The 57,671-nt window shown below is 63.4% G+C and carries 52 protein-coding genes and 1 pseudogene (2 of these 53 cut by a window edge); 22 read left to right on the top strand and 31 right to left on the bottom strand.

Going from position 1 to position 57,671, the window contains the following annotated elements; genetic code table 11:
• From NKH41_RS17595 to NKH41_RS17610, 4 genes are all read left to right on the top strand, one after another.
• Positions 1-827, top strand: partial view of a rhizopine catabolism ABC transporter substrate-binding protein gene (locus tag NKH41_RS17595; RefSeq protein WP_352771348.1) — the 3' portion only. Its footprint begins 142 nt before the window's first position; only the last 827 of its 969 coding nucleotides appear in the window; its start codon lies off the left edge, out of view; the stop codon is at positions 825-827.
• 147 nt (positions 828-974) lie between these two features.
• On the top strand, positions 975-2,090 hold the full coding sequence (locus NKH41_RS17600; protein WP_352456268.1) for an ABC transporter permease: 1,116 nt from the start codon (positions 975-977) through the stop codon (positions 2,088-2,090).
• A 14-nt stretch (positions 2,091-2,104) separates the two neighbouring features.
• A complete protein-coding gene (locus NKH41_RS17605; protein ID WP_023675815.1) occupies positions 2,105-2,917 on the top strand; it encodes an ATP-binding cassette domain-containing protein in 813 nt (270 codons plus the stop codon).
• Between the two features lie 32 nt (positions 2,918-2,949).
• Positions 2,950-4,044, top strand: a complete 1,095-nt coding sequence (locus NKH41_RS17610) for a Gfo/Idh/MocA family protein (protein ID WP_352771350.1) — start codon at positions 2,950-2,952, stop codon at positions 4,042-4,044.
• Positions 4,045-4,056: 12 nt separating this feature from the next.
• On the opposite strand, the gene NKH41_RS17615 is transcribed toward NKH41_RS17610, so the two are convergent.
• From NKH41_RS17615 to NKH41_RS17640, 6 genes are all read right to left on the bottom strand, one after another.
• Positions 4,057-4,926, bottom strand: coding sequence for a polysaccharide deacetylase family protein (locus NKH41_RS17615; protein WP_352771351.1), 870 nt, complete (start codon positions 4,924-4,926; stop codon positions 4,057-4,059).
• 30 nt (positions 4,927-4,956) lie between these two features.
• Complete coding sequence (locus tag NKH41_RS17620) at positions 4,957-5,808, bottom strand: ATP-binding cassette domain-containing protein (RefSeq protein ID WP_352771352.1); 852 nt, start codon at positions 5,806-5,808, stop codon at positions 4,957-4,959.
• On the bottom strand, positions 5,805-6,938 hold the full coding sequence (locus tag NKH41_RS17625) for an ABC transporter permease (RefSeq protein ID WP_352933183.1): 1,134 nt from the start codon (positions 6,936-6,938) through the stop codon (positions 5,805-5,807). The genes NKH41_RS17620 and NKH41_RS17625 overlap by 4 nt, the downstream gene beginning before the upstream one ends.
• Before the next feature lie 125 nt (positions 6,939-7,063).
• On the bottom strand, positions 7,064-8,056 hold the full coding sequence (locus NKH41_RS17630) for a substrate-binding domain-containing protein (protein WP_352771354.1): 993 nt from the start codon (positions 8,054-8,056) through the stop codon (positions 7,064-7,066).
• Between the two features lie 207 nt (positions 8,057-8,263).
• A complete protein-coding gene (locus NKH41_RS17635) occupies positions 8,264-9,037 on the bottom strand; it encodes a FadR/GntR family transcriptional regulator (protein ID WP_352475451.1) in 774 nt (257 codons plus the stop codon).
• Between the two features lie 30 nt (positions 9,038-9,067).
• Positions 9,068-10,069 (bottom strand): LysR family transcriptional regulator, encoded by a 1,002-nt coding sequence (locus NKH41_RS17640; protein ID WP_352771356.1) that lies wholly within the window; start codon positions 10,067-10,069, stop codon positions 9,068-9,070.
• Positions 10,070-10,179: 110 nt separating this feature from the next.
• Here NKH41_RS17640 and NKH41_RS17645 point away from each other — a divergent pair, with 110 nt between their 5' ends.
• The 3 genes from NKH41_RS17645 (at position 10,180) to NKH41_RS17655 (ending at position 12,300) form a co-directional block, all read left to right on the top strand.
• Entirely contained in the window at positions 10,180-10,794 is a 615-nt protein-coding gene (locus NKH41_RS17645; protein ID WP_352771358.1) for a nitroreductase family protein, read from the top strand.
• On the top strand, positions 10,791-11,648 hold the full coding sequence (locus NKH41_RS17650) for an EamA family transporter (RefSeq protein WP_352771360.1): 858 nt from the start codon (positions 10,791-10,793) through the stop codon (positions 11,646-11,648). Before NKH41_RS17645 ends, NKH41_RS17650 begins: the two co-directional genes overlap by 4 nt.
• A gap of 163 nt (positions 11,649-11,811) precedes the next feature.
• Positions 11,812-12,300 (top strand): nucleoside deaminase, encoded by a 489-nt coding sequence (locus NKH41_RS17655; protein ID WP_352771362.1) that lies wholly within the window; start codon positions 11,812-11,814, stop codon positions 12,298-12,300.
• Between the two features lie 167 nt (positions 12,301-12,467).
• Here the strand turns inward: NKH41_RS17655 and NKH41_RS17660 are convergent, their stop codons facing one another.
• A complete protein-coding gene (locus tag NKH41_RS17660; protein ID WP_352933187.1) occupies positions 12,468-12,938 on the bottom strand; it encodes a GNAT family N-acetyltransferase in 471 nt (156 codons plus the stop codon).
• A 1,243-nt stretch (positions 12,939-14,181) separates the two neighbouring features.
• Positions 14,182-15,078, bottom strand: coding sequence for an NAD-dependent epimerase/dehydratase family protein (locus NKH41_RS17665; RefSeq protein ID WP_352771363.1), 897 nt, complete (start codon positions 15,076-15,078; stop codon positions 14,182-14,184).
• Between the two features lie 152 nt (positions 15,079-15,230).
• Between NKH41_RS17665 and NKH41_RS17670 the strand changes: the two genes are divergently transcribed.
• Positions 15,231-16,169, top strand: coding sequence for an NAD(P)-dependent oxidoreductase (locus NKH41_RS17670; RefSeq protein WP_352771365.1), 939 nt, complete (start codon positions 15,231-15,233; stop codon positions 16,167-16,169).
• Positions 16,170-17,059: 890 nt separating this feature from the next.
• Here the strand turns inward: NKH41_RS17670 and NKH41_RS17675 are convergent.
• Together NKH41_RS17675 and NKH41_RS17680 are read right to left on the bottom strand one after the other, a co-directional pair.
• Positions 17,060-17,839 carry a FadR/GntR family transcriptional regulator gene (locus NKH41_RS17675; protein WP_352771367.1) on the bottom strand — a complete coding sequence of 260 codons (780 nt, stop codon included), beginning with the start codon at positions 17,837-17,839 and terminating at the stop codon, positions 17,060-17,062.
• A gap of 144 nt (positions 17,840-17,983) precedes the next feature.
• Positions 17,984-18,973: a sugar-binding protein gene (locus NKH41_RS17680; protein WP_023675805.1), complete on the bottom strand. Its 990-nt coding sequence runs from the start codon at positions 18,971-18,973 to the stop codon at positions 17,984-17,986.
• Positions 18,974-19,399: 426 nt separating this feature from the next.
• On the opposite strand from NKH41_RS17680, the gene NKH41_RS17685 reads away from it, so the two are divergent.
• From NKH41_RS17685 to NKH41_RS17735, 11 genes are all read left to right on the top strand, one after another.
• Positions 19,400-20,140, top strand: coding sequence for an ATP-binding cassette domain-containing protein (locus NKH41_RS17685; RefSeq protein WP_023675804.1), 741 nt, complete (start codon positions 19,400-19,402; stop codon positions 20,138-20,140).
• A gap of 34 nt (positions 20,141-20,174) precedes the next feature.
• Positions 20,175-21,173: an ABC transporter permease gene (locus NKH41_RS17690; protein WP_352453761.1), complete on the top strand. Its 999-nt coding sequence runs from the start codon at positions 20,175-20,177 to the stop codon at positions 21,171-21,173.
• A 315-nt stretch (positions 21,174-21,488) separates the two neighbouring features.
• Positions 21,489-22,316 carry a helix-turn-helix domain-containing protein gene (locus tag NKH41_RS17695; protein ID WP_352453760.1) on the top strand — a complete coding sequence of 276 codons (828 nt, stop codon included), beginning with the start codon at positions 21,489-21,491 and terminating at the stop codon, positions 22,314-22,316.
• 107 nt (positions 22,317-22,423) lie between these two features.
• Positions 22,424-22,873: an SRPBCC family protein gene (locus NKH41_RS17700; protein ID WP_352771369.1), complete on the top strand. Its 450-nt coding sequence runs from the start codon at positions 22,424-22,426 to the stop codon at positions 22,871-22,873.
• 12 nt (positions 22,874-22,885) lie between these two features.
• Entirely contained in the window at positions 22,886-23,680 is a 795-nt protein-coding gene (locus NKH41_RS17705; protein ID WP_352771370.1) for an FAD binding domain-containing protein, read from the top strand.
• A 43-nt stretch (positions 23,681-23,723) separates the two neighbouring features.
• Positions 23,724-24,206 carry a (2Fe-2S)-binding protein gene (locus NKH41_RS17710; RefSeq protein ID WP_352503850.1) on the top strand — a complete coding sequence of 161 codons (483 nt, stop codon included), beginning with the start codon at positions 23,724-23,726 and terminating at the stop codon, positions 24,204-24,206.
• Positions 24,207-24,220: 14 nt separating this feature from the next.
• Positions 24,221-25,588: a xanthine dehydrogenase family protein molybdopterin-binding subunit gene (locus NKH41_RS17715; protein WP_352771372.1), complete on the top strand. Its 1,368-nt coding sequence runs from the start codon at positions 24,221-24,223 to the stop codon at positions 25,586-25,588.
• A 1-nt stretch (position 25,589) separates the two neighbouring features.
• On the top strand, positions 25,590-26,594 hold the full coding sequence (locus NKH41_RS17720) for a xanthine dehydrogenase family protein molybdopterin-binding subunit (RefSeq protein WP_352503852.1): 1,005 nt from the start codon (positions 25,590-25,592) through the stop codon (positions 26,592-26,594).
• Positions 26,595-26,603: 9 nt separating this feature from the next.
• A complete protein-coding gene (locus NKH41_RS17725; RefSeq protein WP_352771373.1) occupies positions 26,604-27,500 on the top strand; it encodes an AAA family ATPase in 897 nt (298 codons plus the stop codon).
• Between the two features lie 226 nt (positions 27,501-27,726).
• Positions 27,727-28,863, top strand: a complete 1,137-nt coding sequence (locus tag NKH41_RS17730) for a vWA domain-containing protein (protein ID WP_352771374.1) — start codon at positions 27,727-27,729, stop codon at positions 28,861-28,863.
• A complete protein-coding gene (locus NKH41_RS17735) occupies positions 28,863-29,750 on the top strand; it encodes an amidohydrolase family protein (protein ID WP_352771403.1) in 888 nt (295 codons plus the stop codon). Before NKH41_RS17730 ends, NKH41_RS17735 begins: the two co-directional genes overlap by 1 nt.
• A 213-nt stretch (positions 29,751-29,963) precedes the next feature.
• On the opposite strand, the gene NKH41_RS17740 is transcribed toward NKH41_RS17735, so the two are convergent.
• From NKH41_RS17740 to NKH41_RS17840, 21 genes and pseudogenes are all read right to left on the bottom strand, one after another.
• The gene (locus NKH41_RS17740; protein ID WP_352542966.1) at positions 29,964-30,371 is read right to left on the bottom strand and encodes a carboxymuconolactone decarboxylase family protein; all 408 of its coding nucleotides are present in this window, start codon (positions 30,369-30,371) and stop codon (positions 29,964-29,966) included.
• 402 nt (positions 30,372-30,773) lie between these two features.
• Positions 30,774-32,270: a sugar ABC transporter ATP-binding protein gene (locus NKH41_RS17745; RefSeq protein WP_352771376.1), complete on the bottom strand. Its 1,497-nt coding sequence runs from the start codon at positions 32,268-32,270 to the stop codon at positions 30,774-30,776.
• The gene (locus NKH41_RS17750) at positions 32,270-33,328 is read right to left on the bottom strand and encodes a hypothetical protein (RefSeq protein ID WP_352771377.1); all 1,059 of its coding nucleotides are present in this window, start codon (positions 33,326-33,328) and stop codon (positions 32,270-32,272) included. The genes NKH41_RS17745 and NKH41_RS17750 overlap by 1 nt, the downstream gene beginning before the upstream one ends.
• The gene (locus NKH41_RS17755) at positions 33,325-35,448 is read right to left on the bottom strand and encodes an ABC transporter permease (protein ID WP_352771379.1); all 2,124 of its coding nucleotides are present in this window, start codon (positions 35,446-35,448) and stop codon (positions 33,325-33,327) included. Before NKH41_RS17755 ends, NKH41_RS17750 begins: the two co-directional genes overlap by 4 nt.
• Before the next feature lie 217 nt (positions 35,449-35,665).
• Positions 35,666-36,691 carry a sugar ABC transporter substrate-binding protein gene (locus tag NKH41_RS17760; RefSeq protein WP_352771380.1) on the bottom strand — a complete coding sequence of 342 codons (1,026 nt, stop codon included), beginning with the start codon at positions 36,689-36,691 and terminating at the stop codon, positions 35,666-35,668.
• A gap of 57 nt (positions 36,692-36,748) precedes the next feature.
• Entirely contained in the window at positions 36,749-37,735 is a 987-nt protein-coding gene (locus tag NKH41_RS17765; protein ID WP_352452739.1) for an ABC transporter permease, read from the bottom strand.
• A gap of 298 nt (positions 37,736-38,033) precedes the next feature.
• Positions 38,034-38,816: pseudogene (locus tag NKH41_RS17770) on the bottom strand (MFS transporter); the annotation flags it as partial.
• 226 nt (positions 38,817-39,042) lie between these two features.
• Entirely contained in the window at positions 39,043-39,843 is an 801-nt protein-coding gene (locus NKH41_RS17775) for a 3-methyl-2-oxobutanoate hydroxymethyltransferase (RefSeq protein WP_023675787.1), read from the bottom strand.
• Between the two features lie 37 nt (positions 39,844-39,880).
• The gene (locus tag NKH41_RS17780; protein WP_023675786.1) at positions 39,881-40,195 is read right to left on the bottom strand and encodes a MocE family 2Fe-2S type ferredoxin; all 315 of its coding nucleotides are present in this window, start codon (positions 40,193-40,195) and stop codon (positions 39,881-39,883) included.
• Between the two features lie 44 nt (positions 40,196-40,239).
• A complete protein-coding gene (locus NKH41_RS17785; protein ID WP_352771382.1) occupies positions 40,240-41,328 on the bottom strand; it encodes a fatty acid desaturase family protein in 1,089 nt (362 codons plus the stop codon).
• 91 nt (positions 41,329-41,419) lie between these two features.
• The gene (locus tag NKH41_RS17790) at positions 41,420-42,601 is read right to left on the bottom strand and encodes an aldose 1-epimerase family protein (protein WP_352503653.1); all 1,182 of its coding nucleotides are present in this window, start codon (positions 42,599-42,601) and stop codon (positions 41,420-41,422) included.
• A 34-nt stretch (positions 42,602-42,635) separates the two neighbouring features.
• Complete coding sequence (locus tag NKH41_RS17795; protein ID WP_352474248.1) at positions 42,636-43,418, bottom strand: ATP-binding cassette domain-containing protein; 783 nt, start codon at positions 43,416-43,418, stop codon at positions 42,636-42,638.
• Positions 43,415-44,419 (bottom strand): ABC transporter permease, encoded by a 1,005-nt coding sequence (locus tag NKH41_RS17800; RefSeq protein ID WP_245274659.1) that lies wholly within the window; start codon positions 44,417-44,419, stop codon positions 43,415-43,417. Before NKH41_RS17800 ends, NKH41_RS17795 begins: the two co-directional genes overlap by 4 nt.
• Before the next feature lie 61 nt (positions 44,420-44,480).
• The gene (locus NKH41_RS17805) at positions 44,481-45,422 is read right to left on the bottom strand and encodes a sugar ABC transporter substrate-binding protein (protein ID WP_023675781.1); all 942 of its coding nucleotides are present in this window, start codon (positions 45,420-45,422) and stop codon (positions 44,481-44,483) included.
• Between the two features lie 37 nt (positions 45,423-45,459).
• A complete protein-coding gene (locus tag NKH41_RS17810) occupies positions 45,460-46,374 on the bottom strand; it encodes a sugar phosphate isomerase/epimerase family protein (protein WP_352771384.1) in 915 nt (304 codons plus the stop codon).
• A gap of 26 nt (positions 46,375-46,400) precedes the next feature.
• Positions 46,401-47,489, bottom strand: coding sequence for a Gfo/Idh/MocA family protein (locus NKH41_RS17815; RefSeq protein WP_352771404.1), 1,089 nt, complete (start codon positions 47,487-47,489; stop codon positions 46,401-46,403).
• A gap of 50 nt (positions 47,490-47,539) precedes the next feature.
• On the bottom strand, positions 47,540-48,601 hold the full coding sequence (locus NKH41_RS17820; protein ID WP_352771386.1) for an ABC transporter ATP-binding protein: 1,062 nt from the start codon (positions 48,599-48,601) through the stop codon (positions 47,540-47,542).
• 4 nt (positions 48,602-48,605) lie between these two features.
• Positions 48,606-49,697, bottom strand: a complete 1,092-nt coding sequence (locus NKH41_RS17825; protein WP_352771388.1) for an ABC transporter ATP-binding protein — start codon at positions 49,695-49,697, stop codon at positions 48,606-48,608.
• Positions 49,697-50,656: a carbohydrate ABC transporter permease gene (locus NKH41_RS17830; protein ID WP_352771390.1), complete on the bottom strand. Its 960-nt coding sequence runs from the start codon at positions 50,654-50,656 to the stop codon at positions 49,697-49,699. Before NKH41_RS17830 ends, NKH41_RS17825 begins: the two co-directional genes overlap by 1 nt.
• A complete protein-coding gene (locus tag NKH41_RS17835; RefSeq protein ID WP_352771391.1) occupies positions 50,653-51,513 on the bottom strand; it encodes a carbohydrate ABC transporter permease in 861 nt (286 codons plus the stop codon). The genes NKH41_RS17830 and NKH41_RS17835 overlap by 4 nt, the downstream gene beginning before the upstream one ends.
• A gap of 79 nt (positions 51,514-51,592) precedes the next feature.
• Positions 51,593-53,206, bottom strand: a complete 1,614-nt coding sequence (locus tag NKH41_RS17840) for an extracellular solute-binding protein (protein WP_352771393.1) — start codon at positions 53,204-53,206, stop codon at positions 51,593-51,595.
• Positions 53,207-53,579: 373 nt separating this feature from the next.
• Between NKH41_RS17840 and NKH41_RS17845 the strand changes: the two genes are divergently transcribed.
• The 3 genes from NKH41_RS17845 to NKH41_RS17855 form a co-directional block, all read left to right on the top strand.
• Positions 53,580-54,611 carry a LacI family DNA-binding transcriptional regulator gene (locus NKH41_RS17845; RefSeq protein ID WP_352541116.1) on the top strand — a complete coding sequence of 344 codons (1,032 nt, stop codon included), beginning with the start codon at positions 53,580-53,582 and terminating at the stop codon, positions 54,609-54,611.
• A gap of 241 nt (positions 54,612-54,852) precedes the next feature.
• On the top strand, positions 54,853-56,985 hold the full coding sequence (locus NKH41_RS17850; RefSeq protein WP_352771395.1) for a TonB-dependent hemoglobin/transferrin/lactoferrin family receptor: 2,133 nt from the start codon (positions 54,853-54,855) through the stop codon (positions 56,983-56,985).
• Between the two features lie 2 nt (positions 56,986-56,987).
• On the top strand, positions 56,988-57,671 hold the 5' portion of the coding sequence (locus NKH41_RS17855) for an SIP domain-containing protein (RefSeq protein WP_352541118.1). Its footprint extends 399 nt past the window's final position; the window shows 684 of its 1,083 coding nt (coding positions 1-684); its start codon is at positions 56,988-56,990; its stop codon lies beyond the right edge, outside the window.

Here is a 57,671-nt window from a genome sequence, read left to right on the forward strand (position 1 = left end):
GGTCGGTGGTCAAGCGCGGCGTCGATGACGCGGCCGCCCTTACCGGCGCCAAGGTCGAATATTACGCACCGCAGGTCTTCGACGTGGTCGAGCAGGCCCGGCTTCTCGACGCCGCTATCGCCACCAAGCCGGACGGTATCGCCGTCTCCATCGCCGACGCCAATGCGCTCGGCAAATCGGTCAAATCCGGGCTTGCCGCCAATATTCCCATGGTGGTTCTGGATTCCGGCGAAAAGGAAGGCGCCGAGCTCGGCACGACGCTCTATGTCGGCACCGTTTCCGAATATGATTCCGGCAAGAAGGCCGGCGAGCGGCTGGCCAAGGAAGGCACGCTCAAGGTCGTCTGCATCAACCACGAGGTCGGCAATGTCAGCCTCGACCAGCGCTGCCAGGGCCTCAATGACGGGCTGAAGCCCTCCGGCGGCGGCACCGAGGTTCTGGCCGTGGCGCCCGATCCCGCAGACATCCAGCGCCGCACGGAAGCCTATCTGTCGGCGCATCCCGACACGCAGGCCGTCTTTGCGCTCGGCGCCACCGCCGCCAACCCGCTGATCCCGATGTTCCGCGGCAAGGAACTGTTCGGCAAGCTCAAGCTCTACACATTCGACATCAGCCCGGAGGTCCTCGATTCGGTCGTGGCCGGCGAAATGGGCTTCGGCATGGATGCCCAGCAATATCTGATGGGCTATCTGCCGGTGATCTATCTGGTCGAGCAGGCGACGCACGGCTTCTGGCCGCAGAACAACGCCTATACCGGACCGCTGTTCATCGACTCGCCGGAAAAAGCCAAGGCGATCCTGGCGCTCGCCAAAGAGGGCATCCGCTAGGCAAGCGCTCCGACGGAACGGGAGAATGCGCCAAGCGCTCTCCCGTTCCTTCGAAGATTGCGATTTGAGCGATTGGAGAGCCTAATGGCGGTCGTGGAAGACAAGGCTATATCTCCGGGCGAACTGAAGGCGACCGACCGCTTCGGCATGACGTCGAAGCGGGCCGCCGGCGCCGACGAGCGGCTAGCCAGCACCGGCAAGCTGACCCAGTGGCTGCGCCGGCCGGAAGCCGGTGCCGCCGGTGGGCTGCTTGCGACGATCATCATCTTTGCGCTGCTGCCGGGCGCGGCAAACCTCTATTCGCTGCAGGGATCGATGACATTCCTGACGCTGTCGGCGGAGCTCGGCATCGTCGCCACCGCGGCAGCACTCCTCATCATCGCCGGCGAGTTCGATCTTTCGGTCGGCTCCATGGTCGGCTTTGCCGGTGTCGTCATCGGGCTGACGGTGAAGTACTGGGGCCTGCCGCTATGGGGCGGCATCGCCTGTGCCTTCGCCGTTGCCATCCTCACCGGCTATCTCAACGGCCTGATCGTGGTGAAGACTCGCCTGCCCTCCTTCATCGTCACGCTCGCCACCCTCTATATCCTGCGCGGACTTTCGATCGGCATCACCCGCGCCGTCACCGGCCGCACGCAGATCCCCTACATACTCGAAGGCGCACCGGATCCGGCGACGGCCGGCATTTTCAACGGCCATCTGCTCACCGGCCTGTTCCACTGGATGGGCGCGCAAGGCTGGATAGCCACCCGCAGCGACGGCATTCCCTTCGTCGCCGGCATTCCGATGTCGATCGTCTGGTGGCTCGGCCTGACGGCGCTGGCCGGCTACGTGCTTACCCAGACGAAATACGGCAACTGGATCTTCGCCACCGGCGGCGACCTGATCGCAGCCCGCAACGTCGGCGTGCCGGTCGATCGCGTCAAGATCAGCCTGTTCGTCTACACCGCCTGCGCGGCGACGCTGCTTGCCACCATCCAGGTGATGGAGGCGGGCTCCGCCGACACCACGCGCGGCCTGCTCAAGGAATTCGAGGCGATCATCGCCGCCGTCATCGGCGGCGTGCTGCTCACCGGCGGCTACGGCACCGTCTATGGCGTGCTGTTCGGCGCGCTGATCTTCGGGCTGGTGCAGATGGGCATCTTCTACACCGGCATCGACACCGACTGGTTCAAGGTCTTCCTCGGCATCGTCATCCTGATGGCCGTGCTGGTCAACAACTACATCAGGCTGAAGGCGCTCGGCCGCGGAGGTGGCAAATGACCGAGCCGGCCCAAATGACCGAACCGGCAATGGAACTGCGCGGCGTCAGCGTCAATTTCGGCTCGGTGCGCGCCCTCCAGGACATCGACATCAAGGTCTATCCGGGCGAGGTCCACTGCCTGCTCGGCGATAACGGCGCCGGCAAGTCGACGCTGATCAAGGTTTTGTCCGGCGTCTATCGGCCGAGCAAGGGCGAAATCCTGGTCGACGGCAAGCCGGTCACCTTCCGCAGCCCGCGCGACGCGCAGGAGCTCGGCGTGGCAACGGTGTTCCAGGACCTCGGCATGATCTCGCTGATGTCGATCACCCGTAACTTCTTCCTCGGCCGCGAGCCGACCAAAAGCAGCCTGCCCTTCTCGCGCATCGACAAGGAGCGCGCCAACACCATCGCCAGGCAGGCGATGGCCGATATCGGCATCGACGTGCGCGATCCGACGCAGGCCGTCGGCACGCTGTCGGGCGGCGAGCGCCAGTCGGTGGCGATCGCCCGCGCCGTGCATTTTGGCGCGCGCGTGCTGATCCTCGACGAGCCGACTTCCGCACTCGGCGTCCACCAGGCGGCGATGGTGCTGAAGTTCATCATCGAAGCACGCATGCGGGGTTTGGCCGTGATCTTCATCAGCCACAACATCCACCATGCCTATCCGGTCGGCGACACCTTCACGCTGCTCAACCGCGGCCGCAATCGCGGCACCTACGCCAAGTCCGAGATTTCGCGCGACGAGGTCATCTCGATCATGTCGGGCGGCGAGGATCTGAAAGCGGTCGAGGCGGAGATTGCCGGCCTGCTCGCCCAGATCGGCAACCGGCCGCCTGCGGCGCCTTGAGCTGACAATCGGACATTGCGGGGAATGATCCAATGAGCAGGATACGCGTCGGGGTCGTCGGCGCCGGCATGATCTCGCAGGTCGAGCACATCCCCAATCTGCTGCGCCTCGGTGAATTGTTCGAGCTGGTCGGCGTCGCCGATCCCTCCAGGATTTCGCGGCAGTTCGTCACCGACACCCATGGCATTGCCAATTTCGAAACGATCGACCAGCTCTTCGACCAGCGCCTCGACGCGGTGGTGATCGGCTCGCCGGACCCGCTGCATCACGAACAGGTGCTGGCGGCGCTGGCGGTTGGCCTGCATGTCTTTTGCGAAAAGCCGCTCTGCTATTCGCTGGCGGAAATCCTGGAGATCGTTGCCGCGCGCGATGCCGCCAGGAAAATCGTTCAGGTCGGCTATATGAAGCGCTTCGATCCGAATTACCGGCTGGCGCTCGCTTCGCTGCCTGGAACATCGAGCAGGCTGCGCGCGGTCTCGGTGGAGGTAAACGATCCCGACGCCTGGCCGTTCATTGCCCATCAGCCCTACAGGCGCGGTACCGATATCCCACAAGACATGGTCGCCACTGTCGCCGCAAAGCAGAAGCGCCAGGTCGAAGAGGCCGTCGGCGTGCATCTGACCGATCTCGCTTTCCGTGGATTTACCGGCGCTTACAGCTCGGCCTTGATTCACGATGTCAATGCCGTCCATGGCCTGCTCGATGCGCTCGGCGTGCCGGACGGCGAGGTCGTCGGCGCGCAGATCTTTGCCAATGGCGACGGCGGCCACGGCGCCGTCAGGCTGCTGGACGGGCAGGCACTGTGGACCATGACGCATCTCACCGTGCCCAAGCTCGCCGACTACAAGGAGCGGATCACGCTGTTCTTCGACGATGCCAGCCTCGAGCTCGAATTCCCCTCGCCCTGGCTCAACCATCATCCGACCCGGCTGACGGTGACGACCTCGGACGGTCACACGCTGTCGAAGAAAGATTTGCGGGCCGGTTACGCCGAAGCCTTCGTCGAGGAGATGCGTGGCTTCTGGGCGGCGATCGTCAATGGCGATGCCGTCGTCAACCCGCCCGAACACGCCGCCCGCGACCAGGCGCTGCTGATCGGGCTGACCCGGCGGCATCTGGCCTCATAAGATCGTCGGCTTTCAGATCTTGGCGGCGCGCAGTTCATCACGCATGCCGCGCATGCCGATCACTTCGATGTCGAACTCGCTGATCCACGCCTTGACGCGCGCCGTCTTGAACAACGCGTATTCCTCGGTCCGCAGATGGGCATCCGGAGGATTGATCGCCTCGAAATCGCCTACCGTGTTGAAATGCAGCGACAGGAAACTCAACCCCTCCGGGATTCTGGCAAACATCGCGTGGTAGGCCGTCTGCGCATCCGTCTTGCGCGCCCAAGGCGTTTCCAGAACGATGTCGAACACCGGTTCGCCTGCCGCTTGCGCCCTTACGATTTCGGCATCGTAGCGGGCAATGTCCAGCTCACCGGCATAGCTCGCCGGGTTGTAGCCCGACAGGTCCTTCACCAGCAGCGCCGGCAGCCGGTATTCCCGGCCGAGCTTGCGATAGATGGCGATGAATTCCGGCATCTGCGCCGTGCCCATGTGAGCGTCGAGATGGGTGATGTCGATGCCGGCAGCGATGGCGCATTCGATCTGCGCACGCAGTTCCGCTTCCACCGCATCGGGATGGGCTTTGCGCGCCTGCGGTACGGTCGGCCAGAAATAGCCGAACTCGTCAGTCATCGCAGCCGATTTGGGCGGGTTGGTCAGCGGACGCCAGCGATACGGCTTCTGCTCGCTGGTCAGCGTCAAGTGCACGCCGAGGTCGAAATCGGGATTGGCGACGGCGATCTGAGCGGCTTCCGGGAACCACGGGCATGGCGCCATCACCGAACCGGAACTGCATGTGCCGAACTTCGACAGTTCGAAAAACGCGACATTTGCGCCATGGCTCATGCCGACGTCGTCCTCGTGGATGACGACACGCTTCCTTGCGGTCTTTACGGTCATTTCCTGCTCCTGAACTGCTGCATTGTCATCTCACCCGACACGGGCAACGAGGTCGGTCAATTCGTCGAGCTCGATCTCGTCACGCCGGAACCGGCCCGCCACGCGCCCCTGCGCCAGAACCACCAGATCGTCGGCCACCGAGAGCGCGTGACGGAAATTGTGGGTGATCAGGATGACCGCCTGGCCCTGCTCGCGTGCCCTGAGAATGTGCTCGAGCACCCGGCCTGCCTGACGCACGGCCAGAGCCGACGTAGGCTCATCCAGCACAAGCAGCGACGATCCGAAGAACATGGCTCTTGCGATTGCCAGGGACTGGCGTTCGCCGCCGGAGATGTTGACGCCGCGTTCGTCCAGGCCGCGTTCCCAGCGCACCCCGAGCTGATGCAGCGCCGAGCGCGCCATGTCGTCGGCGCGTTTCATGTCGAGCCATTTGAACGGTCCGAAACCTTTCAGCGGTTCGCGGCCGAGCACGACATTGCGTGTGACCGACAGCAATTCGCAGACGGCAAGGTCCTGGAACACCGTGGCAATGCCGCGTTCGCGCGCCTGAGCCGGGTTGGCGAAAGCCACCTTCTCGCCGTTGAAGCGCAATTCTCCCCTGTCCGGCGGGAAGACGCCGGACAGGATCTTGATCAAGGTCGATTTGCCGGCGCCGTTGTCGCCGAGCAGCGCCAGGATGCGTCCGGCATAGGCGCTTAGCGACACGTCGACCAGCGCGGTGGTGGCGCCGAACCCTTTCGACAGGTTGACAGCCTCGATCACCGGCACCGCGCCGGCAGCGACCGGCTCGACCGGAGGGCGGCGAAGGGTCAGGTCGTCGGAGCCGCTGCCGGCCGGCAGCCAGGCCCCGCGCTGGGCATCCAGGCCAGACGGCTCGCTCATCGCGTCTTCTCCTTCGCCAGGCTGCCGGCGGGCCGTATCTCCGCCGTTGCGGCGGTGCCGGCAATCGCCGCGTCGGCAGCACTGCTGTCGCGCTTGAAGCCGCCCATCGGCCTGGATTTGGCGATGCGGCGCGCCACCGAGGTATTGAGGATGACCGCGCCGACCACAATGACGCCGGTGAGCGTGCGGAAGAAATGGCCGGGAGCGCCTGCCAGCACCAGGCCGACCTGGATCATGCCGAAGGTGACGGCTCCGAGAATGGTGCCGATGACGCTGCCGTAGCCGCCGGCCAGCAGCGTCCCGCCGATAACGGTAACGGCTACCGCCTGCAGTTCGATGCCCTCGCCGCGCAATGCGTCGACGGAGGAAAAGCGGGCAACCTGGATGACGCCGGCGATGGCTGCCAGCGCCGATGTGATCATGAACAGGATGACGGTGACGCGGTCCACCGGTACGCCGAGATTGCGCGCCGCCTGTTCGTTCTGGCCACGTGCCTGGATCCAGTTGCCGAACCTGGTGCGCGCCAGCAGGAAGGTGCCTGCCAGCCCGATTGCCAGGAACCACAGCATCGACATACGAAAGCCGGCAAGCAGCGGACCCGCCATTATGGCCTTGAATCCAGGCGGAATGGCGACCGTCATCGGAAAGCCGCCGGTCAGCGCGATCAGTATGCCGCGCCAGATCAGCATGGTGCCGAGCGTCACGACGAAGGAATGGATGCGGAACCTGACCACGATCATGCCGTTGGCCCAGCCAAGCGCGGCTCCGACGGCCACCGCGACCGGCGCGGCGACGATCGGTGGCAGGCCGAAGTCGCGCATCAGCACCACGCAGACGAACGAGGTGAGACCGAGCACCGCGCCCACCGACAAGTCGAAGTGACCGCCGATCATCAGCAGCGTGACGCCGACGCTGACGATACCGAGTTCGGCCGCGACGGCCATGATGCTGATGTAGGACAGCCTGGTGGGGAAAAGCTGCGGGCTGAGCGCGGTGAAGACCAGGAACAGGATGACGACGGCCGCGATCGACGTCGCCTCCGGCCGCAGCATCAGCCGTCTCAGCGCCTCGCCGGCGACCACACGGGAGGAAGGCTTGTTGGCCGCATTCGGCCCGGGCTGTTCGTTCATGCCGTCACCCCGATACAAGAGTGGCCACGAAGATGGCGAACGGGCGGCTTGGCCGCCCGTCCTGGACGCGTGCTAGGTTTTTGCTGTCGTCCAAAAACCACTGATGGACTTTTGGGCGGCGTGCATCAGCGATAGCCCTGCTTCACCAATGCCGAGACGCGCTCCACATTGTCCTTGTCGACGACCGTCGGACCGGTCAGGAAGTAGTTACCTTCGATCAGGCCGTATTTCAGGTAGTGGGTCAGGAGCAGCACAGGCATGTAGCCGCGCCAGAACTGCTGCTGGTCGATGGTGAACGCCTGCCGGCCATCCTTTATCGCATCGAGCGATTGCGCGACGATGTCGTAGCCGGTGAGCACCAGGTCGTCCCGGCCGCTGTCTGCCTTGGCGGAGAGGAAACCGTCGATCACGTCGCATGTGCTCGTGGCTGCGGCCGTATCGGGGTGCACGCGCAGGTAATTTGACAGCGCTTCCGCCTGCTGGCCCGGATCCATGGTCAGTTCGAGGAAGTCGGCCTCGATGCCGGCCTTCTTGAGCTCATCGATCTGCGACGTCGCCCTGAGCTGGCAGCTCGCGTCGCCCGGCTGTTGATTGGCGACCACGACGCGGCCCTTGACGCCCATCGAGACCAGTCGCTGCGCCGTCAACTTGCCCGCCGCCGCTTCATCAGATCCGGTGCGGAACAGGAAGAAATCGTTGGGATCGCGCACTTGCGAGCCGGACGGCGGCGCGGCGGCGCTGCCGAAGGCAATGCCGGCTTCCTTGGCGCGCGCGGCGACATCGGCATAGGACGAATCCTCGGCGAAGGCGCAGATGGCGATGCCGTTGGCCTGGGCGGCGATCGCCTCCTCGATCTTCTGCACCTGGTTTGGAATGGTAAGCTGATCCGGGAAAATATAGGTGACCTTCACGCCGAGGTTTTTGCCGGCCTCCTCGGCGCCGCGTGCCAGATAGCCATGAAAGCCCGTCGGTGCGGCACAGCCGACAAAGTAGATCGAGATATCCTTGTCCTGCGCCATGGCCGCTGCGCCGAAGACCGGCAGCAAGGCCACCGCCGAAATGGCGACAACCCGGCTGACGTGGAAGCCAATTTTCGATAGCCCATTTTTCATGCTCATGCCGATTTCCTCTATGCTTGTTGTTAAGGTCGACCCAAGCGACTTGCGCATCTGGAAGCTAATCGGCAGCCGGTTCGTCAAACAGACCCATTTCGTATCGATTGACGGGAACCATTCGTGCCGAAACCTCGCCGGCAAACATTGGTCAAGCGCGCACCATCGGCGGCCGCACCGACACAATCCGACTGTTTGAATGTGTGGCGGCGGCTACCTGGACTTGATGACGCTGTCGGTATTGGCCAGCAGCTTGCGCACCGCATTGCGCGCCGCGTCCGGCCGCTGCAGGCGGATGCTCTTCTCGATTGCCTCATGCAGCCTCTGCGCATGCTGCAAATCGTCGAGTTCCCGCGTGGTATAAGCAAATAGATGATCGAATGCCGATTCGATCAGCACGCCGAGCGGCACCAGCAGATCGTTGCCCGAGGCGCGCAGGATGGCGAGGTGAAACCGCGTGTCGGCGCGCGTCCGCTCCTGCAGGTTGGTCGCCTCGCCCATCTCGCGGCAGGCCTGGCTGATCTCGGCCATCTGCTCGTCGGTGCGTCGCATGGCGGCAAAGGCGCTGGCCTCCGGCTCGATGATGTGGCGGAATTCCTGCACGGTCCTGAGGAACACCTCGCGGTCCGGCGAGGTCGCGTACCAGGCCAGCACGTCGCGATCGAGCAGGTTCCAGCGTTCCTTCGGCTCGACCCAGCTGCCGATTTTCGGGCGTGACGCCAATAGGCTCTTCGCCATCAGCATTTTTATGGCTTCGCGCACCGCCGAGCGGCTGACGTCGAAGGTCTCTGACCATTTGGCTTCGTTGGGCAGGATGGTTCCCGGCGGATAATCGCCGCGCACGATCCTCAGCCCGATCTCGTTGGCGAGCGACGCATGCACGCTCGATCCCGGCATGCGCGCCGCATCGGCCCGGCGAATACCGCTCGTGCGTTCGGCGAACGCCTCGGCCGCTGTCTTTCCCTTATTCGGCTTCGCGTCCTGCATAGCTCCACAAAGTCCGGATTTGGAGGCGTGTCAAGGAGATGAAATCGACGGCAATATCTCAGCTTGATTTTCCGCCTCCGTCCCCTCGCCGACACCGCGCTTTGCCAAGCGTTCACGCCGGGGAGGCACGAACGGTTTCTCTTTGTTCCGGCTGAATTCCTCGATCAGGAAATCAAGGAAGACGCGGATTTTCGGGGCAAGATGCTGGCGTGCCGGATAGACCGCGTAGAGCGTGGTTTCGACCTTGTCCCAATCATCCAGAGCCGATTGCAGCCGGCCTGCTTTAAGGTCGCTCTCGACATAGGGATAAGGGATCAGGCTGACGCCGAAGCCGGCGCGCAGCGCATCGCGCACGGCAAGGCTTGACGAGACCGTATATCGTCCGTCGATGGCGATCCGCTCGGCGCGGCCGTCCTTGCGGAATTCCCATATGTCCGCATGCCCCGAGAGGCTGAACCGGATGCAATTGGCCGTCTTCAAATCGGCAGGCGTTTTGGGCCGGCCATGCTCCTCGAAGTAGGACGGAGCTGCGCAAAGCACGTGCGGCATGACCGCAAGCTTTCTGGCGACCAGACTGGAATCCTCGAGATTGTCGCTGCCGCGAATGGCCAGGTCAAATCCCTCCCGCACGATATCGACGCGTCTGTCGTCAAGATGCAGATCGAGTTTCAAATCGGGATAGCGCGATAGAAACGCGGGGATCGCAGCCGAAAGCCGCGTCAACGTGACAGTCATCGGCGCGCTGACCCGCAACGTGCCGCTCGGCGCCGTCTTGATCGGGCCGAGCACCTGGTCGGCCCTCGCCAGCGCATCGAGCCCCTGCGTGACATGCTCCAGGTAGATCCTGCCCTCTTCGGTCAGCGCCATGCGCCGCGTTGTCCGGTTGATGAGCCGCACCCCCAGATGCGCCTCCAGCTCGGCGATGTTCTTGCTGATAGCGGGAGGCGAGAGACCGAGCCGCCGTCCGGCTTCGGCAAAGCTGTTCAGTTCCGCCACATGGCGGAAAACCTGCAACGCCGTCAGGCGATCCATCGCACCATTCTCTTGCAGTAAATAATGTCTTGCAATTGTTGCATATTATCGCTCCTTGGTAAATTCTCTATCTGCTTCCCGAACGACTTTCTCAGTTTCGGAATGACATGATGACCAACCCCGCAATCTCCCTTATCGAGCGGCGCATGTCGGCCAACCGGTTCGATGCCTCGCACGAATTGACGGATGCCGAGATCGAGGAGCTGGCACGTCTCGCAACGCGCGCGCCAAGCGCCTACAACCTTCAGAATTGGCGGTTCATCGCAGTGCGGACGCCGGAAGCAAAGGCACGATTGCGCAGCCTCGCCCATGGCCAGGCCAAGGTGCAGGAGGCCGCCGTCACCTTCATCATCGGCGGCGTACTGCCCGATCACGCTGCCCTCGATGCAAGGCTGCGTCCTTTCGTCGAAGCCGGCTTCATGCCGGCGGATATGGCTTCGGGCTGGCGGGAGGGCGCCCGCGCCCAATATGCCGATCCTCTAGCAGCCCGCGACGAAGCCGTGCGCTCGGCAACGCTTGGCGCCGCAACGCTGATTTTCGCGGCCGAAGCGCTGGGGCTCGTCTCCGGTCCGATGGCAGGCTTCGATGCCGAAGGCGTGGCCCGCGAGTTTGGCCTTGCGCGCAATGAAATGCCGGTGATGCTCATCGCGGTCGGCCGCGCCGCGCCCGGCAACTGGCCGCAAAAGCCGCGCCGCCCTCTTGCCGAAGTTCTGGAAATCTTATGAAGACGCACCGTTCCGATCTGCTGCTTACAGCCATCGCACCCGCAATATGGGGCAGCACCTATATCGTCACCACGCAGTCCCTGCCGAACTTTTCGCCGATGACGGTCGCAATGCTGCGTGCCCTGCCCGCCGGATTGCTGCTGCTGGCGATCGTTCGGCAACTGCCGATGGGCATCTGGTGGCTGCGCAGTTTCGTCCTCGGAGCCCTCAACATCTCGATCTTCCTGAGCATGTTGTTTGTCGCCGCCTACCGGCTTCCGGGCGGGGTCGCGGCGACCGTGCTGTCGGTCCAGCCATTGATTGTGATTTTCCTCGCTGCTGCCCTGCTTGCCAGCCCTGTCCGCCGGTTGGCGATCCTCGCCGCCCTTGTCGGGATCGCCGGTGTCGCGTTGCTGGTGCTGACCCCGAACGCGACGCTCGATGCGGCCGGCGTTGCCGCCGGCCTCGCCGGGGCGGCCTCAATGGCCTTCGGAAGCGTGTTGAGCCGCAAGTGGCAGCCGCCAGCATCGCTGCTCGCCTTTACGGCATGGCAACTGACTGCCGGCGGTCTCCTTCTCGTTCCCGTGGTCCTGCTTTTCGAACCACCCATCCCGTTCCCTACCGCGGCCAACCTGCTTGGACTGGTGTGGCTCGGCCTGATCGGTGCGGCGCTGACCTATGTCCTCTGGTTCCGGGGCATTGCGCGACTCGAATCTTCGGTGGTGTCATCGCTGCTTTTCCTCAGCCCGGTGACCGCCGTGCTGCTTGGATGGGTATTCCTGGATCAGACGCTGACCTTGCCTCAGATCGCCGGCGTCGTTTTCGTCATCGGCAGCATCTGGCTGGCTCAACGCCCCAGTCGCAACGAGGCATGATGCATGTCGCGCACAAGTGTGCAGCGGTTTTGCGATAACGACATGCATCAAAACAAGAACCGAAAGCGCGTCGCATGAGGCCGGTCGAACGCGCGCGTTTTAGGCCGCCGACTTGTGTCGGCGGATTGTTCGGCACTATGGTCAAGCGGCGGAGGGTCTGCCGATGCCACAACGCCCTTATGATGAGCGCCTGCTCCGACAGGCGTTCGAAGTCGCACGCAAGGCCCGCGATGCCGGCGAGCATCCCTTTGGTTCGCTGCTCGCCGACAAAGACGGCAATGTGTTGCGCGAGCAGCCCAACGCTTACAAAGCCCACGGGGGCGACCGCACCGCTCATGCCGAAAGGCTGCTGGCCTCGTGGGCGGGGATGAATGTCAGTCTCGAAAAGCTGACCTCCTGCACACTCTACACGTCGGCCGAACCTTGCGCGATGTGCTCCGGGACAATCTATTGGGCGGGCATCGAACGGGTCGTCTTTGGGCAGAGCGAACACGACCTCAAGCGGGTGACGGGTGCACATGTCGAAAATCCCACACTCGACCTGCCCTGCAGGATCGTCTTCGAAGCCGGGCAGCGTCCGACTGAAGTCGTCGGCCCGCTGCTTGCCGATGAAGCGGCGCAACTCCAGGCCGAATTCTGGAAGGACAAGTAGGGTCAGGACTCGTTGATTCAGAGGCAGAAGCGACTGCCGAGGTGGACTACGACCTAGCGTCCGGACCCACAAGGGAGATGGCGTTGGCAGCGGTTTTCGTGATTCACGGTCTCCAAAGGGAGACCAATGACGAATCGCGATACTGGCTATGTGAGCCCGCCGATCATTCACAACGCCTTCCTCATCCGCAACAGTGGCACGCCCGCTCCGCCTCTGTTGTCGACGACTTCTTCAACCGCCTCAAAGCCGCAGGCCCGATAGAGCGGTTCGCCGGCCCTCGTTCCCATAAGCTCGACACTTGTGAAGCCCTCGCCGCGGGCAGCGTCCTCGCACAGCGTGAGGATTAGACGCCCCACGCCTCGGCGGATGAAGCTGGGATGCGTATACATGGCACGCACGCGCGCAGCGTCTTTCGTCGGGTCAAGCAGAGCTGCATCGCGCCCGGGTGAACGGTCGCCGCCGTAGAGGGTTGCGCGCCGACTCCATCCGCCGCAACCGGCCAAGACGCCATTCTGCTCCACAATGAAATATGTTCCATCATCAACGAGTTGCGTATCGAGCCCCATGATTGCTCGGCTCGAAGCGATCTGCTCCTCGGTGAGGAACGGCTTCTGAAGCTCGCCGATGGCTGCATTCATCAGCACAGCCAGCGTCGGCATATCGGCACGTGTCGCCAACCGATGGTCCAGGCTGATCCTCGGCATTCTTCCGCAGGTCCAGTGCAATCCGCTTTGAAGTTAGCACAAGATCGTCATGATGATGGGACAAACCTAAGGCACGGCCGGGGATAGTGTCTCAGTTTGAAATTTAGGCCTTTGCCAAAAGGTCGCGCAAACTTGCTCGCTCAGCATCGTTCAGTTGACCGATGGCCAGCCGCTGATTCCGTATATAGTCGGGAGGAACGAAGAATTCCGAGCACCAAATAAGGCGCTTAACGTTGCCGCCATTTAGTCCGAAAGCAGTCGGCTTGTGTAGCCCAATTTCGGTTGCGCGGGCCTTGGTTGCGATCGGGAAGTGGAGCCTTTTCCCTATCTTTTGCAAATCGGTGCCATAGCAAACTAGCACACTGCCAAATCGTGTGTTCGTTTGAGGGTCCTCGTGGATATCGCTCCCAAGGACAAGTGAAGGACGCGACCACGGCCCAGGTTGACCTGGTCGCTCACGAATAGGAAATCTGCACCAAACAATGTTGCCTGGGTCTGGCAGCGTGTCGATTTGAAGGAACGTCCACCCCATAAGGGGTGGCTATCACAAGCGCTTAGAGGAAACTACTCTGCTGCGCGCAATGAGTGCATCCGCTTCTGGATCAGACGCAGCTAACTCCGCATCGGTGAGCGCGCTGTAATCAGCGTAATACTCGCCAATCCGGTAAACCTCAGGAGCGGGTTCACCTCTGGGGCTGATGACCGGCTGACTCGGACTGCGCGATGCGCGTCCCCAACTCGCGACCGAGTGGAGGATGCGTTCTAAAACGGCAACCATCGCATGCTCCCTAGGGGCTTTGTTCCTTTTAGGCCACGGCGGTTAATGCGCCATTACCTTGCTGTGGTCTAGCCACCCAGCCCAACTCACCCGCGCCCCTGTAGTTCCAAACATTGGCATGAAGGTGACGGGAGCGCTAGAGCCTAGATAGGTCAACGATGCCGACTTAGCAAGATAGTCCGGTTAGGCGATTCGCTTCTGATACGGCCCATGCTTGCCCGGCTTAGGCGCAACGGCGTCCATCATCCCGCAAAGATCGTCCATTCCGGCAGGCCAGAAGAGCGACATCGCCTCCACAGCGGACTTGATCAAGGATTTTGCCCGAGGGTGCCATGGTGCTCGCCGACAAGGGCTACGATGCCAACCCATTGCGCACCGCCATCGCGTCTGCTGCGTCCTTCAGCTCGTCTTGACGTATTTCCGCCAGCTGTGCTCCGGCCGGAAGCCGAGCATGTCGCGCGCCTTGCGATTGGAGAGCAGCGTCTCGTATTCGCCAAGGTCGCCCTTGACCGGCACGTCGGGATAAAACTGCTTCAGCAGTTCGGCCGTCGGCAGGTCGGATGAGGTGTCGTCGTTGGCGGCGTTGAACACCTGATAGCCGAGCCCGTCCTTTTCGATGGCGCGCAGCGTGATCTGGCCGAGGTCGCGCGCGTCGATATAGCTCCAGGCGATGCGCTTGCGGAAACCTGGATCGGCGAACCATTTCGGAAACAGCGAATATTCATGCGGCTCGATGACGTTGCCGATGCGCAAGGCATAGATGTCGCTGCCATCGCGTTGTGCAAACGCCCGCGCGGTCTTCTCGTTGACGACCTTGGACAGCGCGTAGCTGTCCATCGGGTCGACGTCGTACTCCTCGTCGAGCGGGAAATGGGTGGGATCGCGCGGTTCGTTGGCGAAGACCAGGCCGTAGGTCGTTTCGCTGGAGGCGATCACCACCTTGCGGATGCCGAGCTTCACCGCGGCCTCGATGACGTTATAGGTGCCGAGCGCGTTGATGCGGAACACCTCATTGTCGGGCGTGATCATGATGCGCGGGATCGCCGCGAAATGCACCACGGCATCGACCGGCTGCGTACGCAGCGACGGGTCGAATTCATGCAGGCCCATATAGCTCGACAGCGCATTGAACACCTGCCCGCTGTCGGTGATGTCGGTGATCAGCGTGCGCACCTTGGGATTGTCGAGCGGCTTGGTGTCGATGTTGAGCACCTGGCAGCCCTGCTCGACCAGATACTGCACGACGTGGCGCCCGGCCTTGCCGCTGCCGCCGGTGAACATGATCCGCTTCGTCATTTTGCTCTCCACATTCCCTAAGATTCATGTGTATTGTCAGACAATATCGAACTCTGCAATCGCCTGCCACGGCGAGCGGCAAAAACCCGCTTCAACAATTCGCCGGCAAGCTGCAGCGCCGTCATCCATCATTGCAAATAGGACGAAATGACATGAACACGACCGCCGCGAGCGAAAAGATCGGCTTCATCGGGCTTGGCCTGATGGGGCACGGGATCGCGAAGAACATCGTCGACAAGGGCTATCCGCTGACGTTTCTCGGCCGCAAGAACCGCGCGCCGGCGGAAGACCTGCTCGGCCGCGGTGCCAAGGAAGCGGAGACCTCGCGCGACGTCGCGGCGGCATCGACGGTTGTCTTCATCTGCGTCACCGGCTCGCGCGAGGTCGAAGCCATCATCCGCGGCCCAGGCGGTCTCAAGGAAGGCCTGAAGCTGGGATCGGTTGTCGTCGATTGCTCGACCTCGGATCCTGTCTCGACGGTGGCGCTGGCCGCCGAACTCAAGGGGCTCGGCGTCGATTATGTCGATTCCCCGCTCAGCCGCACCCCGAAGGAGGCTTGGGAAGGCACGCTCGACGCCATGGTCGGCGCGCCCGATGCGGTCTTTGCCCGGCTGAAGCCGGTGCTCGAAACCTGGGCCGGGCGCATCGTCCATATCGGCGATACCGGCGACGGCCATCGCATGAAGCTGCTCAACAATTTCATCTCGCTCGGCTACGCCGCGATCTATTCCGAGGCGCTGGCGCTGGCGCAGAAGGTTGGCATCTCGCCGCCGCGCTTCGACAGCGTCATCCGCAACGGCCGCATGGATTGCGGCTTCTACCAGACCTTCATGCGCTGGACGCTGGAAGGCGACCGCGACGCGCACAAATTCACCATCGCCAACGCCTTCAAGGATCTCACCTATCTCGAATCGATGGCGGGTGCTGCCGGCATCGCCAACCCGCTCGGCAACGCCACCAAGAACGCCTTCGCCGGCGCCTTCGCCACCGGCCCCGCCGATCAGTACGTGCCGATGCTGGCGACGCACATCGGCAAGGTCAACGGCGTCGACCTGATGCCGACCAGGGATGGCCAAAAGCAGGCGATCTGAGAACGTTGGGGTTAACGCCTGGGAGTGTCGCAACTGCAAACGTTCGCTGCCGACCAGCTACATCCGCCAATCTCCGAGGCTGGCGATTAGCATATGACACCACACCTTCGTCATCCCTGGGCGGAGCGAACGCGAAGCGGAGCGCAGACCCTGGGATGACGAAGGGAGGGTTTCGGCTAGACTAATCTCTAAATTTGCGATTTGCGACTAACGGGAATGATCGACCTTGGTTGCTGGTTGACCCGACTTACACGCAGTTGGCCGAGAAACGATCGAATCAGCGCCGAAACCGGCCGATAACGTCGGTATTGGCGAGAAGTCTGTGCACCAAAGCACGCGCACTTCCGATCGGAAGAAGCCAAAAACAAAAAAACCGCCTCGGCGGGCGGGTCGTTGGAGCCAATTGGCACCATACACAAATTAGTAGCATAGCTGCCGGCACAAAGCAAGAACAAAATAGCTGCGAAGGCAAAAAAGTCCGAATTCCTTTCCCACCCGAGGTCGCCGCCCTCATTGCCTAGCGTTGATGATCAGCGACAGCCGAAATGGCATCCAATCTCCCCCCTCTGTTGCGCTGAGCAATCGCATTTGGATTCTTACGAAGATGGACCCCCACCCTAACCCTCCCCACAAGGGGGAGGGAACGCTGCCGCGCGCCCTCACTTCCCCTTTTGGCGCCGAAAGGCAGGCAATTTGCCGAGGTCAGCGCCAACGGAAGTCTCCCTCCCCCTTGTGGGGAGGGGTTAGGGGTGGGGGTACGTCGTAGAGCGAAAGCCTCGGCTTGCTATCTGCGATGGCCCCCTCGTGGGCGAGATGTCCGGCAGGACAGAGGGGGCGCGAAGGAATGCGAGTTTTGCAATCGTTTGGAGCAACACCGCCCTGTGCAACCATCACCGCCGCGACCGGCCGATAACGTCGTCGGTGTTGGCGAGAAGCCTGTGCACCGCGGCACGGGCTGCAGCCGGCCGCTGCAGGCGGATGTTCTTCTCGATCGCCTCGTGCAGTGCCTGCGCCCGCCGCTGATCGCTGGTCTCGCGGGTGACGAACTGGAACAAATGGTCGAGCGCCGATTCGATCAGCACGCCGAGCGGCACCAGCAGATCGTTGCCCGAGGCCCGCAGGATGGCGAGATGAAACCGCGTGTCGGCGCGCGTGCGCTCCTGCAGGTTGGTCGCCTCGCCCATCTCGCGGCAGGCCTGGCTGATCTCGGCCATCTGCTCGTCGGTGCGCCGCATCGCGGCAAAGGCGCTGGCCTCCGGCTCGATGATGTGGCGGAACTCCTGCACGGTCCTGAGGAACACCTCGCGGTCCGGCGAGGTCGCGTACCAGGCCAGCACGTCGCGATCGAGCAGGTTCCAGCGTTCCTTCGGCTCGACCCAGCTGCCGATCTTCGGGCGTGACGCCAATAGGCTCTTCGCCATCAGCATTTTTATGGCTTCGCGCACCGCCGAGCGGCTGACGTCGAAGGTCTCCGACCATTTGGCTTCGTTGGGCAGGATGGTTCCCGGCGGATAGTCGCCGCGCACGATCCTCAGCCCGATTTCGTTGGCGAGCGACGCATGCACGCTCGAGCCGGGAAAGTGTGCGGCGTCGGCACGCCGAACGCCGGCCGGCCGCCCAGGCTCTGCCTTCAACTTGGCGGGTTGCTTTTTTGATGTCGCGTCCGGCATTCGTATTCCCCGGCAGCTGCTTGTCGAAAGCCTGAATTCAGGGCACGACAAAGCAGCAGCCTACGCTCCAAAGCAGCGTCGCCTCGTGCGTTTGTATGGACGATGCGTAACGGGGCGCCCGACGGGCGCCCCGAAACTGCGAACCTACTTCTGGATGCAGGTGTCGACCGTGTCCTTGGTGCATTCGTCGAGGCCGGTGAACACTGGATCGGCGACCGGCTTGCCGTCGACCAGGTCGATCATCACCGAGGGCGCCTTGTAGCCCATCTCGAACGGCCGCTGGCCAACCAGTGCGGTCACCAGCCCGTCACGAGCAATCGCCACCTCGTCGCCGATCGTGTCGGCGGCGCCGATGACGAAGGCGTTGCTGGCGATCTTGTCGGCCATCGGCTTGAACAGGTCGCGGTAGGGCTGCGGAGCGCCGAACAGCGGCCAGCCGCCCATGATGCCGAAGGCGTCGAGATCGGGATTGGCGGCGAGGATGTCGGTCATCGCCTGCACGCCCTTGGCGCCGTCGTCATTGGTGAACACCGGGCAGCCGGCAACTTCCGTCCAGCCGCCTTCCCCTGCCAGCGCCGCGAGGCCGTCCTTGCCCGAAAGCGCGTCACGCATGCCCTGCGCGCGGCGCAGGATGTTGTCGGCCGCCGGATTGCCTTCGATGGTGCAGATCTTGCCGCCATTCGGCTTGGCCTTCTTGATGTATTCGCCGATCTTGTGACCCATCAGGTAGTTGTCGGTGCCGAGATAGGTCTTGCGCAGCGCCGCATCTTCCTTGCTGAGGTCGGCGTCGAGGGTCATGATCGGGATCGACGGATTGGCGCTTTTGATCGTCTGCGCGATCAGCGGCGCGTTCGACGGCGAAATCGCCATCGCCACCGTGTCGGGCTTGCTCAGCATGTCCTGGACGATCTGGGCTTCACCGGCCTCATCCGAGGTCGACGCCGGTCCGGTGTAGAAGCACTCATATTCCGAGCTGGCGTTTTCCTTGTTCCACTTCTCGCAACCCTGGTGGATGGCCTCGAAGAATGGATTGTCGAGACCCTTCACGACGATGACGAGCTGTTTCTTGGCCATGGCCGGCCCGGCACCCAGCGCCATGACGGCGGCGGCAGCGAGCAATAGTGATTTCCTCATGTCAGTCCTCCCTTTGAAACAAACGGACACGGCGTGCCCGCCACACACAGATCGACCCGGAGCAAGATGACAGAGGACGTCGCACTCGTGTCGCCAAGCCAGGTCGATAAGCATTTTCATATTCAGTCTCAGACCGGCACCGACAGATATCGCTGGTTACCAGATCCCTGACCGACAAACCCTCACCGATTCCTTCCGGCAACCCGGTGGCTCGGCGCAAGCTCCTCCGACACTTAGCTAATATCGCCTTGTCACCGACGTCAATGCTATTTGTCCTACAAAACTGATTTTTCGAAAGAAGCCGTGGTTGACGCCAAGGAGGCATATGCGTAAATGGGCAAAATCGCTGCTTCCGGGAGGAACTGGGGAGAGCGAATGGCCGCGGCAGAACCGCAGGCCGCAAAGCACGGGGAGGCAAGAAGGCTGGTGGCGGTTCTCGAACTCACCAACATCTCGAAGCATTTTGGCGCCATCCAGGCGGTCAACGACGTTTCGTTGTCGATCGAGGCCGGACAGGTTGTCGGCCTGATGGGCGACAACGGCGCCGGCAAGTCGACGCTGGTCAAGATGATCGCCGGCAATTTCCCGCCGAGCCATGGCACGATGCAGATGGACGGCAAGGAGCTGATCCTGCACAAGCCGGTCGAGGCGCGCCAGCACGGCATCGAAATCGTCCATCAGGACCTGGCACTGTGCAACAATCTGACGGCCGCCGCCAACGTCTATCTCGGCCGTGAATTGCGCCGCGGCCTCGGGCCGCTTCGCATCCTCGACTATGCCGCGATGTACAAGCGCGCCGGCCAGATATTCGCCGAGCTGAAATCCGAAACGCGCCCGCGCGACCTGGTCAAGCAAATGTCGGGCGGCCAGCGGCAGGCGGTGGCGATCGCCCGCACCATGCTTTCGCAGGCCAAGATCGTGCTGATGGACGAGCCGACGGCGGCGATCTCGGTGCGCCAGGTCGCCGAGGTGCTGAACCTGATCCGCCATTTGCGCGACCAGGGCATCGCCGTCGTGCTGATCAGCCACCGCATGCCCGACGTCTTTGACGTCGCCGACCGCGTCATCGTCATGCGGCGCGGCCGCAAGGTCGCCGACAAGACGATCGCATCGAGTTCGCCGGAAGAAGTCACCGGACTCATCACCGGCGCCATCGAACAGGTATGATTGACGCCTCAACCATGAGTAAAAAAGGTCGATAATGGCAGTCACCCTTGATCAGACGATCGCGCACAAGCAGCACACCTTGCTGAGCAAGGTGTTTGCCAGCCAGACCTTCTGGGTGGTGATCGCGGTCATCCTCGCCTGCCTGTTCCTGTCGGTGGCCACGGATTCCTTTGCCACGACCAAGAACCTCTACAACATCACCCGCAACGTCACCTTCGTCGCCATCGTGGCGCTCGGCATGACCTTCGTCATCATCACCGGCGGTATCGACCTGTCGGTCGGCTCGGTGCTTTGCCTGTGCTCGATGGTGCTGGCCGTCACCATGCATGCCGGCTACGGCATCGAGATCGGCATTGGCGCTGCGATCGCCACAGCGCTGATCATCGGCGCCTTCAACGGGGTTCTGATCGCCTATCTCGGCTTTCCGCCTTTCGTGGTGACGCTCGGCATGCTGTCGATCGCACGCAGCCTTGCCATGGTCGCCTCCAACAACACCGTCGTCTTCCAGTTCGGGCCTGACCACGACAAGCTGCTGGCGCTGGGCGGCGGCGCCTGGGTGTTCGGCATTGCCAATCCGGTCCTCTACATGATCGTGCTGGCGTTGATCACCGGCTTTGTGCTGCGCTGGACGAAATTCGGCCGGCACATCTTCGCCATCGGCGGCAACGAGCATGCGGCAACGCTGACCGGCGTTCCGGTGCGCCAGATCAAGGTCGTCGTCTACATGATCTCGGCAATGGCGGCTGGCCTTGCCGGCATCATCCAGACCGGCTGGCTGGGCGCGGTCACCACCAATCTCGGCAACGGCATGGAGCTTCAGGTGATCGCCGCCACCGTCATCGGCGGCGCCAACCTGGCCGGTGGCATGGGCACCGCCTTCGGCGCGGTCGTCGGCGCGGCGCTTATCGAGGTCATCCGCAACAGCCTCGGCCTGCTCGGCATCAACGCCTTCTGGCAAGGCGTGTTCATCGGCGGCGCCATCCTGCTCGCCGTGCTGTTCGACCGCATCCGCAATTTCAGGCGCAACGACTGACGTTCAAGCGCAGTCTCCCCCTTCTCCCCTTGTGGGAGAAGGTGTCGCCGAAGGCGACGGATGAGGGGTGCTCCAGTTTGGCATCGCCTCATTTCTTCCAACACCCCTCAACCGTCTCGGCGCTAGCGCGCCGATCCACCTTCTCCCACAGGGGGAGAAGGGGACGCGCTCCTATCGCCGGGTCTAATAATCCGCCGCTGCGGCGCATGGCCGGCGCCCGGACGTGCACATCCGTCTTGACGCAAGCCCGAACTGCGCCGCACAATCGCTCGCAGCAGGCGAAGGGAGGCCAGTCGCCTGCGGGAGGATATACCCATGACGGAAGCGATCAGGCTCTACTGGGGCCGGTTCGGACATGTTTCTGTCCTGAACGTCGCCAGCGACTTCGTCACCCACGCCCATGTCGAGGCGCATATCATCATCTGGCTGGAAGGCACCGCCGGCGAGATGACCATCGGCCGCGAGACGGTGCGGCTTGGACCGGGCACCGCCGCCGGCATCAATTCCTTCCAGCCGCACAGCCACGCTCTGTCCCGCGACGGCACGCCCGGCCTGTTCCTCGCCTTTTACATCGATCCGGACTGGGCACGGAAACGCCGCGAGCTGCCTTCCGCCGCGCCGCTGTTCTCCGCCCCGGCGATCACGCTCGAGCCTTGGCTGCACAAGGCAGCGGCCAACCTCCTCGACCATCTCAGCGACAATGAGAGCATCGACGACATCGCCAATTACGAGATCGAGCGCTTCATCGACAGCGTGCTCGATGCCGCCGATGCCTCCGCACCGCAGACCGTGCGCACCCGCGTCAGCACCATGCAGGATTTCCGCGTCCGCAAGGCGATCCAGCTGATGAAAGCCAATGTCTGCGAGCGTATCTGCTTCGACGACGTGGCGCGCAGCGTCGGCCTGTCGCGGCCGCATTTCTTCGCCCTGTTCAAGGAACAGACCAATCTGACGCCCAACGTCTATTGGAACACGCTGCGCATGGAGGAAGCCGTGCGGCAGTTGCAGTGGTCGCAGGAGCCGCTGATCTCGGTCGCCTGCAATCTGGGCTTCACCACGCAAGGCAATTTCTCGCGCTTCTTCCGCGACCATGTCGGCGTCCCGCCGACGCTTTACCGCGAAGCGGCGCGGGCGATCAGCTGAGCGCCCGTTTTTCAGACTATTTGATAGGCGTTCAAGACGCATTGATAAGCGCAGCCGAGCCTGCCGCCCTACCCTCCCAAGCAGCTGATTTGCAAGGGAACGATTATATGGCGAAAGTCACCATCTCCAGCGTCATCGACGCACCGGTCGAAAAGGTCTGGGCGCGCATACGCGACTTCAACGGCCTGCCGACCTGGCACCCGCGCATGGTCGAAAGCCATATCGAGGACGGCAAGGATGCCGGCACGATCGGCTGCGTGCGCAATTTCCAGCTCGCCAGCGGCGCCCGCCTGCGCGAAAAGCTGCTCGATTTCTCCGACGAGAACTTCCTCGTCAGCTACGCCATCCTGGAGACGCCGCAGCCGCTCACCAACCACAAGGCGACGTTGCAGTTGCGGCGGGTGACCGACGGCGACCGCACCTATGCCGAATGGACCGCCAGCTTCGACGCCGTTCCCGAGGAAGCCGATAAATTGGCCGAAGGCATGGGCGCCAACGTCTTCCAGGGCGGGTTCAACGCCCTGAAGGCCCATTTTGCCGGCCAGAGCCAGGCGTAAAGGGAGCGTTCCATGGCGCTTGCACTGCAGAGTTTCGCGACGGTGAAGGACGCCGGCGCGGCGCTGAAAGCCGCCGGCACCCGCTACCTCGGTGGCGGCACGTTGGTGGTGCGCGCCGCCAATGAAGGCGACGTGTCGATCTCCGGTTTCGTCAGGTCGACCGAACCGGCGCTGTCGGTCATCCACATTTCCGGCGGCGAGGTCCGCATCGGCGCTTCGGTGACCATGGCGGCGATCGCCCGCCATCCGGATCTCGCCCCGCTGGCCCACGCCGCGCGCGCCGTCGGCGGCCCGGCGATCCGCAACATGGCAACGGTCGGCGGCAATCTCTTCGCGCCAGCGCCTTACGGCGATTTCACCGTTGCGCTGCTGGCCTTGGACGCAACCGTCAACATCGGCGACGGCGAACTCCCGATCGAAACCTTCCTGGCGAAACGCGAAAGCAACCACGCCATCGTCACCGCGGTCGGCTTCACGCTTCCGAAGGAAGGCGGCTTTCGCTTCCTGAAAGTGTCGAGAGTCAAGCCAAAGGGCATTTCGGTGCTGAGCATCGCGACCGTGCTGGAGCACGCACCGGACGGCACCGTGTCGTCAGCGCGGATCGCGCTCGGCTGCATGGCCGACCGGCCGATCCGTGCCAGGGCGGCGGAGAAGGCCCTGATTGGCCGGGAACTCACGAGCGAGGGCATCGCACCGGCACTGGCTGTTGCCCGCGACGGCACTTCGCCGCGAACCGATCCGATCGCCAGTGCCTGGTATCGCAACGAAGTCCTGCCGGTCCATCTCGGCCGGCTGCTGCTCGCCTGAAAGACCGTGGCATCCGCCTGGCTGCGGCGAAAGGAGTAAAAAGATGGCAAAGGTCCCGGTTCAGTTCACGCTCAATGGTGCCGAAAAGGCCGAATTCATTGACAGCGGCACAACGCTGCTTCATGCGCTGCGCGACAAGATCGGCGACACCTCGCCGAAGGGCGGCTGCCACCAAGGCACCTGCGGCGCCTGCTCGGTCATCATCGATGGCGAGCTCAGGCTGTCCTGCCTGACGCTGGCTGAGACCTGCAATGGCGCAACCGTCACCACCACCTCGGGACTGGCGGAAGGCGGCGTGCTGCATCCGCTGCAACGCGCTTTCCTCGATGCCTTCGCGACCCAATGCGGTTTCTGCACGCCGGGCATGATCATGGCCGCCAAGGTGCTGCTCGACCAAACGCCGAACCCCAGCCGCGAGGATGTGGTCGAGGCACTGTCCGGCAATATTTGCCGCTGCACCGGCTACGAACCGATCATCCAGGCGGTGCTGAGCGCCGCGCGCTCCAATTCGCAGAACGCGGCTTGAGGGGAGTCAAAAAGATGGAACTCCGCAAGAGCTACTTTGCCGACCAGCGCAAGGACGATCTGCACGAGATCGGCCAGCCGCGGCCGCGTTCGGATTCGCCCGGCCATGTCACCGGCAAGACCGCCTATTTCGCCGACCGCAATTTTCCCGGCATGCTGCACCTGAAGATGGTGCGCAGCCCGCATCATCACGCCCGCATCCGCAGCATCGATACGTCAGAGGCGGAAAAGCACCCCGGCGTCGTCAAGGTGCTGACCGCCAAGGATGTGCCGCACAATGTCTACACCATCCTGATCCTGATCCAGATCGGGCCGGAGGACGAGACGGTGCTGGCCGACGGCAAGGTGCGCTGGAAGGGCGAGGCGGTGGTCGCGGTGCTGGCCGAGACCGAGCGTGCCGCCCAGGAAGCCGCCGCCAAGGTCAAGGTCGACTACGAAGTGCTGCCCGCCGTCTTCGACATGGACGAAGCGCTGAAGCCCGGCGCGCCGATCGTCAATGAATATCACGGCCGGAATTATTACCTCTACGATAGCGGCGAATGCCGCAAGGTGCGCTTCGGCGATGTCGAAGCCGGCTTCGCCGAGGCCGACCACGTGCTCGAACAGACCTACCAGTCTTCACCGATCGAGCATGCGCCGACCGAGACGACCGGCTGCATCGTCGCACCCGAGGGTAACGACCGCTTCACCTGCTACACCAACACGCAGGCGATGTTCTTCACTCTCGATAACGCCTCGATCATCCTGCAGATGCCCGGCACCAAGCTGCATTTCGTCGGCGGCACTGTCGGCGGCGGCTTTGGCGGCAAGGTCGACGTCATCGTCGAGCCGATCGCCATCCTTGGCGCCAAAATAACAGGACGACCGGTCTGTTTTATCTACAGCCGCGAGGAAGAGATGCAGATTTCCTCGCCGCGCGCCGCCGAGAAAGTCGTCATCAAGGACGGCGTCATGAACGACGGCCGCATCGTCGCGCGCAAAGTGACCGGCTACACCGACGCCGGCGCCTATTCGCGCCATTCGCCCTACGGCGCGCAGAAGGGCGCCGGGCATTATCCCGGCCCGTATACGATCCAAAATGTCTGGATCGACACCTACTGCGTCTACACCAATCGCACTCCGTCCTCGGCGATGCGCGGCTTCGGCGTCACCATCGGCGACTTCGCGCTGGAGGTGCAGATGGACAAGCTCGCGCGGCTGATCGGCATGGACCCGCTCGAATTCCGCTTCATCAACGCCTATCGTGACGGCGACATCAAAGCACATCGGCAGCCGACCGAGGGTGCTGCGCTGATCGAGTGCATGCAGGAAGCCTCGCGCGCCGCCAACTGGCCGGTGGCAGAAAAATTCATGGCGATGTCGTCCTACGCGAAGGGGGTTTGAGATGGCGATCAGGCGCGGACGCGGCGTCGCCGCGATCAATTATCCGACCGGCATGAATCTCGGCGGCGACCCGACGCAGGCGCTGGTCCATTCGACGCCGACCGGCAATTTCATGGTGACGCTGTCGAGCGTCGATCTCGGCCAGGGCATGAAGCAGATCATGGCGCAGATCTGCGCCGAGACGATCGGCGTGCCGACCGACCGTGTCGTCGTCGACACGGCCGACACCGACACCGGCCCGCATTGCATGGGCACCTTCGCCTCGCGCGGCACGCACCGGGCCGGCAATGCGGTTATCCAGGCGGCCAGGGAAGCCCGCCAGGTGATGCTGGAAGTGGCGGCCGAGGAGCTGGAGGTCAATGCGTCCGACCTTGAGACCGACGGCCAGGGCAACATCCTGGTCAAGGGCGCGCCGCAGAAATCGATCTCGATCTTCGATGTCGCGCTGTCGGCGCATTTCAAGCGCGGCCGTTCGATTTCCGGCCGCGGCATGTTTTTGATCCCCCGCTCCTATCCCGAAAAGGAAACCGGCGCGATGAAGCCGTCGACCTGCTACGCCCACGCCTGCACGGTTGCCGAGGTCGAGGTCGACGACGAGACCGGCGAGGTCACCGTGCTGACCGTGAAGAACGTCTTTGAGATCGGCCGCGCGCTGAACCCGAAAATGGTCGAGCAGCAGCTCGTCGGAGGCTCGTGGATGGGCATCAGCCATGCGCTCTACGAAACGACCGAACCCTATTATCCCAATCGCGACCATGGCGGCACCGACTTCAACCAATATCTGATGCCGGGACCGGGCGATCTCGCGCAAACCGATATCATCGTGCTGGAGAGGCCCTCGGCGGACGGGCCGTATGGCGCCAAGGGGCCGGGCGAAATGTGCGCCAACCCGCAGATCCCGGCGGTCGCCAATGCCGTCTTCGACGCCGTCGGTGTGCGCATCGATACACTGCCGATCACGCCGGAGCGCATTCTGCGGGCGCTGAAGGCGCAAGCCCCGAACTGAGTGCCGGAAATGCCCAAGAGAAGCGCCCGGACTTCAAGCGCAGAGACAGTCGCGACCTCGCCGGAGGCGGTGGCGTCCCGCCTCGCCGCCTCGCGCTATCTCACCGATGAAAGCCTGGCCACCGCCATCTTCCTGGCGATCCGGCTGGGCAAGCCGCTGCTGCTCGAAGGCGCGCCCGGCGTCGGCAAGACGGAGGCGGCGAAGGCGATTGCCGAAGTGCTCGGGCGCGATCTCGTGCGGCTGCAATGCTACGAGGGCATCGACGCCGCACATGCGCTATACGAGTGGAACTACCAGCGCCAGCTGCTCGCCATCCGCCACGCCGGCGAGCACGAGATCGACATCTATGACGACCGTTTCCTGATCGCGCGGCCGCTGCTGCAGGTGCTGAAGGCGCCGGAAAAGCGCGTCCTGCTGGTCGACGAAATCGACCGTTCCGACCATGAATTCGAAGCGCTGCTGCTGGAGTTCCTGTCCGATTTCCAGATCAGCATTCCCGAGCGCGGCACCATCCGCGCGACGGCGCAGCCGATCGTCATCCTGACCTCGAACCGCACCCGTGAACTGGCGGAAGCGCTGCGGCGGCGCTGCGTCTATCACTGGATCACCTATCCCGACGCCGGGCGCGAGGCCGAGATCATCATGCTGCGCGCCGGCGACGTCGCCGAGGCCACGGCGCGCGCCGTGGCTGCCGCCGTGCGCGACATTCGCGCCCGTCCGTTGGCCAAGCCGCCAGGCATCGCCGAGGCGGTCGAATGGGCCAATGCCGCCACCATCCTCGAAAAGGGCGGCAGCCCCTGGCCGGAAGCCTTCCGCCGCGCCATCGGCGTGCTGATCAAGGACGAGGAGGACCTTTCCTGCATCGCGCCCGAGCTCGGCAAGATTGTCGAGGAGGCGCTGGCGTGATGCGCAATCGAAGCGCGCTAGCGCGATACCCCAGGGCTAGTGCGCGACGCTGGCGGGACAGCGCCCCCCTCTGTCCTGCCGGACATCTCCCCCTCAAGGGGGGAGATTGGCAGCTTGGGCGCTCCGCTCAATTCTGCAACGTTGAAGATTGGCGAAAGCCGGCGAGATGTCTGATCTCCCCCCTTGAGGGGGAGATGTCCGGCAGGACAGAGGGGGGCGCGAAGGAATGATGCGTCCGGAAAGCTTGCCCCGTGCGACCACGCCGTTCCTCGGCTTCGCCCGGCTGCTCCGCCGCTATGGCTTTGCTGTCGCGCCGGAGCAGGTCTCCGGCTTCATGCAGGCAGTAACCCTGCTCGGGCCCCGCTCGATGAACGACATCCGCGAGGCGGCTCTTGCCACGCTGGCGCCGCCGCCCGACCGCCGCGACGAATTCGAGGCGCATTTCCGGAGCCATTTCTATGGGGACGCCGCGGCGCTGGTCGAAGGCGAGGCCGACGAGGAAACCCGGATCAAGGACGATGGCGGAACGCGCGAAGAGGAAATCGAAGTGCTCCGCCAGGAGGAAGGCGGCGAACTGTCTTCGGCCAGCGAACAGTTGAGCGTCCGCGAGTTCCAGCGCGACAGCGACGGGCTTGCCGCCTTCCGCCGCAAGCTCGCCACCGCGTTGCCCGCCCGCCGCTCCTTCCGCACCGTGCGCACGAATGCCCGCGGCAAGCTCGACCTGCGCCGCTCGCTGCGCGAAATCGTCAGTGCCGACGGCGATATCCCCTCGCCGCTGCTGCGCCGGCGGCAGACAGTGCCGCGCAAGCTTCTCATGCTGATCGACGTGTCCGGCTCGATGAAGCTCTACACATCGGACTATCTCAAGCTGGCACACGCGGCGGTGCAAGGCGCCGACCGGGCGGAGGTCTTCACTTTCGGCACACGGCTGACCCGTATCACCTCGGCGCTGCGCATTCGCGACCGCAATCAGGCGCTGGCCCGCGCCGCTGCCCAGGTCGACGACTGGGACGGCGGCACCCGCATGGGACCGACGCTGCTCGCGTTTCTATCGGTGCCGCGCTTCTCCGCTTTTGCGCGCGGGGCGGCGATCATCATCCTGTCCGACGCGCTGGAGCGCGGCGATCATGCCGAGCTGGAGACCGCGATGCGCCGGCTGAGCGCCCGCGCCTTTCGGCTTTCGCTGGCGACGCCGCTGGCCGGCGATCCGCGTTTTCGGCCGGCCACGGCAGCACTTCGCGCCATCCTGCCGGTGCTCGACGACCTGGTCGACGGCTCGTCCATCGCGGGCCTCACCGAGTTCATCCTGTCGCTCGCCCGCCCCGCCCCGGCGGCCGCGGCAATCTGGAAGAGGGTTTCGTGATGCAGAAGGCGATCGACGCGCATTTCCACATCTGGCGCCAAAAGGACCAGCCATGGCTGGTCGGGCCGATGGTGCCGCGCATCTTTGGCCCTTACGAGCCGATCCGCCGCGACTATCCGATCGAGGAATTCCTCGCCGACCAGCAAGGCTCGGGCGTCGAGAAGGCGGTCTATGTCCAGACCAACTGGGCCAAGGAGGATTTCGAGAACGAGGTCGCGTTCCTGCAGAAGACCGCGGAAGAAACCGGCTGGCCGCACGCCATCGTCGGCTATGCCGACATGACCGTGGACGACGTGCGTTCCCGGATCGACCGGCTGATCAAATACCCTCTGCTGCGCGGCGTGCGCATGCAGCTGCACTGGCACCAAACGCCGGCCTTCCGCTTCGCCGCCTCGGCCGATCAAGTCATCGACCCGAAGGTGCGGGCCAATATCGCGCGGCTCAAGCATTACGGCGTGTCCTTCGACCTGCAGCTTTTCCCCGCCCAGATGAAGGATGGGCTGACGCTCGTCGGCGAGAACCCCGAGACCAATTTCATTCTCACCCACGCCGGCATGCTGACCGACATGGAGCCCGAAACCACCGAGGCCTGGAAGGCAGGCCTGCGCACGCTGTCAGCGGCGCCCAACCTCTATGCAAAGCTGTCCGGCCTCGGCACCTTCGTCCACCGCAACGACCCGGCGCTGATCGGCTATATCGTCGACAACGCCATCGACATCCTCGGCAGCGACCACCTGATGTTCGGCTCGAACTTCCCGATCGAGAAACTGTGGACCAGCCATTCCGAGTTGATCAAGGCGCATCGGGAAGCGGTGGGCAAGCACGGCACGGCGGCCGAGGCGGATATCTTCTGGAACACTGCGGCGAAGGTTTATCGGCCGGTGTAGCGCGCATCCCTTCTCCCCTTGTGGGAGAAGGTGGATCGGCGCGTAGCGCCGAGACGGATGAGGGGTGCTGGAAGAAACGCGGCGGAGAAAATCCCAGCGATTTGAAGCACTTACGTCTCCAAGGCCGCGATCCGTCCAGCACCCCTCATCCGACCGAGCTTCGCTCGGCCACCTTCTCCCACAAGGGGAGAAGGGAAGGCGCCGCGCCTCACCTCACCGCACCTCGAACTGCGGATCGACCGGTATCTGCATCGCGGTGACCATCTGGTTGGTCTGCCCGGCCAGCCCGATGATCGAGACCAGTTCGCCATGCTGCGCATCGGTCATGCCCTTGGCCCGCGCTGTCGCCGTATGCGAATGGACGCAATAGGAGCAGCCATTGGCGGTCGAGACGGCGATATAGATCATCTCCTTGGTCAGCGGATCGATGGCGCTGTCGGCGACCATCACCGCCTTGAGCTGTTCCCACACCCGCTTCAGCGACGCCGGATCATTGGCCAGCCCGCGCCAGAAATTGTTGACGAAATCGGATTTGCGCGTCGCACGGATGTCGTCGAATACCGCCTTGACCGCCGGGATTTTTTCCACCTCGGCATCGCTCAGAAGTTTCGTCGTGGCCATGGCTTGGTCCTTTCGTTTGGATCGTTATGCGAGGTCGTTGAATCAGGTCGGGAGAAAAGGCGGCTAACCGCCTTGGATGAATCAGCAATTGACGCGCTGAGGCAAGACCGTAAGGCTGGCCGAGGCCCCTCACCCTCGTCATCCCTGGGCGAAGCAGGAGCGAAGCTCCGTCGCGGAGACCCTGGGATCCATGCCGTGACCTTAGCCGAAGGGTGCAGCGGAGCAGGCTGCACCGCTGCAGCGCTCTGATGTAGCGGCATGGATCCTGGGATCTGCGCCGCGTCGCTTCGCTCCTTGCTTCGCCCCAGGATGACGAAACGGCGGGCGCCTTGGCCAATCTCCAAAGTGTACGATCCGCCGGCGCAAAAACCGTCCAAATGTCAACCTTCCGCGCCCGGGAACCTAATGCACCGCAGCGTACATGATCTTCTCCTCCGTCGCCTCGGCAGGCGAGAACTCCTCGACGATGCGGCCTTGCCGGCAGACCAGGATGCGGTCGGACAGGTTCATGATCTCCGGCAGGTAGGACGAGATGACGACGACGGCCAGGCCCTCGTCGGCCAGCCGGTTGATGATCTGGTGGATCTCGGCGATGGCGCCGACATCGACGCCGCGCGTCGGCTCGTCGAAGATGACGATGCGCGGCTTTTGCACCAGCCCCTTGCCGATCACCACCTTCTGCTGGTTGCCTCCGGAAAGCTCGATCACGCGCGCATTATCGTTGATCGCCTTGACGTTCAGCGTCCTGGTCCATTCGGCAGACAGCGCCCGCATCTCCTGCGCGTTGATTACCCAGCTCTTTTCCCGCCCCGCCGCCAAAAAGCCGCCGAACAGGTTCTCGGCGACGTCCATCGTCTCGAAAATCCCCTCGCTCTTGCGATCTTCGGTGACATAGACGATGCCGTCCGCCACCGCCTCGCTCGGCACGAGATAGCGCACCGGCCGGTCGTCCAGCTCGATGGTGCCGCCGCGCAGGAAATCGCGCTTGTAGATGCCGGAGACGATCTTGAATGTCTCGGTGCGGCCCGAGCCGATCAGCCCGAACACGCCGGTGATCTGGCCCTCGAAGATCGAGAAGGAATTGTTGCGCACGACATTGCTCATCGAGATGTCCTGCACCGACAGCACCTTCTTGCCGGCCTTGCGCAGCCTGGTCTCGTCGCGCTGGCTGTAGAGCTGCCCCGACAGCGTGCGCCCGACCATCGCCGCGACGATCCTGTCGCGATCGAAGGCGGCGGTATCGTCGGTGATCACCAGCTCGCCGTCGCGCAGGATGGTGATGCGGTCGGCGATATCAAGCGCCTCCTCGAGCGCATGGCTGATGAAGACGATCGACACGCCCCTTGCCTTAAGCCGGCGGATCAGCGCGAAGAAGTGCCGCTTTTCCTCTGGCGTCAGCGTCGCCGTCGGCTCGTCGAAGATGATGATCTCGGCATTGTGGTGGACGGCGCGCGCGATCTCGACCATCTGCCGCTTGGCGGCGCCCAGCGTCGCCACCATGGCATTGGGGTCGACGGGAAAATTCAGCGACTGCAGGAACTGCTGCGCCGAGATATAGGTGCCGCGCAGCCGGTTGAGAAAGCGCTCCGTGCCGAGGTAGAGGTTCTGCGCCACCGTCATCGACGGCACCAGGCTGGTTTCCTGGAACACCATGGCGATGCCGGCTTCAAGTGCCGCATGCGGCGAGGCGTAGGCGATCTCCTGACCCTTGTGGAACATCGTTCCCGATGTCGCGTCGACAACGCCGGCGATGATCTTGGTCAGCGTCGATTTTCCAGCACCATTCTCGCCGAGCAGCGCGTGGATCTCGCCCTTGCGCAGCTCGAAGCTGACATTCTTCACCGCGGGAACACCGCGATAGGTCTTGGTCACGTTCTCCAGGCGGACGATCGGTTCCATCAGCGATGCCCTCCTGAAGTCAGATCGATGGCCAGCAGGCAATCGCCGCCTTTCGAGGCAATGAACAGGCGACCGTCTGTCTCCGCCACGCTGCAGATGCCATGGCGCGTGCCGTTGGCGCGGCTGTGCAGGCTGAATTGCGGCCGCATCTCCCGATCGAGCCTGACCACCAGCCCGTAAGAGCGGCTCGGCGACCACGGCTTGTGGATGCCCATAGTGCGGATGCCGCCGCATTGCAGCGGCTCGAGGAAGCTGCGGTTGGAGGCGAGCGCCGGCGCGATCCAGTGTTGCGGCGACACTTGCGCCAGCATGTCGTTCCGATAGTGCGTTTCCTGCAGCACGAATTCGATCAGACGGTTGCGGGGCGCAAACAGCGCCAGCCAGGCACCGCCATCGGCGGCGGGCGACAGCCGCGCGGGATAGCCGGGCAGATGCGCCAGCACCGTCGAGCGGCTGCCTGTCGCGCCGTCGAAGCGGACGAGTTGGTGCCGCCAGCTCTCGCCGACCAGCACGTCCTTGCCGGTTGGATGCAGCCCATAGGGAAAGGCGATGTCACCGGCGAGCTTGCGGAATTCGCTGCCTGCCGGATCGCGCTTCCACAGCGAACCCGACGCACCCTTCTTCATCAGATCGGCGGCCCATTCCGACGGCGCGTGTTCGGCCGAGCCATTGGCCAGCCAAAGCGTGCCGTCTTCTGTGTAGGCGAGTGCTGCTATGCAGCGGATCTCGGCCGGCAGGGCGGCCTCCTTGCCTGCAATCAGCAGCCTGCCGCTTTCGAGCCCGACCGTCAGTTCGCCGGCGGGCGAGCGCGCGAGCGCTGTGACGGCGGCCGGAAATGTCTCGACCAGAACAGGCGCGCCACCGGCGGCGAGCGCGTAGAGGGCATTGCCGCTGGACGCCAGCAGCCGGCCGTCGGCGACCAGCAGATTGTCGGGCTCGGGCAGTTCGGCGAAGGCCGCAACATCGTCCAGCAGCGTGTTCGGCCTGAAGGCGCCATCAAGCGGCGGGATGGTCACTGCCTTGCCGCGAAAGATGTCGAGGATCGGGTCCAGCATCATGGCTTGGCACCCCAGTAAGAAGCGGGGCTGGTCCAGTTCGGGTCGGCGCCGGCAATCCGGTAGCGGCCGATGCGGTTGTTGAGGATGCCGCCGACGAACAGAAAACCCTTATGCTCGCGCATCGAAGTCACCATCGGATGCGCGGCGCCCGACAGGTCGCCCATCGCCTCGACGATGCCACCCTTCTCGTTGAATTTTACCACACCGCCGGTGTTGATGTTGGGGAACAGCCATTCGTCCTGCGGCAGCCGGCGCGTCATGCGCTTGCGCATGTCGGGATGGCGCAGCGACAGGTCGAAGCTCGGCGTGCGCATGCCGAGCCAGGCCATCCAGTAATTGCCGTCGGAGGTACGGTTGATGTTGTCGGGGTAGCCAGGCATGTCGCGGATGACGCATTCGGCAACGCCCGCCTTCGGCCCTTCCAGCCAGTAGCGGTGCACGCGGCAGGCCCAGCTCTCGGCGAAGAACAGCGACTTGCCGTCATGCGCCATGCAGACGCCGTTGGTGTAACGGTAGCCGTCGAGCAATGTCTTGGTCGAACCGTCCTTCGGGTCATAGACGAGCAGCCGCCCGGTGGCGCGGTTCTCGATCGAGTCCAGCGCCCAGTCGTGCGCGTCATAGCGCTTGGTGGAATCGGTGAAATAGATGCGGCCGTCCGGCGCGATGTCGCAATCATTGGGATCGCGCAGCCGCGCATCGTCGACGATCGAGGTCCAGGAGCGCGACGTTTCCGCCGAAAGCCGCTTCACCTCCCGCTCCGGCGAGACCGAATAAAGGCCCATCGCGCCGACGCAGCTGATCAGATTGCCTGTCTTGTCGAAGGCCAGGCCGAGCGGAAAGCCGCCAATATGCGCAAAGACCTCCGAGCGTTTGTAGTCCGGCGCGAAGAAGCGGACGATCTCGCCATGCCTGGTGCCGCAATAGAGATGGTCGTCGCGGTCGAGGATGACGTCTTCCGGCCCTTCCAGCTCGCCGAGCCCGATATGGTCAGCCCCAGACAGCCGATTGTCGAGCTCGTAAGGCGTGCCGGAGCCCGGTGCGGCCGACTGCGTTGCGCCCATTTTCAGATAGACCGGTGCGACATAGACCTCGTCCAGAACCTTGTGGCGGTTCTTAAGCCAGCGAATGTCGATGGTGACGGCGACGGCCAGCATGATGCCCAGCACCATCTGGTTGGTGCCGGTGCCATAGCCCAGCCGGATCAGCCCGTTGGTCATCGTCAGCACGATGATTGCGCCCATCAGCCCCTTGATCACCGAACCGCGGCCGCCGCCCAGGCTGACGCCGCCGACGACCGCCGCTGTCAGTGCCATGACCTCGAGGTTGAGGCCTGTGCCCGGCCCTGCCCCGCTCAGCCGGCAGGCGATGAGGAAGCCGCCTAGCGAGGCGCAGAAGCCGGAGAACACATAAGTCATGAACACGGTGCGGCGTACGCGGATGCCGGCATTGTGAGCCGATCGCCGCGACCCGCCCACCGCCTGCACATGCCAGCCGGGCCGCGAGCGCGTCAGCGCGACATGCGTAATAATCGCCAGGATAATCGCCGCCCACACCGCAACCGACAGGCCCCAGAAGGTGTCGTCGCCGATGAAGTCCAGCACATCCGATGTGGCATCGGAAAGCTGGACGTCGGCGGCATAGGTGGTGACCAGTATGTCGAACAGCGCCCGCCCGAAGATGAAGGTGACCAGTGTCGTCAGGAAAGCGCGCAGGCGGAAATAGCCGATCAGATAGCCATTGATCGCGCCGAACAGCAGGCCGGTGACGATCGAGGCGGCCAGCGCCAGCCACACCGACTGTTCGAGGATGAAGAAGACGAACACGGCGGAAAAGCAGGACAGCGCGAAGATCGAGCCGACCGAAAGGTCGATGCCGCCGCCAAGCATGACCACCGTCATGCCGGTGACGACCAGCGAGAACTCGCCGAGCTGGCGGGTCGATTCCTGCAGCGACATCGGCTTGAAGAAGCCGGGAATGATTGAACCGAACACACCGAGCGTCGCCACCAGCGCCAGGAACGGAATGGCGTTGTCGGTCCAGCGTTTGCTTAGGATCTCGCCGACGAGATGGTCGGGCACGAGATTGTAGCGCCAGGACTGGAGGCGTTCGCGAAAGGACATCGGTTGCTGCTATTCGAGAGAAAAGGGAAAAAGGGGCCGGGCTATCCGCAGAACAATCGCCTCAGGTTTGCGCTGCCCCTCACCCTTACCCTCTCCCCGTATAGAGACGGGGAGAGGGGGTCGCCAGCGTTGGAGCGTATCCCTTCTCCCCGTCACTATACGGGGAGAAGGTGCCGGCAGGCGGATGAGGGGCAGCGCGAAGCTCAGGAAAGCCGGCCTACTTGGCCGCAGGTTCGGCTCGCAGTGCTTTCAAATCCCAGCAGCTGTCCGGCTTGAGGTCGGCCTTGGTCGTCGCCTTCTCCAGCGTGTAGATGTAGGTGTGCGAGGTGCCGGCCGGCTGGCCGCTCTGCAACAGGAATTTTATGACGGCGTTCATGTCACCCGACTGGCGGGCAAGGTCGGTCATCACCACCGCGCCATAGGTGCCGTCCTGCAGCTTGTCGCAGTCGGCGGTTTTCTCGCCGCCACCGGTGGTGACCAGGAACACCTTGCCCTCGAGCTTGGCATCGCGGATCGCAGCCGATGCGCCGGTCGCGTCACCATCCCAGAAATCGATGATGGCGCAGATGTCGGGGTTCTGCTGCAGCATTGTCGTCGTCACATTGCGCGAGGTCGTCGCATCCCAGTTGGAGTCCGGCTTGGCCACGACCTTGAAGTCGGGGTTCTTGTCCAGCACCTTCATGATGCCGGCATACTGGTAGAGGCTCGATGAGTTGGCCTGGTCGCCCTGCACCAGCCCGATCTTCTTGGAGGAGTTCGGCCCACAACCCTTGATCGCCGCTTCGGCTTCCAGCTGGCCGAGCCGATCCCAGTCGCTGCCGACAAAGGCATCGGCCGGGAAGTTCGCCGGATTGTCGACCAAAAGCACATAGGTGCCGGCCGCCTGCGCCTTCTTCATCAGCTTGGCATAGGAATTGAGGTCCGGCGAATGGATGATCAGCACGTCCGGCCTGGCGTCCGACGAGATTGCGTCGGTTATCGCCTGCGCGCCGGCATCGACCACCCAGTTCGGGTCACGCGTCTCGAACACGCCGCCCCAGGCCTCGACCTCCGTCTTCAGGTAATGCGCCCAGCCCTGTGCCAGGTCGAAGCCCATCGCCATCGGCACCAGCATCACACGCTTGCCCTTGAGCGCTTGCGAATAGGCGGCCGGACCCGGATCTTCTGCAGCGAAGCCCGGCGCCACGAAGGCGGAGATGGCAAGCGCTGCCGCGGCAGCCATAAATGTCCTGATGATTTTCATGTCACATCCTCTGGTTTGGTATGTCGTTCGCGGCCGGCCCCAACCGTTCGCGTCAGTCTAAATGTCGCCTTGCTGCGCGGTCTGCTCGTCGCGCGGATTGATGAACCCATCGACGATGATCGCCGCCAGCAGGATCGCGGCCTTGATCAGGTTCTGATAGAGCAGCGGAATGTCGATGATGGTCATGGCGTTGAGCAGGATGCCGATCAGCGCGGCACCCACCAGCACGTTGCGCACCCCGCCCCGCCCGCCCGACAGACCGATGCCGCCGATCACCGCCACCAGCACGATGTCGTAGAGCAACGTGGAATTGACGATGCGGGTGTTGATTGAATGCAGGCTGGCGGCGGTGAGCAGGCCAGCAACCAGCGAGACCAGGGCCGACAGCACGTAGCGCAGCACCAGCATCGGGCGCACTGGAATGCCGATATTGCGCGCCGCGACCGGGTTGTCGCCGGCGAAATAGACGTAGCGGCCCCATTTGGTGTAGCGCAGGAACAGGAAGAAGGCGAAAGCCAGCCCGGCGAAGACAAACACCTCGACCGGGATGTCGAGGAAACGCAGCCCGCCCAGAAGCTCGACCCAATGGCCGGGCGGCACCGGCACGGCGTCCTGCGTGATCAATTGTGAACGCACATAGCCGAAGACGAAGGACGCGGTCGCCAGCGTCACGAAGATCGCCGGGACCTCGGCGTAGGCGACCAGGATTCCGTTCAACAGCCCGATGGCGAGAACACCGGCGAGCACATAGGCGAAGGCCAGCCCGTCGGGCATCCCCGAATTCAGCAGTTGCAGATACCACGCGACCGACATCGCCATGATCGCCACCGCCGAGAGATCGATGCCCCTGCCGATGATGACGACCGCCATGCCGAGCGCCAATATGCCCAGCACCGAGACCGAGCGCACGATGGCAACGAGATTGTTCGAATTGATAAACCCAGGCAGTCCGATGGCGGCGGCAATGAACAGCACAACCGCGATGGCAAAGACAATGCCCTCCTGGTTCAGGCTTCTCCAGTTTAGCCAGCCGGTCGCGTTCATTGCCCGCTTTCACCCGCGATGGCTACGCCCTGCTCCCTCTGCGGCCATCGGAACGAAAGCTAATCGGCTCAAGACCAATTCGTCAAATGAATCCGCGCATTGCAGGCCGGCTTGCGAGGAAATTCCGCGCTTGGATGCACCGATTGGCGAGGCTGGCGCAATGCCGGGAACTCAAGCTGTTTTGCAATTGATCGCGCCGATCGGACCGCCGGCAAAGGTTTGCTCCGGAACGAGCGAAGCAGGCATAATTTATGTCCGCGATTGCCGCTGGATTCCTGCGTCAAATCCGCAATTGGTTGGCGCGTTGCAGATGCCGCACCGCCAGCCAGCCGACCAAAATGCCCGTGCCGAGCAGTGCCACGGTCGGCAACACACCCTCTTCCGGATGCGCGATGCGCTCGAGGCCATAGAGCATCGCGGCGAGCCCCACCGAGGTCAGCAGGAAGCCCGGCCAGTCGAGGGGCTTGGCCCCAGCTTCGCGGTCGCCGGGAATGAAGCGGGCGACCAGTGCCAAACCGGCAACGCCAAGCGGGATGTTGATGAAGAAATTCCAGTGCCAGGAGAGATAGGTGGTGATGAAGCCGCCAAGCACCGGCCCGACCACCGGCGCAAACAGCGCCGGCCAGGTGATCAGCGCCGTGGCGTTGAGAAGCTCGGATTTCGGCGCGTTGCGCAGCACCAGGATGCGGCCGACCGGCGTCATCAGCGCGCTGCCCAGGCCCTGAACCGCGCGTGCGGCGACGAACTCGGCCAGATTCTGTGAGATGCCGCAAACGAGCGAGGCCAATGTGAACAGGGCGATCGCCACGAGGAAGATGTTGCGCGCGCCAAAACGGTCGGCGAGCCAGCCGGACAGCGGCACGAATACCGCCATGGTCAGCATATAAACGGTGATGCCGATGCTCATCGCCACCGCCGGCACGCCGAAGGATTCTCCCATCTGCGGCAGCGATGTCGAGATGATGGTCGAATCCAGAAGCTGCATGAAGAAGGCGACGGCGACGATCAGCGCCACCCGCCGGGCTTGCCGCGCCGCCGGCGCGGTTTCGGGCAAGGCTTTGTTTTCGGGAATGGCGGTCATGCACAGAACTGCCCGAAGGGGAATTTTCACCCGCTCCATCGGCAACCGCACAATTATCCGGCAAACCGATGACCCACCGGTTTCAACAGTATCTGGCCGGTGCCGTCCAGACCTGGTTCAACAAACTTTCGTGTGGCATCGCAGCCGGCCATGCGATGACCCGGCCCTGGCGCCGAACCGGCCTTTCACGATCCGCGATGATGCTTTGTGCCGCTGCCGGGGCGTCTTATGCGGCTTCGATCTTCTCCAGGAACAGGCTGAGCTGGTCCGGGTCCATGTGCACGACGTGCCTGTCTTCGGGATAGGCCAGGCTGTTCACATCGGCGACATATTCGGAGAAGGCAGCGATTCGTTCGGCCTGCAGGCGATCGTATTCGGCGGCGAAATTGCGATAGACCTTGGAATGGCGCGGCATGTGGCCACGGTTCTGGCCGAGGATGTCGTCGGCGAACAGATACTGCGCGTCACAGCCGGTGCCCGCTCCCATCGACAGCATGATCAGCGACGTGCGTTCCGAAATCGCCTTGGCCACCTCGACCGGCACCACCTCGATCTCGGCGCCGATCGCGCCGGCGGCCTCCAGTTGCTTCACCGCCTCGAACACCTGCATGGCGGTATCGGCGGTCTTGCCGACAGCCTTGAAGCCGCCCGTCCAGGTGGCGCGTGACGGGATGAGGCCGACATGGCCGATCACCGGAATGGCATCGTCGGCCATCCGCTTGATGGTGGCGTACCCGGCGCTGCAATAGACCGCATCGGCGCTGGCCTTGTAGAGCCGGAACGCCCAGCGGACGAAATCATCGGCGGTGCCGATTTCGAAGAAATTCTCGCCCGGCATGGTGAACAGGCTGGGTGCCGCATCGCGGTATTGCGGATTGAGTACCAGCTCCGGCGGCACCGAGACGATATCGACGCCGGCGCGTTCGGCGGCCTCGGCCTCGTCCATCGTCAGCACGCGCAGCATCGTCAGCTGCCGCTTGCCCTTCATGGCACGCAGATCTGCGACGGTCGGTCTTTTCCGGCTCATGGATTTTGGTCCCCTTTGCTACGTGACAGAAGGCCGGTCAGGCGATCTGGATCATCACCTTGCCAGCTTCGACCTTGACTGGATAGGTCGCGAGATTGACGCAAACGGGAGCGCCCTTCGCCTGCCCGGTCTTATAATTGAAGCGGCCATTGTGCTTGGGGCATTCGATGATGTCGTCCATCACAAGCCCATCGGCCAGATGCGCCTTCTCATGCGTACAAAACCCATCGGTGGCGAAGAATTCATCGTCCGGCGAACGGTAGATCGCGAAGGTGCGGCCGCCATGGTCGAAGCGGATGACATCTTCCTCTTCGACATCGTCCACGGCGCACGCTTCGACCCAATCGGCCATCTCTATCTCTCCTGAAATTTCTGCGTTGCGCTTGTGCGCAGTACCTACTCAGCCGCTGCCGACATGTTCACCTCGTGGAATTCGCCACGATAGGGCCGTGCGGTTGGCGGCAGTTCGCGCTTGAGGAAATAATCCTCGTATTTGAGCTGCCTGAGCAGGACAGGCCAGACCTCGCGATAGGCATGCCATATCGACGGGTTCGGCCCCGGCAGATCGTGCTTGATCAATTCATGCAGCCTGGGCAGCGCGTGATAGGGCACCATCGGAAACATGTGGTGCTCGACGTGGTAGTTCATGTTCCAGTAGATGAACCGGCTGATCGGGTTCATGTACACGGTACGGGTGTTGAGCCGGTGATCGACGACGTTGTCGGCCAGACCGATGTGCTGCAGCAGGCCGGTCATCACCATGTGCCAGGTGCCGTAAAGGCGCGGCACGCCGATGAGCACCACCGGCACCCACGACTGCATGAAAAGGGCGAGTGCTATTGTGGCGATGTAGATGGCAATATGCCAGCGCGCCGCGATGACGGCCTTGTGCTGTTCCATCTCGGGAACGTAGCTTTTCTCGTCGGGCGTCAGCTTGCCGAACGCCTGGCGTACCAGTGCCGGAAGCGAATAGCGAAAATCGAGGATGCCGGTGAAAGCCAGCGCCGCACGCAAAAGGTCCGGCGGGCGCATCACGGCGATCTCGGCGTCGCGGCCGACGATGATGGTGTCGGTGTGGTGGCGGGCATGGCTCCAGCGCCAGATCACCGGGTTGCGCATCAGCATGAAGCTGGCGATCTGGTAGACGACATCGTTCATCCAGCGCGTGCGGAAGGCAGTGCCGTGGCCGCATTCGTGCCAGCGCGAGTCGCTGGACGAGCCGTAGAGCACGCCGTAGACGAAGAAGAACGGCACGCACCACCAGGTACCCCAGAAATAGATGGCGCCGGCGGCGGAGCCGAGGATGGCGACGATCCAGATGATCGTGTCGCGGATCGCCGGACCGTCTGAGCGCTGCATCAACTCCTTGATCGCCTTGCGGGGGACATCCGTGTGGTACCACTCCGCCGAGGCCAGTCCCGTCTCGATCGCCCTGCGCGTGCTTTCGCCGACCAGGCTGTAATCGCGCTTTACCGTGCCAGCCATTGTGACCTCCAATTCCCGATCGGCCGCGAACCCTCCCCGCTCCGGCCGGAACCAGCCTCCCAACTGGTGTCCCGTATCGTCTTCGCCATTATCACGACCTGCCTCCAAGAACAGGAAAACGGCCCGACGGCTGGGGATAATCCTGCTGCGGCTGCCTGGCGATTGCAGCGATCCGGCTTTCGGCGGCGGCGATCTCGCCGGCGCCGTCGAGGACCCGGAACGCCGCATCGTAGGAGCGGCTCTCGCCATGCTCCAGCCAGATCATCTCGCCGCGTTCGCGCGCCGCCAGATTGCCCAGCACATGATGCGTCGACGGCTCGATGCCCAGCGCGTACTGCCCGGCCTGGAAATTCTGCCATTGATAGGCGCAAGGCAACTGGTCCTTGCGCGTGACCACCTCGAAGCCAAGGCCGAGCCTGTCGTTGACCACCGCCACCGGGACTTCGCCGGTGCTGTCGGCGCCGAGTTCATGCTGCCAGACCTGTTCCTTGAATCCCGGTTGCGGCGCCGGCACCGTGCGGTAGCCGACCTTCTGCGCTTCATAGCGCTCGCCGGCATGCCCGGCCCAGACGACGTCGCGGATCGGCGCCAGGTAGCGCGATCCCTCGTCGAGCACCGGATGACTGACATTGATGTGGTAGAAATACATATGCGGCGTACGGTTGAAACCGTGATTGACGACACGGTCCGAAAGCCGGATCTCGTTGCCGCCGACATCGGCCTCGATCCGCCGCAGCAGGTGCAGATCCTCGCCGAATACAGTCGATTGCTGGACGATGCCTTCGGCCCACAACACGCAGCGGTCGCCGTCCCAGGTCTCGCCATAGCCGGTCAGCCGCGCCGGAATGGTGCTGACACGGCCGTGCAGCGAATGGCGCACCGTCTTCTTCGGCGGGTAGTTGTAGGTATCGGCCGGTACTTCGTTCATGAACAATATATGGTCGAGGCCGCAGGTCAGCAGAAGGCCGGAAAACGACCGCGCCCACGCCAATCCCTCCTCGCCTTCATATTCGTGCAGGCCGGGATGGCGAAAACCGCTCGGTGAGTGCCAGCCGATCGCCTGGCCCCTGAAGTCGCAATCGGCGATATCGAGCGCCCGGTCGACCAGCGCGGTGAAGCGCAGGCCGGAGCCGGTGCGGAATTCGAGCATGCGGATGCCGCGCTCGACGCCGTCGCCAAGCGTCATCAGCCGCACGCCGGCGAACTGCGACAGCATGCCCGAGCGTTCCGAGACCTGCCGGCGCGACAGCGTCTTGCCGTAAAGCTCTACCATGTGACGGCCAGTTCTTTCACTTTGCTCCCGTCCTTCACTTCGCTCTCGTCTCCTTGAGCAGGGCCGACATGTCGGCACCGGTGATGATGCTTTCCACGGTCAGCAGATCGGTATCGGCGACCGTCTGCTCGGCGACGATCTCGCCGCGGCGCATGACGATGATGCGATCGGCGACCTGGAAGACGTGATGGATGTTGTGGGTGATCAAAAGCACCGAGTGACCGGCGTCACGCACTTCCTTGACGAAGCGCAGCACGCCGTGCGTTTCCTCGACGCCGAGATTGTTGGTCGGCTCGTCGAGGATGATGACCTTGGCGGCAAATTGCATGGCACGCGAAATGGCGATCGATTGGCGCTCGCCGCCCGACAATGTGCTGACCAGTGCATCGGCGTCGAGTTTCTTCGAGATGCCGACGCGCTTCAAAAGCGCCGAGGCGGCATCGCGCAATTTGGCAAGGTCGAGCGGCGCGAACACGCCCAGCCATTTGAGATTGACCGGCTCGCGGCCGAGGAAAAGATTGCGCGCGATGCTGAGGTCGGGCGCCAGCGAGGTGTCCTGGTGGATGGTCTCGATGCCGAGATCCATCGCGTCGCGCGTCGAGCGGATGGAGACCTTCTGGCCGCGCACATAGATCTCGCCGCGATCGACCGGAAACACGCCCGAGATCGCCTTGATCAGCGTCGATTTGCCGGCGCCGTTGTCACCGAGCAAGGCCACCACTTCGCCCTCGTTGAGCGCGAAGGACGCGTTCTTCAGGGCGCGGACGCTGCCGAAGGATTTTTGCAAATTCTGCAGCCGAAGCACTTCCATGATCAGCTCCTGGCGGCGTTCTTCTGCAGCAAAGCGTGCAGGATGAGCATGGCAAGGATGATGACGCCGACGAAGATGTTGTAGGCGAGCCCAGGCACGCCGATCAGCACGATGCCGTTGCGGATGCTGCGCAGCATCAGCGCGCCGACGATGGTGCCTAAAATGGTGCCGCGTCCACCGGTCAGCGCGGTGCCGCCAACCACCACCATGGCGATCACTTCGAGCTCGTAGCCGGTGCCGGCCACCGGCGAGGCGGCAGAGATGCGGAAGGCGCTGATCATGCCGGCGAGACCGGCCAGCACCGAGGTGAGGATGAACAGCCAGATCTTGACCGCATCGGCCGGCACGCCGCGCGCTACGGCGGCGTTACGGTTCGAGCCGATAGCGCTGATCCAGTTGCCGAGCTTGGCGTAGTGCAGCACATAGATCGCCAGTAGCGACAGGCCGATGAACCACCACAGCGAGGTATAGAAACGGAACGTTCCGATATTGAAGCTGCCGGCCAGCAGCGTCACGAAGAAGCCTGGCTGGTTCCAGGATTTCAGCGGAAAGCCTTGGGTGATGTAAAGCGCTGCCCCACGCACGACGAGCAACATCGACAGTGTCACCAGGAAGGACGAGATGCCGATCTTGGTGACGATCAGGCCGTTGATCGCACCGATCGCTATGCAGAGCAGCAGGCCGGCCAACAGCGCGACGCCAATATCAAAGCCGCCGTTCTGCACCAGCAGCATGACCACGACCGGCGCTAGCCCGAACACGGCACCGACCGAAAGGTCGAACTCGCCCGCCGTCAGAAGCAGCGTCATGCCGAGGGCGATGATGCCGAGCTCGGGCAGGAACGCCATCATGTTGGAGATGTTGAGCGGCGACAGGAAATTGGCGTCGGCGATCGCGAACACCGCCAGCAGGACAATCAGGATGACGAGCGAAGAGAACTGTGGCGAGCGCATCAGGCTCGACCTGCGTTTGGCACGCGGCATTTCCTCTTCTGCGGCAATTGTCATGACTGTTTCGACCATATCTCAGGGTGACGCCCGCCGCCTGCGCGGCGAGCGTCAGTTCCAATCACTTGTTGTAGAGTTTCAGGATCGGTTCGACGCTCGACGCGTCGTAGAGGCTGAACGTGTGGATGTCGTAGCCGATCGGTTCGCCAGCGGCGGCCAACCCGAGCAGCGCCACCGGCATGAAGCCCTGCGCTGACGGGAACTGCCAGGCAGCCGCGTTGATGAAGCCGGACTTCACTGACTCGGCCGTTTCCTTCGAATTGCCCCAGCCGACGACCGGGATTTTGCCGGCCGGCACGCCGGCGCCGTCGAACACCCGCTTGACGCTGGCCGCGACGGAATCGCCGAGCGCGATGATCGCCGGCGGGTTGTTGGCGACCATGTAGTCGGTCATCTTGGCGATGATGCCGGCCGGATCGGTGCCGCAATCGACCACATCATATTTGATGCCGAGCGGATCGAAGACGCTGGCGATGCCTTCGGTCTCGAGCTGCTGGTAGCTGGCGCCCGGCACTTCGACCGGCAGGAACACCTTGTCGCCCTGCTTCACCATCTTGTGGTCGACCAGATATTTCGCCCAGATGACACCGGCCTCCTTGAGATCGGCGCCGACATATGCCTGCCGGCCGGTTGCCGGATCGTCGGTGTTGAAGAACACGATCGGGATACCGGCCGCCTTGGCTGCCTTGACCTCCTCGGTCCACAGGCCGGGCTGCGCCGAGGTCGTGGCGATGCCGTCCGGCTTGGCGGCGAGTGCCGAGTTGAAGGCCTCCTTCTGCGCCGCCATGTCGCCACCGCTGAACGAGATCTTGCAGGTCACCTTGAGCTGGTCGCAGGCCTTGGTGGCGCCGGCATTCCAGTCGATCCAGAAGGCATCCGACGGGCCGCCATGCGACAGCAGGTAGAACGTCTTCTGAGCGTCCTGCGCCAGCGCCGGCGTACCCAGCGCCACACCGGCGAGAACGGTCGCCGCGGCAGCGATTTTCAACGCGAATTTCAACATTTCTCTTCCTCCCTTGTTTCGTAGCCGAACCGCGCCATCACAGTCCGTTGGCGCGGAATTTCCCGTCGAGGAATTTCTTGGCGCGCGGCACGTCGTCTTCCGAAAGATGCTCGATGATGACCGGGATGTTCGGGTGCTTTTCGGCCAGCCGCTTGAGATAGAGGTCGTAGTTCAGCGAACCGAGACCGGGCGCCGGCAGCTCGATCTCGCCGACGCCGCGGAAAGTGTGGCTCTCCAGCGCGTCCTCGTCGCCGATGTCGGCGTGCTTCTCCGACTTGTCGCCGCCGGAGCGTTTGACGTCCTTGGCGTGGGCTATCTTGATCTTGTCGGTCAGCGTGTCGAACACCTGGTTCAGGATCTGGTCCATCCTGTCGATGTTGTGCGTTTCGAAATAGTTGGTCGGGTCCATCAGCAGGCCGAGGCCTGGGTGGTCGACCTGCGCGAACATCCTCACCGTCTCCTCGACCGAGCCGACGACATTGTTGACATAGGTCTCGAGCAGGAAGACCGCGCCGTGGTCATAGGCGGTCTGGGCAAGGTCGGCGATGACCTTGCGGCATTCCTCAAAACCTTCCTCGGTCTTGTTCTTCGGGTGATGCACCCAGTCGGACTCGGTGTTGTAGGTACCGGTTTCCGAGATCACGTAAGGGGTGCCGAAATGGCGTGCGTTGCGGATGATCTCCTTCAAATAGCCGACGCGCCTCTCGCGCTCGCCCATATCCGGATGGATGATGTTGGTGTAGCCCGATACGCAGCAGATCGGCAGATTGTGGTCGCGGAACGTATCGCGGACAGTCTTGGCCTTGTCCTTGGTGATCTGTCCGGCGGAAAGGTCGATATCCCTGAAATGCAGGTCGAGCTGCACGGTGTTGAAATCGAGCGCACGGATCTTCTGCGCGGTCTCCTTGAGGCAATACGGGAAATAACCCGTGAAAATACCTGCCTGCATCATGGTGTGAAGTCCTCCCTGTAAGTGATTCAGTCAGTTGATATTTCGGAAAGTTTGACTGTCCGGCCCTTGTCGATCGAACGATAGCCGGCTTCGACCAGCGCCATAGTCTTGACGTTGTCGGCGACCGACAGCGCCGGCGGCTCGCCCGTCTTGACCGCGTGCTGGAGCTGCTCCATGACGCCGATAAAAGCATGCGGGAACCACATCGTGTCCCAGCTGGGTGTCACCCATTCACCACCGGTGGTCTCGGTCGAGGCATAGGTCAGCGTCGAGGCAGCGCCAGTCGGCCAGCCGATGGTACCCTTGGCGACGCCCTTGGTGCCGTCGACGCGCCAATTGATGTGCTGGTCGTCCTTGTAGCCCTCCTGGCGCGGCCCGGACCAGACATCCTCCAGCGATACGGCGAGCACGCCGGACGGGAACTTGATCGTCGACACGGTGATGCCGTCCGAATGGTCGAAGCGGGTGCGCGGGTCCTTGCGGGTCAGGGTGGTGATCTCCAGGGGATCGCCGAACAGGAAGCGCAATACGTCGAGATGGTGGACGCTCATATTGGCGAGCGTCAGCCGGTCATAGTCCTCGAGGAAGCTCTGCCAGTGCGGGATCGCATGCATGTCGATCTGGGCGAAAACGATGTCGCCGAGCGCGCCGCTGTCGATGATCTGCTTCAAGACGCGCATCGACTGGTCGTAACGCATGTTCTGGTTGACCGAGAGGATCTTGCCTGCCTTGGCCGCCTCGTCGCGGAGTTTGACGGCCTCTTCAAGGGACAGCGCCAATGGCTTCTGCGCCAGGATCGCCTTGATATGTGCTTGCTTCAGCGCATGGCGGATCAGCGCCGGCTGCTGGTCGGGCGGAAAGGCAAGGTCGATGATCTCGACGTTCTTGTCCTCGATGAGCTGTTCCGGCGTGTCGTGGACGGTTGGGATATCCCAGCGTTTGGCGACCTTCTCGGCGCTGGCCTTGGTCCGCGAGGCAATCGCCACCACGGGGAAACCGGCTTCCTTATAGGCGGCAAGGTGACATTCGGCCATGATCATGCCGGCGCCGACGCAGCCGATCCTGTATTCCCTGGTACGGACTTCAACGTCCGGCTCGAAGCCGTTGCCCACCATTTCTTGGCTTGCCATATGTTCCTCCCGAAGCTCGTTCCTTGCCGCCGCCGTCATCGTGCCAGCGCTCCCCCGCTCTGTCCGAAATAATGCACCCTGCCCGGCTCGCAGGATATCGCCACCATCGCGTCCGGCCTGATGTCTGGCTGGCCGCGCAACAGCGCCCGCAGACGCGCCTGCCCGGCGGCGAGCGTCACAACGGTGTAGCCGCCGAGCGGCTCGACCTCGAACACTCGCGCCGGGCGGCCCGCGCCCCCCTCCGACCAGGCCTTGACCTTGATGTCTTCCGGCCTGAGTCCAATTTCCACGGCATCGGCCGGGGCGCCGGCATCCGCGATGCGGACTGTGCCTTCCGCCGCCTCTACGCCTTCCGCGCCGTGCACCGACTTCAATATGTTCATCATCGGCGACCCGAGCAGCCGCGCCACATAGGTGCTGGCCGGCCGGTCATAGATCTCGGCCGGCGCGCCGATCTGCCTGATCTTGCCGTTCTCCAGAATGGCCATTCGGTCGGCGACCGACATCGCTTCTTCCTGGTCGTGCGTGACATAGATCAGCGTCTTGCCGAGCTCGCGCTGGATGCGCTTCAGCTCGACCCGCGTTTCCTCGCGCAGCCGGGCGTCGAGCGCCGAAATCGGGTCGTCCATCAGATAGGCGGCCGGGTCGCGCACCAGCGCACGGGCGATCGCCACGCGCTGCCGCTCGCCGCCTGAAAGCTGTGCCGGCGGCTTGTGCAGGATATGGCCGATATGCAGCTTGGCCGCGACGTCGGCGACGCGCTTTTCGATCTCGGCTTCGGCGACCCGGCGTTCGACCAGCGGAAAGCGGATGTTGGCGCGCGCGCTCATATGCGGAAACAGCGCCAAATTCTGGAACACCATGGCGACGTTGCGCTCGGCCGGCGACACCGTGTTGACCGGCTTTCCGCCGATCAGGATCTCGCCCGCGTCCGGGGTTTCCAGCCCGAGCACCAGACGCAGTATCGTCGACTTGCCCGACAGCGGCGGCCCGAAGAAGCAGAAGAACTCATTGTCGTTGACAGTGAACGAGGCGTCGTCGACGGCGAGCGTGTTGCCGTAGCGTTTGGTCACATTGCGGAAGGCGATATCGGCCATGGTCTCAGCCCGCTCTCAAGGCGAGGCCGGTGACGGCGTCGAAGACGCGCACCGCCTCCACCGCAGGTGCGACGACGGTTGTCTGCCCGATCGCCAGCCCGACATCATTGTCGAACACCGCCTTCACCGCAGTCTCGCCGTCGCCAAGGTGGATGATGGTGCGCGCGCCGATCCGCTCGACGAAACTCACCGGCATGGACAGGCCACGGCCGTCTTCAGCCAGCGTCACCTGCTCCGGTCGAAAGCCATAAAACACCTCGCCGCGCATCCTGCGTACGGCATCGGCGATCTCGACCGGCAGCGGCGGTGTCACGCCGAGCGGGCCGAGATCGACGACCAGGCCACGGTCGCTTTCCGCCGGCCAGCCCTTGAGCAGGTTCATGCCCGGCGCGCCGATGAAGCGGGCGACGAAGACATTGGCCGGATCGTTGTAGACTTCCAGCGGCGTGCCGACTTGCTGCAGCACGCCATGGTCCATCACCGCGATGCGGTCGGCCATGGTCATCGCTTCGAGCTGGTCGTGGGTGACGTAGACCATGGTCTGCCGGAACTGCCGCTGCAACTGCTTCAGTTCGGTCCGCATCACCGCCCGGAATGCGGCATCGACATTGGAAAGCGGCTCGTCGAGCAGGAAGATCGCCGGCTCCATGATCGCCGAACGGCCGATCGCCACTCGCTGCAATATGTTGACCGACAGCCTGTCCGCCTTGCGGTCGAGCAGCGGCGTCAGTTGCAGCATCTCGGCAATGGCGCCGACACGGCGGCCGATCTCGGCCTTTGGTGCGCCGCGCATTTTCGGCCCGTAGGCGAGGTTCTGCCGCACGCTCATATGAGTGAAGATCGCATAGTTCTGGAAGACGAAGCCGACGCCGCGCCGCCCCATCGGCACGCCGGCCATGTCGCGCTCGCCGAACAGGATCTTGCCGCTGGTCGGCTCTTCCATGCCGGCGATCATGTTCATCGTCGTCGACTTGCCGCAGCCGGACGGCCCCAGCAGCGCCATGAACTCGCCATCGGCAATGGCCAGATCCATCGTCTTCAGCGCGGTGAAATCGCCAAATTTCTTGACCAGGTTCTGCAGATGGATGGTGCTCATCAGGCCGCCACCTCGCGTACCCGAGCCATGCGTTTCATGGCAAACACCGCGGCGATGGACAGCACGATCAATATGGCCAGCGCGATTGCCGCCACATAGCCCCAGATCAGGTCCTGGGTGGTGAGCTTGTAGATGTAAACGGAGATGGTTTCGGTAGCGACGCCAGGACCGCCGCCGGTCATGATGTAGAGCGTGTCGAAGATCTTGAAGTTCTCGATCACCCTGATCGCCAGCGCGATGATGATGATCGTCTTCATCTTCGGCAGCACGATGGTGATGAATCGCTGCCAAGGGTTGGCACCGAGCAGCGTCGCCGCCTTGATCTGGTCCTCAGGCACGCCGACCAGGCCGGCAAGCAGGATCAGGAACATCAGCGGCGTCCACTGCCAGATATCGGCGACCATGACGGCGATGAGCGCCAGCGTCGGGTCCGACAGCCAGGCGATGGTGACGGGAAAGCCTGAGATCGCCGACAGGATGTCGTTGACCGGGCCGCCCGACTGAAACAGCATGAAGAACATGTAGCCGGCCACCGCCGGCACCACCATCATCGGCATCAAGAGGATCGAGTAGAAGATCCGCTTGCCGGGGAACTCGTCGGCAAACAGTGTCGCGAGCGCCAAGCCGAGCAGGAACTCCGCCGGCACGCAGACGATCATGACGATGGCCGTGCGCTTCAGCGCGCTCCAGAAGCGCGCATCGGCGGCAAGGTCGGTGTAGTTGGCGAAACTGTTCCACATCGACCAGGCGTTCCACCAGCCGGTGCCCGACAGCGGCGACCAGTCGGTCAGGCTGATGTATAGCTGCATCAGGAGCGGGAAGACGGCGATGAACAGCACCAGGATCTGCGCCGGCAGCGTCAGCCGGAATCCGAGCTTTGCGCCCTCGTCCGGCAGCACCGACGCCGCTTTGGAGGCTTGCATGTCGCCCTCCGAAATCGTCGCAGTCACCGTGCTCATTGCTTGAGCGCCCCGAAGGTCAGCCCGCGCACCAGATGGCGCTGGATGGCGATGCCCATGATGACAGGCGGCACTGCGGCTATCAGGCCGAGCGCCGCCTTGGCGCCGTAGAGTTGGCCGGTCATCGAGGAGGACAGCGAGGCCATGTAGACAGGGACCGTCACCCATTCGCGCGTCGTCAGAAGCAGCGCAATCAGATAGTCCGACCAGTTGAGAATGAAGACGAACAGCGCGGCACTGGCCAGCGGCGCGCGCATCATCGGCAGCGTGATGCGCGTGAAGACGCGCCACCGCGAGCAGCCCTCGACCAGCGCCGCCTCCTCGATCTCGCGCGGCATGTCGTCGAAGAAGGTCTTCATCAGCCAGAAGGCGAAAGGCAGCGTGACGATGCCGTAGATCAACGACAGCCCCCACCAGCTGTCGGTGAAGTTGAGGAAGGCCCACATGATCATCACCGGGGTCATGACCGCCATCGGCGGAAACAGGCGAAGCTGGATCAGCGCCAGCGGCAGGTTCTGGCCCGAGCCGAAGCGCGACAGACCGTAGGCCGCCGCGGTGCCCGCCGACATGGCGATTGCCGTACCGAATGTGGCCGACAGCAGCGACGACAGGATCGGCTTCAAAGCTGTGCGGTCGAGGGCGACGATCATATTGTTGGTCGACTCACCGAAGACGAAGCGGAAATTGCTGAGTGTCGGGTTCTTCGGCCACCATGTCAGGTCGGCGCCGGTCGCCGACCATTCGGCGATCGGCTTGAACGCCATCGACACCATCCACAGGATCGGCACCAGCGTCACCGCCATCGCCGCAAGGATCGCGGCATAGCGGAATATCTCGAAAGGAACTGAACGCTTCATCTTGCGGCTTTGCTGGGTCCTTCGTTGCCGAGGGGAAGAGCGACCGCTCCTCCCCTTCTTGGTAGGATCCTTGGAAGGATCAGGCGATCGGATCGAGGACGGTCGGCCAGGCCTCCTTGTTGGTCTTGATCGCTTCGAGAAGCTTCTCCTCGCCGGTGCGGCGGGCAATCTTCTTCCACTCGGCCTCGGTGTCGGCCATCGCCTGCTCGGCTGTCTTGGCCTTGGTCAGCGCGGCGACGAGGTTCTCGTCCAGCGCGTTGTGGAAGGCGGTGGCGCCGGGATAGTTGATGGTGGGCACGGTGCGGGCGACCGTCTCGCGCACCACGTCCATGTGGTAGGCGTGGTAGGTCTGGCGAACCAGCGGATCCGAGAAATCCGATAGCCGGAACGGATCGAAGTAGCCGCCCGGATTGGCAGTCATCCAGGCGTAGATGCGGCTTGAGCCCAGCCACTGCAGGAACAGGTAGCAGGCCTCCGGATTCTTGGCTTGCGAGGACACCGACGCCGACAGATTGAGCCACAGCACCGACCGGCTGACCAGCTTGCCGTCGATTTCGCGGCCGGGCGGCAGCATCGAGCCGATCTTGCCGGTGACAGCTGAATCCTTGTTGCCGGCATTGTCGAGGAATTTCGGCAGATTGGAGAAGGCACAGGTCATGGCCGCGCCGCCCTTGGCGAAATTGCCGTACTGCTCCGGCCAGCCCCAGGAGATCGCATCCGGCGAATGGTGCGAAAGCGACGCGATGTACTCGCTGGTCGCCGCGATACCTTGCTCCGAATTGATCAGCGGCTTACCGGTATCGTCGAACAAGAACTGATTGGGCGAAGCCATTGAGACATAACGCTGATACCAGTTGGTGTAGCCCCAGCCCTGGTTGCGCAGATCGGTCGAGCCGAACAGGCCCTTGTCCGGGCGCTGGAAGAAAGCCGCGATCTCGTCATGCTGCTTCCAGGTCTTCGGCGCCGCCAGTTCATAGCCGTATTTGTCGGAGAAAGCCTTCTTCTCGGCTGCGTCGCCGAACAGATCGGTGCGGTAGACCCAGGTCTGGAAATCGCCATCCAGCGACACGCCGTAGGTCGAGCCGCGATACTGGTTGAGCAGCGAGACGCCCTTGGCGCCGTCGACATAGCCGCGCTCGGGATCGTCCCATTCCGGCTTGTATTGCGCGACGAAGTCGTCGAGCTTGAGGATGCCGCCGGTTTCGGCAAGGTCGCCAAGACGGTTCCATTCGACCGCGTAGATGTCATACGCCCCACCCTTGGTGGAGATGTCCTGCATCGTCTTGGTGAATTCCTGGCCGTTTGGCACACCGACGATTTCCAACGGAATGCCGGTTTCCTTCTCCCAGAGATCCTTGATCGACGGCGCGCCGGCCGGAAACGGCTGGGTCAACTGGCCGATCGAGCCGTCGGACAGGCCAAGTACGATCTTGGCCGGCGCCTTGCCGGCGCCCTTCATCGCCTTGGCCGCCTCGATGGCGCGGCCCTCCGGCGTATCGGCACCATATTGATAGCGCTCCGAACCGTCGAAACCCGTCGGGCCGCCGATCATGCCGGGCGCCAGGGCATCGGCCGCATAGGCACGGCTCGGGCGAATGAATTTCGGTGCAATACCTGCGGCGGCAACAAGGACTGCCGCCTTTCCACCGGACGCCAGCAAACGGCGCCGCGACACGCGGATCAAATTCGACATTGGAACTCCTCCCTCAGGGCCTTGTTTCCTCCACGGCCCTTATGATGGATATTGACGGCACTATACGAAGCCTGTCAACATCATAAATAATCAAAATACATCATAACATCTCACGGGAGGGGAAGAATGGCGTTTGTAAAGGCTCTCATACTGAAGCCGGTGCTTGAATTTGAGGGAGCCCGGCTGCCCACCTCCCCGCTTTGGTCTGCTTGGGCACTCTGGTGTAGCGCAACGGCTTGCGCATCGGCCAAGGCCGGTTACATCATTTCCCATCAGAATCGCGGACGGCGATGAAGCCGCTCTCCGACGGTGGACCCATGAAATGCGTGATCTCGATGCGCCCCTGGCGCGTTTTGGAATGAGGTGATCGACAGTGCGGTCCACCCTGACAGACATAGCCCGGGAGGCCGGCGTTTCGGCCGCCACGGTCGACCGTGTGCTCAACAACCGCGCCGGGGTCAGGGCGCGCACCCGTGAGGTCGTGCTCGAAACGGCACAGCGGCTTGGCTATATCGCTGAAAATTCGAATAATCCGAGCTCGCTCAACGCGGTTACTGGCGAGGTCATACGGCTGGATTTCGCCCTGCCCGCCGGCACCAATTCCTTCATCAAGATGCTGCACCGCCAGATCGAGGCGCAGGCGCAGGCGCGGCCCGACCTCGACGTCCGTGTCGCTACTATCGAAGGTTTCAATCCGGACCGGCTTGCGCGTCTGCTGCAGGAACTGCACGGGCAGACGCAGGGCGTCGGTGTGATCGCACTCGACCATCCGACGGTCCGCGAGGCGATCCGCTCGCTTTCGACCAGCGGCGTCAGGGTCGTCACCATCGCTTCCGACATCCTGCATGTGCCGAGGGTTGCCTATATCGGCATCGACAACCGCGCCGCCGGCCGGCTCGCCGGCTACCTGCTCAACCGCTTCATGGGCGCAGGGCGTCCGGGCAAGGTCGCGCTGTTCGCCGGTTCGCTCTCCTACCGCGGCCACGAAGAGCGCGAGATGGGCTTCCGCCACATACTGGCGGAAGAATCGCCCAATCTGCAGATCGTCGAGATGCGCGAGATGCTCGACGACCGGGAGAAGGCCTATTCGGAGGCCTCCGCCCTGCTGGACCGGCACCCGGACCTGGCCGCCATCTACAATGTCGGCGCCGGCAACACCGGCATCGCCCGCGCACTCAAGGAGCGCGGGCGCGCGCTGTCGACGGTCTTTCTCGGCCATGAGGTGACGGAAGGCACCAAGGAGCTTCTGCTCGACGGCACGCTGGACGCGGTCATCGACCAGAACCCGCGCGTAGAGGCCCGCGAGGCGCTCAACACCTTGACCCATGCGGTCAGGGGCTTGCCTTACGAACTGCACCAGCCACGGCTGCAAGTGATCTTCAGGGAAAGCATCCCGGAGATCTGAACCAGGTGAAGAAGCACGGGTGCGTCACAAATTCATAATCGCTCGGGCGAGATTTTGGCGGCCAGATCAAGGGTCCGACCGAGAATCTTCGATCAGGCTCAGACCTGCAAAATTAAATTGACTATTATCATCATGTTTTAATAAGTATCCCTGCCCGGCCCGTGTGTCGAGGCTTCTCCATCATGCCAGCCAGGGCCAACGGCCGCCGCCAGCAATCTTTGCTTTTCCCGGGGCTGCACGCATGAAACAGACAAGCAACAAGACCTTGATGGCGAGCACCGCGCTCGCCTTCGCGCTCGGCCTGTGTGCCGCGCCGCTGGCCGCCGCGCAGAAGCCGGAGAAGAACGGCGCCGCCGCCAAGGCCGACCGGCCGGTCAAGGTCGCCCAGCAGGCTAGAACTGGGCAGAACGAGCCGACCGTGCTCGACCTGATCACCATCTCGGCGACGATGATCAAGACGGCGATTATCGAATCGATGGCCGCCATCAGCGCCGTCGATCAGGAAGAGCTCGAACGCATCCAGCCTGACACCGCCGCCGACATGTTCCGCACCACGCCCGGCGTTGCCGCTTCGATGAACGGCGACGATCCGGCAACCGCCATCAACATTCGCGGCCTCGAACAATATGGCCGCGTGGTGGTGACGCTCGACGGCGCCCGCCAGGATTACTGGCGCGTCGGCCACGGCTCGGGCTCGTTCTATGTCGAGCCGGAACTAATCAAGGAAGCGACCGTCATTCGCGGCCCGGTCTCGAACGCCTATGGCTCGGGCGGCATCGGCGGCGTTGTCTCCTTCGAAACCAGGGATGCCGGCGATTTCCTCAAGCAGGAGGAGCGCTGGGCGCTGAGCGAGAAGCTGGGCAATGAGGATAATGGCGACGGCTTCACCACCAGCACCACCGGCGCCTACCGTTTCAGCGACGACGCCGACATCATCGGCAACCTCATTTATCGCGACCGCGACAGCTACACCGATGGCAATGGCGACGCCGTGCCATGGACCGGCGAGAGCATCACCAGCGGCTATATGAAGGCGACCCTGCGGCCGGCCGACGGCCACGAGCTCAAGCTCGGCGCGATCCTGCAGCGCTACAATGACCAGATCACCGGATCGAGCGGCTCGACCTCGCCAACACTGAGCCGCTACGACACCGACACGACCAACCAGACCTACACGGCTGCTTATATGTGGAGGCCGGACGACAACGAACTGATCGACCTCAGTGTCAACGCATACCATAACCGCACGCGCGCCGAGCAGACGCAGGTCTGGCCGGCAACGGCGATCGGCAACTTCCGCTATTACGACGTCGCCACGACCGGCTTCAACCTGAAGAACTCCTCGCGTTTCGACGCCTGGGAGTTGGCACATACCCTCACCTACGGTCTCGACTACTACTATCTGGAGGCCACGTCGGAGGCCGCGCATTTCGGTTCGGGCGAGCAGCAGGGTTATGGCGGCTTCCTGCAATGGCAGGGCGACTACAGCGACTGGCTGCAGCTCATCGCCGCCATGCGCTATGACGGCTACCAGCTCGACGGCAAAACGAAGACCGTGCCGCCGGCGGAAGCCTCGATTTCGGGCGATCGCTGGTCGCCTCGCCTCACCGTCGGCGTGACGCCGTTGGATGGCTTCCAGCTCTACGGCACCTATTCGGAAGGCTACCGGGCACCAGGCCTGCAGGACGTCTATCGCGGCGGCGGCGCGCATGGCGGCGGCGACAGTTACCAGCCTAACCTGCTTCTGCAGCCCGAAACGGCGAAGAACTGGGAAGCCGGGATCAATCTGAGATATGACGATGTGCTGGCCGCGGGCGACCTGTTTCGTGCCAAGGTCAACGTCTTCCACACCGCCGTCGAAGACTATATCGACGTCGACCTCACCGTTTTGCCGCGGATGGCGATCAACATCGGCGACGCGCGGCTGAAGGGCATCGAGGCCGAAGCCGTCTACGACTATGGCTGGGGGTTCGCGAACCTCGCCGGCGCCCTGATCGACGCCAAGGTCGTTAGCGGCGTCTATTCCGGCCAGACGCTGAACAACACGCCGCTCGACCGCTTCTCGGCGACCGTCGGCTTCCGCATGCTGGAAGACCAGCTCACCGTCGGTGCGCAATATCTCAGCGTCGGCAAGATCACCCGGACAAGCCGCACCAATCCCGACGCGCCGGTCGTGGTCGATGACGGCTTCGACCTGGTCAACGTCTTTGCCAACTGGCGCATCAACGACTACGCCAAGCTCGATTTCAGCGTCGATAACGTCTTCAACACCGCCTACACCGACCCGCAAAGCGCCTGGTCGACGACGGCGGCGACGGAACAGGGCAAGGGCCGCACCTTCAAGGTGGCGCTCACAGGCAGGATCGGAGGTTGAGAATGAGGGAAGCTTCAGTGAGCGGACTGGCCTGCGAAGCGCGCTTGAACCTGCGCAACCTGCCGCATTACATCGACCGCATCAGCGACAGGCTGCAGAGCTTCGATGCCGATGCCTCGCGGGAGGGGCAGCGGCTCGACTTCCGCTTCGCCTTCGGCGACGCGTCCCTTGACATGGAGCGGCTGGTGATGCGGGCCAACGCCGCCGACCGCGATGGGCTGGCCCGCATCAAGGACCTGCTGGCCACTGCCGTAGAGGTATATGCCAAGGAAGAAAGTCCCGAGATCGTCTGGACCGGCGATCTCGCCGAAGAAACCCGCCTCGCGCAGTTCCGTGAGATGGTCGTCACCCAGGTCGGCGACCTGACGCGGCATATGCGCCGCATCCGCTTCGCCGGCGAGGATCTCTCTCGTTTTGCGAAATTCGGCGGCATGCATATCCGCATGCTGTTTCCGACCAGGGACGTCCCCGATCCGCTCTGGCCCGTGCTCGGCAGCAATGGCCTCCCGGCATGGCCCTCGGACGACAGGCGCCCGGCAGCGCGCGTCTACACCATCCGGGCCCTCGACGTCGAAATGGGCATCATCGAGGTCGACTTCCTCATCCACCCCGGCGACAGCGTCGGCGCCCGCTGGGCCATGCAGGCGGCGCCCGGCATGAAGATCGGCATGATGGGGCCGGTCGGC

The sequence above is a fragment of the Mesorhizobium sp. M1169 genome, from assembly GCF_040318345.1.
Lineage (GTDB): Bacteria > Pseudomonadota > Alphaproteobacteria > Rhizobiales > Rhizobiaceae > Mesorhizobium.

Bases quoted from the DNA above. Each gene is read 5' to 3' on its own strand.
- NKH41_RS17600 (WP_352456268.1), top strand. From the start codon at position 975: ATGACGTCGAAGCGGGCCGCCGGCGCCGACGAGCGGCTAGCCAGCACC.
- NKH41_RS17605 (WP_023675815.1), top strand. From the start codon at position 2,105: ATGACCGAACCGGCAATGGAACTGCGCGGCGTCAGCGTCAATTTCGGC.
- NKH41_RS17610 (WP_352771350.1), top strand. From the start codon at position 2,950: ATGAGCAGGATACGCGTCGGGGTCGTCGGCGCCGGCATGATCTCGCAG.
- NKH41_RS17615 (WP_352771351.1), bottom strand. From the start codon at position 4,926: ATGACCGTAAAGACCGCAAGGAAGCGTGTCGTCATCCACGAGGACGAC.
- NKH41_RS17620 (WP_352771352.1), bottom strand. From the start codon at position 5,808: ATGAGCGAGCCGTCTGGCCTGGATGCCCAGCGCGGGGCCTGGCTGCCG.
- NKH41_RS17625 (WP_352933183.1), bottom strand. From the start codon at position 6,938: ATGAACGAACAGCCCGGGCCGAATGCGGCCAACAAGCCTTCCTCCCGT.
- NKH41_RS17630 (WP_352771354.1), bottom strand. From the start codon at position 8,056: ATGAGCATGAAAAATGGGCTATCGAAAATTGGCTTCCACGTCAGCCGG.
- NKH41_RS17635 (WP_352475451.1), bottom strand. From the start codon at position 9,037: ATGCAGGACGCGAAGCCGAATAAGGGAAAGACAGCGGCCGAGGCGTTC.
- NKH41_RS17640 (WP_352771356.1), bottom strand. From the start codon at position 10,069: ATGGATCGCCTGACGGCGTTGCAGGTTTTCCGCCATGTGGCGGAACTG.
- NKH41_RS17645 (WP_352771358.1), top strand. From the start codon at position 10,180: ATGACCAACCCCGCAATCTCCCTTATCGAGCGGCGCATGTCGGCCAAC.
- NKH41_RS17650 (WP_352771360.1), top strand. From the start codon at position 10,791: ATGAAGACGCACCGTTCCGATCTGCTGCTTACAGCCATCGCACCCGCA.
- NKH41_RS17655 (WP_352771362.1), top strand. From the start codon at position 11,812: ATGCCACAACGCCCTTATGATGAGCGCCTGCTCCGACAGGCGTTCGAA.
- NKH41_RS17660 (WP_352933187.1), bottom strand. From the start codon at position 12,938: ATGAATGCAGCCATCGGCGAGCTTCAGAAGCCGTTCCTCACCGAGGAG.
- NKH41_RS17665 (WP_352771363.1), bottom strand. From the start codon at position 15,078: ATGACGAAGCGGATCATGTTCACCGGCGGCAGCGGCAAGGCCGGGCGC.
- NKH41_RS17670 (WP_352771365.1), top strand. From the start codon at position 15,231: ATGAACACGACCGCCGCGAGCGAAAAGATCGGCTTCATCGGGCTTGGC.
- NKH41_RS17675 (WP_352771367.1), bottom strand. From the start codon at position 17,839: ATGCCGGACGCGACATCAAAAAAGCAACCCGCCAAGTTGAAGGCAGAG.
- NKH41_RS17680 (WP_023675805.1), bottom strand. From the start codon at position 18,973: ATGAGGAAATCACTATTGCTCGCTGCCGCCGCCGTCATGGCGCTGGGT.
- NKH41_RS17690 (WP_352453761.1), top strand. From the start codon at position 20,175: ATGGCAGTCACCCTTGATCAGACGATCGCGCACAAGCAGCACACCTTG.
- NKH41_RS17695 (WP_352453760.1), top strand. From the start codon at position 21,489: ATGACGGAAGCGATCAGGCTCTACTGGGGCCGGTTCGGACATGTTTCT.
- NKH41_RS17700 (WP_352771369.1), top strand. From the start codon at position 22,424: ATGGCGAAAGTCACCATCTCCAGCGTCATCGACGCACCGGTCGAAAAG.
- NKH41_RS17705 (WP_352771370.1), top strand. From the start codon at position 22,886: ATGGCGCTTGCACTGCAGAGTTTCGCGACGGTGAAGGACGCCGGCGCG.
- NKH41_RS17710 (WP_352503850.1), top strand. From the start codon at position 23,724: ATGGCAAAGGTCCCGGTTCAGTTCACGCTCAATGGTGCCGAAAAGGCC.
- NKH41_RS17715 (WP_352771372.1), top strand. From the start codon at position 24,221: ATGGAACTCCGCAAGAGCTACTTTGCCGACCAGCGCAAGGACGATCTG.
- NKH41_RS17720 (WP_352503852.1), top strand. From the start codon at position 25,590: ATGGCGATCAGGCGCGGACGCGGCGTCGCCGCGATCAATTATCCGACC.
- NKH41_RS17725 (WP_352771373.1), top strand. From the start codon at position 26,604: ATGCCCAAGAGAAGCGCCCGGACTTCAAGCGCAGAGACAGTCGCGACC.
- NKH41_RS17730 (WP_352771374.1), top strand. From the start codon at position 27,727: ATGATGCGTCCGGAAAGCTTGCCCCGTGCGACCACGCCGTTCCTCGGC.
- NKH41_RS17735 (WP_352771403.1), top strand. From the start codon at position 28,863: ATGCAGAAGGCGATCGACGCGCATTTCCACATCTGGCGCCAAAAGGAC.
- NKH41_RS17740 (WP_352542966.1), bottom strand. From the start codon at position 30,371: ATGGCCACGACGAAACTTCTGAGCGATGCCGAGGTGGAAAAAATCCCG.
- NKH41_RS17745 (WP_352771376.1), bottom strand. From the start codon at position 32,270: ATGGAACCGATCGTCCGCCTGGAGAACGTGACCAAGACCTATCGCGGT.
- NKH41_RS17750 (WP_352771377.1), bottom strand. From the start codon at position 33,328: ATGATGCTGGACCCGATCCTCGACATCTTTCGCGGCAAGGCAGTGACC.
- NKH41_RS17755 (WP_352771379.1), bottom strand. From the start codon at position 35,448: ATGTCCTTTCGCGAACGCCTCCAGTCCTGGCGCTACAATCTCGTGCCC.
- NKH41_RS17760 (WP_352771380.1), bottom strand. From the start codon at position 36,691: ATGAAAATCATCAGGACATTTATGGCTGCCGCGGCAGCGCTTGCCATC.
- NKH41_RS17765 (WP_352452739.1), bottom strand. From the start codon at position 37,735: ATGAACGCGACCGGCTGGCTAAACTGGAGAAGCCTGAACCAGGAGGGC.
- NKH41_RS17775 (WP_023675787.1), bottom strand. From the start codon at position 39,843: ATGAGCCGGAAAAGACCGACCGTCGCAGATCTGCGTGCCATGAAGGGC.
- NKH41_RS17780 (WP_023675786.1), bottom strand. From the start codon at position 40,195: ATGGCCGATTGGGTCGAAGCGTGCGCCGTGGACGATGTCGAAGAGGAA.
- NKH41_RS17785 (WP_352771382.1), bottom strand. From the start codon at position 41,328: ATGGCTGGCACGGTAAAGCGCGATTACAGCCTGGTCGGCGAAAGCACG.
- NKH41_RS17790 (WP_352503653.1), bottom strand. From the start codon at position 42,601: ATGGTAGAGCTTTACGGCAAGACGCTGTCGCGCCGGCAGGTCTCGGAA.
- NKH41_RS17800 (WP_245274659.1), bottom strand. From the start codon at position 44,419: ATGACAATTGCCGCAGAAGAGGAAATGCCGCGTGCCAAACGCAGGTCG.
- NKH41_RS17805 (WP_023675781.1), bottom strand. From the start codon at position 45,422: ATGTTGAAATTCGCGTTGAAAATCGCTGCCGCGGCGACCGTTCTCGCC.
- NKH41_RS17810 (WP_352771384.1), bottom strand. From the start codon at position 46,374: ATGATGCAGGCAGGTATTTTCACGGGTTATTTCCCGTATTGCCTCAAG.
- NKH41_RS17815 (WP_352771404.1), bottom strand. From the start codon at position 47,489: ATGGTGGGCAACGGCTTCGAGCCGGACGTTGAAGTCCGTACCAGGGAA.
- NKH41_RS17820 (WP_352771386.1), bottom strand. From the start codon at position 48,601: ATGGCCGATATCGCCTTCCGCAATGTGACCAAACGCTACGGCAACACG.
- NKH41_RS17825 (WP_352771388.1), bottom strand. From the start codon at position 49,697: ATGAGCACCATCCATCTGCAGAACCTGGTCAAGAAATTTGGCGATTTC.
- NKH41_RS17830 (WP_352771390.1), bottom strand. From the start codon at position 50,656: ATGAGCACGGTGACTGCGACGATTTCGGAGGGCGACATGCAAGCCTCC.
- NKH41_RS17835 (WP_352771391.1), bottom strand. From the start codon at position 51,513: ATGAAGCGTTCAGTTCCTTTCGAGATATTCCGCTATGCCGCGATCCTT.
- NKH41_RS17840 (WP_352771393.1), bottom strand. From the start codon at position 53,206: ATGTCGAATTTGATCCGCGTGTCGCGGCGCCGTTTGCTGGCGTCCGGT.
- NKH41_RS17850 (WP_352771395.1), top strand. From the start codon at position 54,853: ATGAAACAGACAAGCAACAAGACCTTGATGGCGAGCACCGCGCTCGCC.